Here is a 42,628-nt window from a genome sequence, read left to right as displayed (position 1 = left end):
ATCAATTCGATGAGCTGCTTGGTTTTGCCGGAACCCTTCATGCCCATAATCAATCTAACCATAGTAAAACACTCCTGTCATTTTAAATTGCCTTGGCCTTGTTTTCAGGATACCATACTCCGCCAAAAAAAACAATGCAAAAAACCAAATTTGATAATTGTTTACAGAATCCCAGCCGCCGCCATCCTCCGTTTGGTCTCCGGAACTTCCGGCGGCAAAAGAGAGCGAATCCGCGCCCGGCACGCCTCCACCCCCGGACAGGAGAGAGGGTCCGCGTCCAGCAGGCAGGCGGACAGGCCCCCTGCGTATTGGAAAAAGTACAGCAGGCTCCCCAGGGTCTCCGCCGTCCTGGCTCCGGGGCGGAGCATGAGATTGGGCACTCCCCGCTCTGTATGGGCCCTCATGGTTCCGTCCATCACCGCCTCCCGAAGGCCGGCCAGACCGTCTTCCGATTCTTCGTCCAAACGCACCACGGTCTCCAGAAAGAGCCTGGGGCCGTCCTGAACACACTGCCCCAACGTGTGGAAGGAGCGGCTGTAATCCACTGCGACGGGAAAGAGGACCCGGCCCTCCTTTCCCTCGGCGGCGGCGAAGAGCTGGGCCGCCCACTCCAACAGAGGGCCAAGAGCGGAGTCCCAGCAGCACAGCAGCTCCACGGCAAAGCCGGAGCGGCACAGCTGACGGCGGACGGCAGCGTACCGCCAGGCCGGATTTTCGAAGGAGGAGGCCCGGCACCGCCGCCGCATCTCCGCCGCCCCCCGCAGGACTGCTGCCGCGTCTACCCCCAGCGCCTCCATCGGCAGCAGTCCGGCAGCCGTGAGAAGGCCGAAGCCGCTGTTTTCCCCCGGCTCCGCCCCCAGGTCCCCGGCTGTGAGGACGTACCGTTCCGCCTCCTCCCCATACCGCTCCTCCAGCGTCTGCCGAAGCAGGCGGAAGGCCGGGGACTCCCGCCCTCCGGCAGCGCAGAGCGCCACGCTTCCATTGGCCGCCAGCTCCACCGCATCCCGCAGCTCCTCCGGCCCGGGCAGGCCGCTGAGCAGCCGGACGCGGGCTCCCTCCCGGTCCGCCGGCACGCCGGCGAAGGCCGCCGCCCCCCGGATTCCCTCCCGCAGGCCGCCGCCGTCCACCAACACCAGCGTCCGCCCCTGGGCCCGAACACTCTCCGCCAAAGCACGGAGACGGAGCGGCGCCATCCGCTCCTCCGGCAGACGGACCCAGTCCGGACGGCCGCCGCCGCTCCACAGCTTGTCCTGCGCCCGCTTCAGCCGGGGGGCCATGGCCTCCTCATAGGGCAGGGGCAAAAAGCGCTTGATCTCAAACAGCTCCACCATCATATGTATCATCCTTTCTCCGGCAGCAAAACGCTCCAGCCTGACGGGAGTCCGTCAGGCTGGAGTATAGCACGGCCAGGAGGAGAAACCTGTCGCAGGGCATCGAAGGGCTCAGCCGCTCAGGCACGCCGTCCGCAGCAGACGCAGCAGCATCTGCCCGTAGGTGACCCGGGGAACCTCCTCCCCCGCCAGCAGCGGAATCTCCGCCACCATCTCCTGGCCGGAGGAGACGGTGAGGGTCCCCAGCCGATCCCCCAGGGCCACAGGGGCGGGGACCGATCCCTCCAGCGTCACGGACTGGATCAGGTTCCCGGCCTTGGCCTTCTCCAGCAGCAGCGTGCTCCCCTCTCCCAGCACCGGCTGGACGGTGGCCTGGGCCCCCAGCTCCACCGGAATGGGCGGAAGGGCCTGTTCCGGGACGATCTTCCGCAGCGCGTAGGAGGCGAAGCCGTAATTCAGGAGGGTCTGCGCGTCCTCAAAGCGCTGGGCAGAGGTGGCTCCCTTCATGATGACAGCGATGAGCTCCATGCCCTCCCGCTCCGCCGTGGCGGAGAGACAGTAGCGCGCGCTGTCGGTGGAGCCGGTCTTAAGGCCCGTGGCCCCCTCGTAGAAGCGGACCAGACGGTTGGTGTTCACCAGCTGAGACTCTCCGCCCCGCAGCGTGTCCATCCAGATGGTGGTGTACTGCCGGATGTCGGAATGGTGCAAAATCAGCTCCCGGCTCATAAGGGCGATGTCGTGGGCGGAGGTAACATGCCCTGCCGCAGGAAGGCCGGTGGCGTTTTTAAAAACCGTGTCCTGCATGCCAAGCTCCGCCGCCCGGGCGTTCATCCGCTCCACAAAGGCGTCCTCGCTGCCCGCCACGGCCTCCGCCAGGGCTACGGCGCAGTCGTTGGCGGAGACCACGCAGACCGCCTTCATCATGTCGCTGACGCTGAGCTGCTCGTTCTCCTTCAGCCAGATTTGGGACCCGCCCATGGAACAGGCGTGGGCGGAGGCGGTAATCATGGTATCATAGCTCAGCTGGCCGCTGTCCACGGCCTCCATGGTCAAAAGCAGCGTCATGACCTTGGTAACGCTGGCGGGCTCCAGCACGGCGTGCTCATCCTTGGCAAAGAGAACGGTTCCCGTCTCCTTCTCCATCAGCAGCGCCGAGGGCGCGGACACCTCCACAGCCCGGACGCCGGTGGCCAGCAGCAGCACGGCCCCCAGCAGCGCGATTCCCTTTTTCATAATGATCCCCCTTCTGCTTGTCGCTTGTCTCTTTAGCCTATGAGGCCAGAGGGACATTCATGCGTTGTCCCCGGCGCGAAAGTCTTTGACCGGAGGGGGAAACTGTGCTATGCTGGTCCTATCCAATTATAAGAAAGAGGGAATCCTTATGTCGTCTCCCATCCCCTTTGGCGTCATGCCCGACGGAACCCCCGTGGAACGCTACACCCTGACTGCCGGAGACCTCCGCTGCGGCGTCATCACCTTCGGCGGCTCTCTCCAGTCCCTTCAGGTCCCGGACCGGACGGGAAAACCCGTGGACGTGCTTCTGGGCTTTGACACGCTGGAGCCCTATCGAACCCATGGCAAATCCATGGGAGCCCTGGTGGGCCGCTTCGCCAACCGCATCGGCGGGGCGAAGTTCACCCTGAACGGCAAGACCTATCACCTGGCCGCCAACAACAACGGCGTGAACCACCTCCACGGCGGTCTGGTGGGCTTCAACAAGCGCGTCTGGACGGCGGAGGCCGCCGGGGACCATTCCCTGACCCTCTCCCTGTCCAGCCCCGACGGTGAGGAGGGCTATCCCGGAAATCTGACGGTCCGCGTTACCTACACCCTGACGGAGGAGGGGCTGACCATCGCATACCAGGCCCAAAGCGACCAGGACACCGTCTGCAACCTGACCAATCACGCCTATTTCAATCTCTCCGGCCACGACAGCGGCCCTGTTCTGGATCAGACCATCCAGCTGCTGGCGGACCATTACACTCCCTCGGACCCCCTGTCCATTCCCACCGGGGAAATTGCCCCGGTGGCGGGCACCCCTATGGACCTCCGCGTTCCCACCACCATCGGCGCCCACATCGGCGAGGATTTTTCCCAGCTTCGCCAGGCGGGGGGCTATGACCACAACTGGATTCCCAACGGCCAGGCAGGAACGCTCCGCCCCATTGCCCGGGCCGCCTCCGCCGTCACCGGCATCTCCATGGAGGTTCTCTCCACCCTTCCCGGCGTTCAGTTTTACACCGGGAATTATCTCCAGGGCTCCCCGGCCGGGAAGGGCGGCGCTCCCTACGCAAACCGCTGGGGCTTCTGCCTGGAGACCCAGTTCTTCCCCGACTCCCCCAACCGCGAAGCATTCCCCTCCTGCGTTCTTCGGGCCGGGGAGGTTTTCTCCCACAAGGCGGTCTTCCGCTTTTCTGCCGGTTGAGAGGACGTCTTCCGGCAAGTTTAATGGAGACTTAGCGGCCGGAGAGGCTGCAAGACGGCATTTTTAACAAGGCTGTCCATATTTTTTTGACACATTGCCAAAAATCAGGGGTTCTTCCCCTGATTTTTGTCGTCTCTGTTTCTTGACTATTACCGGCGGTGGTGCTATCTTACAACATCATATATAATAATAGAGGTATCGCATTATGGAAATTCTGATCTGTCTCTCCGCCGCCCTGATCGGGGGGCTTTTGCTGTCCCGGCTGGCCAAGCGGGTCCAGCTGCCCGCCGTCACGGCCTACCTGATTGCGGGACTGCTGCTGGGCCCCTTCTGCATAGGCGCGCTGCATATCAGCGGCTTGGGCTTTTCCTCCATGGAGGCGGTGGAGCAGCTGAACATTCTCTCCCAGGTGGCCCTGGGCTTTATTGCCTTCACCATCGGCAACGAGTTTCGGGTAAGCCAGCTGAAAACCATGGGCCGCCAGGCCATTGTGGTGGGCATTTTGCAGGCCGTGACCGCCACGGCGCTGGTGGATCTGGCCCTGATTCTGCTGCACCTTGTCCGTCCGGAGATCATCTCGATCTCCTCCGCCATCACCCTGGGCTCTATTGCCGCCGCCACCGCCCCCGCCGCCACGCTGATGGTGGTCCGGCAGTACAAGGCTGACGGCCCCATGACAAAGCTCCTTTTGATGGTGGTGGCCATTGACGATGCGGTGGGGCTGGTGCTCTTCTCCGCCTCCTTCGGCGTGGCCGTCGCCCTGGAGAGCGGCGCGGTCAGCGTGGTCACCGTATTGGTGGAGCCGGTGGTGGAGATCGTGTTCTCCCTGGCTCTGGGTCTGGCAGCGGGCCTGGCTCTCTATTGGGTGGAACAGTTTTTCCACTCCCGCAGCAAGCGCCTGTCCATCTCCATCGGCTTCGTCCTGCTGACGGCGGGCCTTTCCATGAAGGAGTTCGAGATCGGCGGCATCCACTGCGGCTTTTCCCTGTTGCTGGTGTGCATGATGACGGGCACCCTGTTCTGCAACATCTGCGATTTCTCCGAGGAGCTGATGTCCCGTGTGGACAGCTGGACCGCGCCGCTGTTCGTGCTGTTCTTCGTTCTCTCCGGCGCGGAGCTGGACCTGTCCGTGCTGCGGAATCCCTCCGTGCTGCTGATTGGCGCGGTCTACATTCTCGTCCGGTCGGCCGGCAAATATCTGGGAACCTATGGCAGCTGCGCCCTGACCGGCTGCGACAAGAAAATCCAGAAGCACCTGGGCATCACCCTGCTCCCTCAGGCCGGCGTGGCTCTGGGCATGGCCATTACCGCACAGAATCTGGCCGACGGCGCCATGGTGCGGAGCGTGGTCCTGTTCTCGGTCCTGATCTATGAGCTGGTGGGTCCGACGCTGACCAAACGCGCCCTTCTGGCCGCCGGAGAAATCAATCCGGAGGGACAGACCTCCGCCCGAAAGAAAAATATCTGAGGCGTACCGAGAAGATGAAACACCCCCGCCCGGCCAGCCGGGGCGGGGGTGTTCTTATCCGTTCAGGGCCTCCTCCTGGAGTCTGTCAAATTCCGCCATGCACTCCTCCACTGTCGCACCCTCCAGCAGCTGCCGCACAATCAAACAGGTATTTCCCCACTGCTCCACCTTCATTCCCGCATTGGAGCCCAGGACATAGACCCCCTCCTGAATCCGGTCGTTCAAGGGCTTCAGGGCCGGCACGCACTCCACCTCCACATTCTTGGACGGAGAGATCACCCGGTTGATCTCCGCATAGGCCTGAAGCGCCTCGTCGGAGAGCATGGCGTCCAGGGTGCGCTTTGCGTCCTCCGCGTGTTCCGCGCCGGAGCCAATCGCAAAGCCCGTCATGGGCATCACCGGCATCTGTCCCCATCTGCTGGGAAATCCGATGACCTGGAGCTGAAAATCCGTGTCTCCATAGGCGGTATCCGTGTTGGCCGCCCCCCAATAGGCCATGACGATGGGCGTCTTCTGGGCCAGGAAATCCGCGCCTTCCCCCTCGATCGCCTCGCTGACCAGGGCCTTTTCCGCGTCAATATAGCCGCGGTCTATCAGCTCCTGAAGAAACGCAAAACCGGGACGCATATAATCGCTGTACTTCCGCTCGCCGCGGTTCAGCGCTGCAATCTCCGCCTCCGTATTCCCACCGTTATACAAATCCGCGTAGGCCTGCGCCAGAACAAAGGTCTCCAGCCACCAGCGGTTGGCGCCCACCGGGGTCTCATATCCGTTTTCCTGAAACACGCGGCAGCAGTTCAAAAACTCCTCCGGCGTCTCCGGCAGAGAGAGCTGGAAGCGGTCGAACAGGTCCTGGTTGATAAACAGACCATAGGCCACCACCTCCTGGGGAATTGCCACCAGCCTGCCGTCGACCATATTCGCCGTCTTGATGATCTCCCGGAGATTCTTCACGCAGTCCAGCCCGGACAGGTCCATCAGCGCCCCTTCGCCGCCCAGGGTCAAAATGGTATCCGGATTCAGCAGATACATGTCGTCCACATTGTTCCGCACCCTGTCCAGGGACACGTCGTCATAGGTCTTATCCTGACAGTCCTCCGCCGTATAGGTCTTGTACGCCACGGTGATCCCCAGTTTTTCCTCCGCCATGGCAACCGTCGTGTCCAGCGCGTTTCTCGCCGTGCTTTCCGCGTCCGGTTCGGTCTTTTCCATGGGACTGAAGAGGTTTACATTCCGCTCCTCCCTCTCCTCGGAAACAATCAGGTTTTCATCGAGCTCCCCGACGCCGCAGGCCGCCAGCGCCGGCAGAAGCGCCGCCGCCAGCAAAACCGCCGCCAGTCTCAAAGAGACGCTCTTTCTGTCCCTTCTCATACCCTATTCCCCTTCTCTTGTATGCTGTCGGATAACCTGCTTCAAAAGTTCCACATCCAGCGGTTTGGGCACATGCGCATCCATGCCCGCGTCCAACGCCGCCTTCTCATCCTCCGCGAAGGCGTTGGCCGTCATGGCGATGATGGGAATCCGTCCTCCCCTGCTCTTCTCCAAAGCCCGAATGGCCCTGGCCGCGCTGTATCCGTTCATCATCGGCATCTGGACGTCCATTAAAATCGCGTCAAACTCGCCTTCGGCGGCCCGCTCATAGCGCTCCACCGCCAACTGGCCGTTTTCCACGATCTCACAGCCAGCCCCCTCTATCTCCAGCAGCTCCGCCAGAATCTCGGCGTTGATCTCATTGTCCTCGGCGGCGAGAAAGTGCATGCCCTCCAGGCTGTTCTGTTCCGCGCCGTCCGCCGGCGTTCCCTTTTGCATCTCCAGAACCTTCTCCTGAAGCGCGGAGACAAAAAAGGGCTTTACCAGGACTCCCGTACGGCTCAGCCGGAGCGCTTCCTCCGTTCCCTCCGCGTCGTAATCCGCAAGGATCAGCAACAGCGCCGTCTCCGGCAGGGCCTGACGGAGACGCTCCGCCGCCTGAATACCCACTTCCGGCGGCTCCCACGCCAAAATCAGCAGCTGCCAGCGCTGCGCGTCCTCCTGGAGCAGATTCAGCGCCTCTTCGACGCAGGAGACGGCGTCCGTCTGCACTCCAGTATCGTTCAGCAGCGTCTGTATGGTCTCCCGGGCTTTCCCGTTGCTGTTCACCGTCAAAATATGGCGGATGCCCTGCTCCTCCCAGAGCTGCCGGTCCGACTGTCCCTCCGGGATACGGAATTCCAGCTCCACCTGGAACAAGCTGCCCTTGTTCACCTCGCTGAACACCTCAATGGTCCCGCCCATCAGTTCCACAATGCTCTTGGTGATCGCCATGCCCAGTCCCGTGCCTTGGACTTTATTGGTTGTGCTGTTTTCCGCCCGGCTGAAGGCGTCGAAAATCGTCTCCAGATACTCCGGCGTCATTCCGTACCCGTTGTCCTCCACCTCGATGCGGATATGCTCGTACTGGCTGGAACGCTGCTTCAGCCCCAGAATGCGGAACCAGATGACGCCGCCCTCCTGTGTGTACTTCACGGCGTTGGAGAGGAGGTTCAGCAGAATCTGATTCAGCCGTGTCTCGTCCCCCACCAGATGCTCATGCTTGACTCCCGTCACCTCCACATGAAGGCTCTGCTGCCGCGCCTTGGCCATGGGCTGGATGATCGCCTCCACCGAGGACACCACATCGTTCAGCGTAAAGCTCTCATACGTCAGCACAACCTTGCCGCTCTCAATCTTGGAGACGTCCAGAATGTCGTTGATCAGGCTGAGCAGATGCTGGCCGGACGCCATGATTTTCTTGGTGTAGTCCCGCACCTTGGCCGGATTGTCCGCGTCCATGGACAGCAGCGTCGTGAAGCCCAGAACCGCGTTTATCGGCGTGCGGATATCGTGGGACATGTTGGAGAGGAAGGTGGTTTTGGAGTTGTTGGCGATCTGCGCGGCCCGCAGGGCCTCCGCCAGCTGCCTGCTGTGGAGTTCCCGCTCCGCCTCCCGCTCCATGCGGATTTTGTTCTGCTGCCTCTGGTTAAAGTAATACAGCACGCAGCACAGGGAGAAGGCCGCCAGCATCACCGCCACAACCAGGAAGATATTGTGATTGACGGTCCTTCCCTCCTGCTGAATGGCCTCCACCGGAACATAGCCGACCAGATAGAGCGTTCCGCCGTTCACCGGCCACATGTAATTCAGCGCATGGACGTCCCGTATATTGTGATAAAACAGGATGCTCTTTCCGTCCTTCAGACAGTCCTCCACTTCCGCTCGAAGCTCCTGGTCCTCAATGCTGTTGGCCCGGTAGAAATCCTCCAGATTCAGGTGCCCCGCGCTCCGCATTCCCATTCCCTTCGGCTTGAGCACAAAGCGCTGGCTCTTGGCGTCCATAATATAAAGCGCCGCCTGCTTGTTGTAAAATCCGTCCGGAAGCGACTGGTCCAGGAAATCATAGGTATACTCCGCATACAGCGTTCCGATTTCCTCTCCGTTTTTTTCGACGGGGCATTTCATGGAATACGCCCAGGTTCCCATATAGTTCAGATAGGACTTGGAAACCGGCAGACCGCTGATCGTCCCGCCGGCGGAAAAATCCAGCTCCCCGGCGGAAAACGCCTCTCCCGTATTGGAGACGCCGCTCTCCTCCCCCAGAAAGGTGAAGGACAGCTTCACCATCATCTGATTCTTTTCATAGGAACGGACGTATTCCTCCGGGTCCTCCATCGCTCCGGCCTCCCGGGCGGCGATTTGCTGAAACTCCGCCTCATTACGCAAAATTGCCTCAATGGTGCTTTTAATCAGGCCCAGACTCTCGCTTACATTTTGAATGGCGGAGGCGGACATCTCCCGCGAGATTTCCTGTGCAACGGAAAAAACCACCGCTCCCAAGACACAAAAAACCAGTATGATGGAAAGAAACAGAGAAATCCCTCTGTTTTTTATGTTCTTCTGTATCCTCATTTCCGTTCCTCTTTTCGCGCGCTCGCCATACTCGCCTGGTGCGCATATGCGCATACTTATGATATTATATCAGTTTCTTCCTTTTTGTGTCAATACGGCGGCAGCTGCGGACACAGAAATCCGGCTTGTGCCAACGGGCAAAATGTGATATCGTGATAGAAAAACGGCGGTTTTCCCGGACAATTCCGCTCCTCTGACTGCGATATCGAAAATGTTATGTTCTCATTGATATACTTGGATGACGATTCGATTCCGGAACTGATCATCCTGGACCGATATTATAAATAGGCGCTCCGCAGCCGCAAAGCCCTCCGGGCGGCAGGTCTTGGTCCTCCCGGCGTGGGCCCGCTTGATGGCGGAAACGTCCCGGGCGGGTTCCAGACCCAGTGTGGTCCAAATTCCATCCATTCCGCCTTGCCTCCTCAGTCCAGTTCATGTACCAGCGCCGACCTCAGCTCCTCATAGGGTGTCCGCAGCTCCGAAAACTGTCCGGGCTGGCGCAGAACCGGCTCCGTGTTGTCAATGTCGTCCAGCAACAGGTCCAAACCGTTCCGCAGCCGCTTGGGGTCCTCATGGACCAGACACGCGGGAAGGGCACGGCCCAGAAACCATCGGGGCTCGTCCGAAGCGTAGGCCAGAGCCCGCCGGTCCCCGTCCTGGAGCCAGAACAGCATGTAGCTTCCCTGGTCCCGCAGGAGAATCAGATGCCGCAGCTCTGTTCCGCCCTCCGCCGCCGGGAAGGTCCAGCTGATTCGTATCCGCTCCAGCTTTCCCATCATGAAGTGGACCAATCCGTCCGCCACAAGGCCGTAGGTCCCGCCTTTCAGCGCCGCTGCGGTCCGCCCGCCATGGAGGTCCACCGTCTCCAGCTCCGAGGCGGCGCGGCTGAGGACAAACTTACTCAGATAGTAGTTCCGGCCCCGCTTCTGCGGAACGCCCCCCAGCTTCTGCTGCGCTATGAGGACCTTGTGTTTGGCATCGTGGCGGCTCACATCGCAGCTCCAAAGCCAGCCGCCCGGACCGCCGCTCTCCAGCTGCCCCCAGCCCATCTGGCCCAGGACCAGGTCTATGTCCCGAAGAAGGTCCCGGGCGCTGTGGAAGACGGAATACTCCGCCAGCTTTCCCATGCCGAAGGGCACATATACGATGTCGCCGCAATCCACGGTCCGGTACGCCTCGGCGTCGGCCAGCAGGGCGTACCAGTTCTCCCCCCGGCCAAAGCTGTTTTCGAAGTAGAGGCAGGCGTATTGGTCCCCGTCCCGGCGGAGTACCAGACGGCCCTGGGACCACTCCATCTCCAAGCGGTCCAACTCGCCTTGGGAGAAACGGTACAGCAGGGCGGAAAGGGCCTCTCCGGTCACCAGGGCCTCTTGTGGAATGGGTTCTGCCTCCGGCGGCTCCTTCTCCTCCAGGACCCGCCGCACCTTGGCCAGCGCCTCCTCCATCTCCGGCGGAATCTCCTCCATCTCCGCCCACTTCTCCAGCAGCGCCGCGGCGTCCGGCTTCGGGTCGGGTCTCAGGAGGTCCATATGGGTCAGGCTCTCCTCCGCTCCCCCGGCAGGTGTGTAGTAGATGCGCCATGGCAGTTCCCGCAGGCGGGAGAGATCGAAAAACCGGGGGTCCGTCAGCTCCACCAGCCGCTGCCGGGCCGCCTCCAGGCCGCCGTCCGCAGTAAAACGAATCTGGGGAGAATGGCTAGCTCTCTCCGCAGGGCCGGACGCCGCCCTCCAGGTCCCGTCGGGGTCCGGAAGCAGATGCTCCTGGATTCTCCGCCCGGAGAAGGTCTGCCGGTAAATGGTCACCGGCTCCCCTTCGGACCACCCGGCGGTGTAGAGCCTCCCTCCGCCCTCCATGGACAGCTCCAGAGGAAATGCCTCCTCCGGCGGGACCGCCTCTCCGGTCTCCCGGTTCAGAGGCAGTCGGCACACATGGCCCGCAAGACACCGGGCGATCAGAGCCCGGTCGCTCTCCGGCACAGGCAGATAGTCCAGACGGCGGAAAATCTCCCGGCTCACCATGTCAAAGTCTCCATAAGCCGCCGCCGTGATGGGCAGAAGAAGAGCAAACCAGTCCCCGCTCTCCTGGGCCGTCTGCTCCCAGGTAAGGCAGGGACGGTATACCGGCTTTCCGTTCACCTGGTACTCCAGGTGCATAGGATAGCAGGCAATCTCCACCAGCCCCATGGCCGCCGCCAGAATCCGGGGCGTTCCGTCCGCCCGCTCGGTAAAACGGCGGCTCCAGCCCTCCTGGTAGGGCAGGTACTTCTCCAAGTATTTGAGCAAGGGCGTCCCGGTCTCCGGGTCCCGGGCAGTATAAAAGGCGGTGTTGAGCCACCAGCGGAAAAAGGGCCGGTAACACAGCCGCACCCACTCATAATAGGGGATGCCCTCCGGGTCCGCGCGGCTGTCCTCCCGGCTCCAGCGTTTCGCCTCGCAGAACCGGAGGTCTCCCTCCAGCCCGGAGATTACTTCCTGTGCCCGGGGGATGTCCGCATGCTCCCGATAGTACTCCAGCATCCGGCGGACCAGCGTTTCCCCCATGCCCTCCCGCCGCCAGGGGGAGGCGGTTAAAAGCTGCTCCTCCAGGAACCGGGGCACCGGCAGGGCTCTTTGCATCTCCGGGCTTTCAAACAGGGCCTGGGACTCTGCCGGTTCCGACGCCGGGTCAGCCTTGATGCGCTTCAAGAACGCCTCCAGATTCCGGTTCAGCTGGAGGAAGTTCACCGGGGTCTCCCCGTTGATTCCCGGCACCCGCCGGATAGCCAGCTCCCGGATGGGACCATAGAGGACTTTCGCCCGGCCCATGACGGCGCTTTTCAGGTCCAGCCTCCGCCACGCGGACCGGTAGACCTCCTCCGGCAGGTCCTCCCTTTGCAAAAAGTGGATGAACACCCGGAGTCCGGCGGGGTGGCGCTCGCAGTCCGGCGTCACCCGCTGTTCGCAGCGCTCTCGGATATAGGCGGGGGAATAACGGTTCAGCACCTGCCGGAAAGCCTCTATGGCCTCCTGGTTCCAGCGCCCCGCGCCGGCGAGACGGGTCAGGTGCCGGTAATCCAGAAAGCTTTGTAAAATGGCGAACTCGTTGCCCTTGGGCTTCTTGGGTACGGGTCCCAGGGCGGCAATCTGGAGGATGTCCTTCAGCCCCTCAAAGGTCTGCCCCTCTCCGCCGGAGAATTGATACGCCACGTTCAGCCAGGTCAGGCACTCTTTATTGGGCTGGAAGTCCGGCTGGAGTTTCCGGACCTTCCGCAAAAGCAGCGACGTGAACCGGGGGTCCCAGGCGGCGTCCAGAAAGGCGCCGGAGGTAACGTAATCCATCCACATGGCCGGGTTTTTCCGTTGTTTCCCGGTATAGAGGTCCAGAAACTTCGTAATGGCCTCGCCGCCCTCATAGGGGTTGGGGCCCTCGTCCTCCCGCTCTTGCAGGTCCCAGCCCTGGTCCTCCGCCGGAGCGTCTTCCCCGTCCTCCGGGGCTTCCTCTCCATCCTTTGGGGACGGAGTCCCATCTCGTTTCACGATCTTCTCCGGAGAAAAGGCCGGCTCCTCCCGCTTCCCCCCGGCGCAGTCCAAGGCCGCCTGATAGGCCCGCCGCAGCCGGAGGAAACCCTCCGGGTCCTCCTCGGGGTGGCAGATCTTGGCCCGTTCCGCATAGGCGCGCTTGATGGCGGCCACATCCTCTGTGGGCGCAATCCCCAGGGCCGTCCAAATGGTATCCATCCCTCACTCCTCCGAATCCTCTTCAAACTCCTGGCCGAACTCCTCTTCCTCCGGTTCTCCGAACCAGATTCCGCTCTCCAGAGGGTCCTCCTCCACGGCGGCCTCCAGCATATCCAGCCGTTCCTTTATCCGGTCATAATCCCGCCGCCGCTGAATCCGGTCGCCGCAGTCCATCAGGTTCTTCCAATAGCCAATCAGTCCCGCGGCCATCTCCCGCCGCTGCCCGATGGTCTGGGTGTAGATTCGCAGAGCCCGCTCCAGCAGAAGCTGGTCCCTTTGGTCTCCCTGAGCCGCCAGCTGGATTTGACGGATGCGCTCCATGGCCTGGGCTTTTCCCTCCTCCGTCAGGTGCAGGTTGGGATTCAGAATCATCCGCTCCCGGAAGTCCCCGCCGCTGCTCTGGGCGCTGACATGGAGGATGCCGTCAATGTCATAGGTAAACGTCACCAGGGCGGACTGCTCTCCCGCCGGGCCGGGCGGCACCTGAACCTCCACCTCTCCCAGCTTCAGATTCTCCGAGGCGAAGTACCCCTCTCCCTGGTAGATTTCAAACCGCAGTCCCGTCTGGTTGTCGTTGAGGGTATAAAACTGCTCCTGGTGGCTGGCGGGGAGCATGCTGCTTCTTGGAATCAGGACCGCCATGTGGGGCGTCCGGTCGTCCCGGCGGCTGTAGGTGGAGACTCCCAGAGAGAAGGGGCACACGTCCGTCATCACCAGGTCCTGCAAATCCTCCGCCCGCTCCTTGATGCCCGCGCATAGCCCCACGCCCAGGGCTACGATTTCGTCCGGCGACACAGCCACATGGGGTCTCCGGCCAAAGAGTTCCTCCAGAAAATCAACAAACACCATCAGTTGGGCAGAACCGCCCACCAGAATCACGTCGTTGAGCCTGCCGCCCCGGCTGCGGTCCTTCATGGCCCGGGTGATGACCCCCCGGACCTTCTGGAACACCGGCCCGCAGAGCTGGCGCAAAAGCTCATTGGTCAGGACAAGGCCGTACCGCTTCTCCCCCTGCTGGAGGGAGATGGAGGCCGCCGGGGCGCTGGAGAGGGCGATCTTCGCCGTCTCCGCCTGGCGGTAGAGGGACGCCCGGAGAGCGGGAGCCAGATGTTCCTCCGTCAAGCCATTCTCCTGACAGAAGTGCGCCGCGATGGCCCGGTCGATGTCGTCCCCGCCCAGGCGGTTGTCCCCGGCAATGGCGGTGATCTCGATGATATTCTCAAAGCACTCCACGATGCTCACGTCCAAAGTTCCGCCGCCAAAGTCCACAATCATCATCTGGCAGTCGCCGGTCTGGGCGCTGTAACGGTGGTAGAGCGCGGCGGCGGAGGGCTCGTTGATGAGGCGCTTTACATTCAGCCCCGCCAGTTGGGCGGCCAGCTTCGTGGCGCAGCGCTGGTCGTCGTTGAAATAGGCCGGGACGCTGATGACGGCCTCCTCCACCGGCTCTCCAAGATACCGCTTCGCGTCCTCCAGCAGCTGGCGGAGGACCAGGGCGGACAGCTCTTCCGGCTTGAACTTCCGTTCGGCCAGGGTCAGCGTCTTCTCCGTGCCCATCCAGATTTTGAAGGAGGCGGCAGTGGCCTCCGGATGGGTCACCAGCCGCTCCTTCGCCGCCGCGCCCACCAGGACCGTTCCGTCTTCCAAAACGCTGACGGCGCTGCTGGTCTTGTACTCCCCCAGCTCGTTGGGTATCCGCTCCGCCCTGCCGCTGCGGTAGACGCAGGCCAGAGAGTTGGTAGTACCTAAATCAATGCCAATGATTGCCATCGTTCCTCCCCCTTTTTTTCATGTCTATTTGTTTGATTATAGCATCGTCTCCGGCCCAATTCAATCTGCTTGACCATGCTTTCTTGAAAAGAGATGCCAGCCCCCAACTTGACAAACCCAGCCGGAGAGTCTACTATAAACGCAGGAAAGCGCCGGCAGGCGCTGCTGAGCGGGAGGCGGTTTTGTGAAATATGCCAGGCGGATCCTCCATACGCTGCTGATGGCGGCGATGCTGAATTACATCCCCCTCTTTGTACTGATTTGCTTCGTAAGCGGCATAGCGGTCCCCTTTACTTTTTGGTGTTGGCTGCCGCTGTTGGCGGCGTTTTTTATAATCAACGTCCACCCTTTGCCAAAGACCGCTCCCACCAAGCGCATCCAGCGGCTGGCAGAGGGGACGGAACTGCTGCGGCTGTTCCTGGCAGATTTTTTGTGCTCGCTGGGTATTCAGATTGTTTTCTTGTGGGCGGTCACTTCCTTTGTGATTCCTGTCACAGGAAGCGGAAGGATGCCGTTACTGGCCGGCGCGCTTCTTGTTATGCTGGCTCTTCCCTTGTGCATCCTCTTTTGGAACGGCATGATCCGGGTCTACCTCACCTCGGTGCAGTTAGGGATAAAGCACCGGATTCTGGCGGCGCTGTGCGGGTGGATTCCCCTGGTGAATCTCTGGTACCTGGCAAAAATCATCCGCATCTGCGGGGACGAAGTGGAGTTTGAGACCCAGAAGTGGGAGCTGGATGAAGTCCGGGCAGAGAGCGAGGTCTGCAAGACAACCTATCCCATCCTGATGGTTCACGGCGTGTTTTTCCGGGACTTTCGCTACCTCAACTACTGGGGCCGCATCCCCAAGGAGCTGATCCGCAATGGAGCCACCGTTTACTACGGACAGCAGCAGTCCGCGGCGGCGGTGGAGGACAGCGGGAAGGAGCTGGCGGCGCGTATCCGGCAGATCGTGGAGGAGACCGGCTGCGGCAAGGTGAACATCATCGCCCACTCCAAGGGCGGGCTGGACAGCCGGGCCGCCATTGCCCACTGCGGGATGGCCCCTTATGTGGCGACCCTGACCACCATCAACACCCCTCACCGGGGCTGTATCTTTGCCGAGTACCTGCTGGGCAAAGTGCCGGAGGCTGCCCGGCAGAAGATCGCGGCGGCCTACAACGCCGCCATGAAGCGGGTGGGCGACCCTAATCCGGACTTTTTGGCGGCGGTGACCGATCTGATGGAGAGCGCGTGTCTGGCCCGGAACAACGTGACCCCCGACGCCCCCGGCGTGGTGTACGAGAGCGTCATGTCCTACTGCAAGAAGGCCCAGCACGGCAAGTTCCCGCTGAATATGACCTACCCCATTGTGAAGCACTTCGACGGCCTCAACGACGGGCTGGTGTCGGTGGAATCCGCCAAGTGGGGCGAGACGTTCACCCTCCTGGAACCGGAGGGCAAGCGGGGTATCTCCCACGGCGACGTGGTGGATTTGAACCGGGAGAACATTCGGGGCTTTGATGTGCGGGAGTTCTATGTGAAGCTGGTTGCGGATTTGAAGCGCCGGGGATATTGAGCTACAGGCAAACGGACGGTTCCGCAGGCCGGACCAGGGAGGCAGGCTTCAAATCCGTCCTGCATTTTTACCGGCAGGCTGGACGCCGCCTCCCATCGCCCCGCTGATGTCCTCCCCGTTTTCCGGCCATGCGCCGCGAATCCGGCGGAGGACCGTCGTTTTCCGCTCCGCGGGGTATTTTCTCGCGGCCTGTGTGCCGCTGGCGCTCATCCGCAAATGGGCCCATCCGGACGGGCAGGAGAGCCGCCGCCTGCGCGGCTTGCTCTGTTAGAAATGCAGGATGTTAATCAAAAGCATCCATACCAGTCCATAGAATGTGACCACGGCAATTAAATCATTGATTGTGGTGATGAGAGGACCGGAAGCAACGGCGGGGTCCACGTTCAGCCGCTTGAAAAGAATCGGAATTACCGTCCCGGACAAGCCGGAAAGAACGACGGACAGCAAGAGCGCAAGCCCTGTGCAGAGCGATACGGAAACTGCCAGCAGAACAGGCTGTCCCTTGAAAAGGGTCAAATAGGCCCCCACCAATAGGGCGGACAGGACGCCGAGTATCAAACCGTTGACCACTCCGACCCGAGCCTCTTTTCGAATGAGAAGCAGCTTCTGTTTTCCGCTGACCTGCTCATCCATCAATACGCGGATGGTGACCGCCAGAGACTGCGTTCCCGCGTTTCCGGACATGTCCAGAATCAGGGACTGAAAACTGACGATGATGGCCAAATGGGCCACTACGCTTTCAAACAGCCCCACCACGCTGGACACCACCAAGCCCAAGCCAAGCAGAACGACCAGCCACGGCAGCCGTTTGCCGATGCTTTTCCTGAGAGGCTCCTGCAAATCCTCCTCCGCGGACAGGCCGGCCAGCTTTGCATAATCATCGCCCAGGGCGTCGTCTATCAGCTGCGTGATCTCCTGGGATGTCAAAACCCCGCAAAGCTTATTCTCCGTGTCCAGAACGGGAATGGAGTCCTCGGAGTAATCTTTGATGCGCTCCACGCATTCGTCAATCTGCTCATTGACATATACATAGGGATACGACGTCATAGTAATCGTGTCGATCCCCGTATGCTCCCGGGCAATAATCAGGTGTTTGAGGTCGATCGCGCCCACCAGAATTCCATCTTCACTCACGACATAAATTGTCGAGATATTGTCATGTTCCTCCGCCTGATCGATCAGTGTGCGCATGGCCTGGCGTACGCTGCTCCCGGCGCAGATGGAGATATAATTCGTAGACATCTTGCTGCCGATCTCGTCTTCGTCAAAGGAGCTGAGAAGCAGAATTTCCTCCCGCACCTCCTTGTCCATCCATTCGATCAGCATATTGCGCTGGGCCTTTTCCAGCTGGTGCAGGTATTCCGCCGCAGTGGAGGCTTCCAGCTGAGAGAGAACGTCCACCTGCCTGCGGAGGGTGAGTTCCTTGACGTATTCATCCAAATGCCCGGAGTACTCCAGAACGCTGGCCAGCTCTCCGGTGTCCAATATGCCGTAAAGCCGGCCTCGCTCCTCCCGGCTCAGCAGCTCCATGGCCGCCGCGATGTCATTTTCATGGTAAGCGTGAATGCGCTCCTTCATCGGCTGCGGAGTGAGCGTTCCGCGAAGGATTTGGGCGATTTCCGCTTTGTAGTCCGGGTGTTGGGCAGCCGTCAGGTTCTCGGCTGCAAAATTCAGCTTCTCATTCATTGTCCAATACCTCCCTTGCACATGGAGCGGTTGGCGGCCGCTGTGGGTTTTTGCGGCAAAGGCGGAAGCAGAGCAGCGATTTGCAGGCCAAAAAGGGCATAAAAATACCACTGTCATTTGTGGGCCAGGTTGCTCCGGATCGCCTTTCGCAATGCAGCATGGCTTTCAAAATGGACAATGGTGCTTCAAATATCCGTACAGCAAGTAGCAGTCAGATCCAATCCCGCAAACAGCCGGACGCATTCTGACGGCAGGAAGACACCTTGCCCATATTTCGACTACTACTGCCGCTGTCCATAGATTCACCTCATTTCAAGTTCCAAATGGTTTGCATGGTGCCTTGATTTACCGCTTTTAGTATATCATAATCCGGAAAAAGAATCAACTCCAAATCTGCTGGTTCCCTTTTCGGAAAAGCGCTGCCGTGGTGAAGCTCCGGCAATTTTTAGAAAAGATACGGAACCATAATCAGGTCCTATGCTGCAATACGAATGGAAACTCAGTATTAAAGAAGGAATTATGAAAAACTGATATAACATCGCCCTGCGGACGGTAAACCCTATAAAGTTAAAGAAAAACGGGGAAGCCGGCCATGTAGGCTGTGCATTGGAAACTGTTGGCGGGGCAATATTTACCGGCATTTGCATTGATGTGCCATGTTCAATTGGGTTCTGCGTGGAACAAGCGGCTATTGCGGAAATGCTTAAAAATAGCGAAACCAAAATCGAAAGGATTGTGGCCGTATACGAAGACGGAAGCATTTTGCCGCCCTGTGGAAAATGCAGAGAATTGATGTCACAATTAGATGTTTATAATGAACATACAGTCGTCGCTGTGGGCCATGAAAAGGAAGTTACGCTTAAAGACCTGCTGCCGGAAAGGTGGGACCGAACATGGGATTAGAAAAGCTGACAGATCGTATTTATTTTTTACCGCATGAACCAGAGTTTGACAGGCCCATGCTGGCTTATGTGCAGGGCGATGCGTTTTCCCTAGCGATTGACGCGGGATATTCCGCATCCCATGTAAAAGACTTTTATGGAGCATTGGAGGCCAACAGCCTGCGGGAGCCCCATTTTACAGTCATTACACACTGGCATTATGACCACACATTTGGGATGCACGCTATCAAAGGCGTCTGTATCGCACACCGAAAAACAACCATTTTTTGAGGGTGCAGCAGGAAAAAGCGCAGGACCCAAGCTACCTGGATCTTCTGAAAAAAGACGATCTTCATTTTGCAAAAGAATATGCCGGACAAACGGAATTGCACATTGTCGTGTCAGATATTGAATATGTGGATGAAATAACATTGAATTTGGGGAATGCAACAGCCCGTATATTCCATAACATTTCGCCGCATTCGGAAGATACAACCTGCGTTCATATACCGGAGGAAAACGTTTTATTTTTAGGTGACGCCGCAAGCGAGGACTTTTTCCATGGCGGCTATATGGACCGCGCGAAATTAAACCAGTTAATTCAAATGATCTCTTCCCTAGACTGCGAATACTGTGTATTAAGCCATTGTGAGCCTATGAAAAAGCGTGAGCTGCTTGTGTATTTAGACAGCATTAAATAGTTTAGAATATCCAGGTCCCCGGGGGGATCGCAGCAATGGAAAATCTTCATTTTGACGTTTTGATGGTTCATATTCTCCCCCATGTCCATATTGAAAGCGGCTGGAGCTGAACCCCGCCGGGGACATGCCGGCGCCGCTGGCCGCGTTGACCTGGACCCTCTACTCCATGCTGGCCAAAAAATCAGCGCCTATGGCTATCGCACCATCTTCGCCTGTTCTCCCCTACAAATCGGAATCGGTTGCTATTTTTTAGCTTTAAGAAACAGCCCTTTACCCCTTCTATAAACCTGTACTGCCTTAAATCCAGAATTATAAAAAATAATCTCTAACTCTTTTTTACTGTATATCCTCACGTCGCCACTTTTTGAAAAGGGTATCCAAAATTTATTTGCAAAAAATCTAAGTACTCCTCCAAAGTTAGGGTCAGCTACATACACTGTACCAGTTCTCTTTAAAACTCTTTTACATTCATTTACAAATCCTTGCGGATTATCAAAATGATGAAATGCACAACATATCGTTATGATATCAATACTTTCATCTTTCCATTCAAGTGGATAGCAAGGCTTTACCTCAAAATTCATATTAGGATAACGCTGTTTTGCGGCATGAATCATGTTCTCTGATACATCTATTCCAGTTGCTTGTATTTTGGCTTTTTTCGATAATTCCCTCAATAGAGTTCCATTTCCACATGCAACGTCAAGAACGACATCGCCTTCGCTCAAATCTATCATATCAGATAATTCGTTAATATGAAATCTGGTATATTGTCCTTCTCTTGACGTATCATACTCAAATGCTATTTTATTGTACGCAATTCTTGATTCTTCTGCTTTCTTATTCATGTCGTTTCCCCAAATCTCAATTTACCGCTTTTGAAAATCAAACTGTATGTTCATAAACTGCCATAAATAATTATTCATGGCAGTTTATGAACATACAAAGTCAAATTGGGACTATTTACACGGTTCCTGTGATTACAGCGGTGACTTCCGCAGCCGTTCTCCACGAGCGCAACATCGGACGGGAGCGATAAAAATGGAAGCGTACGTCATGGTGATTGACGAAAGCCTGCCCCAGGACTTGGCGGCAGACAGCATCTTGGCATCGTCAAATCCCCCAGGCCGCCGCTGCCCGCCGTCCTCCCCATTTTCCTCAGACCTTTTGTTCAAATTCCTGTGCCGTCTTTTCCAGCAGCTCCCGGATGGGCAGATGCTGGGGGCAGGCCTTTTCGCACTTGCCGCATTTGACGCAGGAGCTGGCCTTGCCGCCCTGCTTCGTGTGGACCTCGTTATAGTAATAGTCCGCGTTCCAATCGTGGTATATCTGCTTGGTGTTCATAACGGCAAACAGGTCCGGAATGGAAATGTTCTGCGGACACCCTTCTACGCAGTACCGGCAGGCGGTACAGGGAATCAGGTGCATGGAACGGAAGACCTCCCGCACCTTGCCGATGGCCTCCAGCTCCCGGTCGTTCAAAGGCTGGAAGTCCTGCATGAAGCGGATATTTTCCTCCACCTGCTCCAGGCTGCTCATACCGGAGAGGACCATCATCATCCCCTCAAACCCGGCGGCAAACCGGATGGCGTAGCTGGCGGGGCTGCCGCCGTGAAGCGCGTCCAGAATCTCCGCAGCCTTCTCCGGGAGCTTTGCCAGATTGCCGCCCTTCACCGGCTCCATGACGATGACCGGCTTGCCGAATCTGCGGCAGACCTCGTAGCACTTCCGGCTCTCCACGGCGGGGTCCTCGTAGTCCACATAGTTAAACTGAATTTGAACCACCTCGATCTGCGGGTACTCGGTCAAAATCTGCTCCAGCACCGCCGCCCGGTCATGGAAGGAAATGCCGAAATGACGGATTTTCCCTTCCGCCTTCAGCTCCAGCGCCGTCTCATATGCATGGCAGCGCTTGAACATGGAAAAGTTTTCCATGCTCTGGGCGTGCATCAGATAAAAGTCGAAGTAGTCCACGCCGCAAACCTCCAGCTGGCTCTGGAAAAAGGGCCGGATGTCCTCCTGCTGTTTGAAATAGAAATTGGTCAGCTTATCGGTGAGGATGTAGCGGTCCCTGGGATAACGGCTGGTGAGGCACTCCCGCAGGGCCAGCTCGCTTTTGCCATCCAGGTAACCGTGGGCCGTGTCAAAATAGTTAAAGCCGGCGTCCAGAAACGCATCCACCATCCGGCAGGTCTGCGGGATGTCCACTTCACCGTCCTGCATGGGCAGGCGCATCGCGCCAAAGCCAAAATTCTTTTTGATGTTCTCCATCGGAAGTCCTCCTGTCAAGTCGTTGGTTTTAAGGGGCCATAGAAGTACGAGGCCGTGGCTCCGCCGTCAATCAGAACATCCGTGCCGGTGATGAAAGTGCCTTGGGGCCCCGTCAGCAGCTCGTCCTCCTCAGGCGTCAGTGCGGGCATCCTCCAGCCGGAATGACTGGAGATGGTCACCCCCGCGCCGCCGGGGGCGGTCACCTTCCCCACCTCCTCCAGCAAAACGGCGGCGCCGTAGAGGTCCGCCTTCAGAATGGACGCAACGGGCGCCTGGCTGGGGGATACGCCGGCGGCATTGACCAGCATGGAGATTTCCCCGTACTTCTGTCCCTCTCGGGTCAGGGAAAGGATGGATTCTCTAGAGGAAATATCCGTCTCCACCGCTGTCACGTCAAACCCGGCGTCCATCATCGTCTTGGCAATCGTATGGGCGTTTGTCCGGCTTCGATCGCCCACCACGATCTTTTTGCCAAATCCGGCCCGGCGGGCAATTGCCATGCCGATTTGCCCCGCACCAGTCCAAAGCATAACCCCTTTCATATTGATTCCTCCTTCTATGATCAGATGAAACCATTATATAGCCTAAAGTGGACTCCAAGTCAAGAACATTTCCACTTCCCGCGCATCTCAAAACAGGGCTGCCGGCGCGCAGCCGTCCCGGACTCAGGAGCCCGCAGGTTGCGCCGCCTTTCCCAGCAGGCGCGGTCCGCCAAAATAGCAGCCCTTTTTCCAATAAAGGGAAAGCACCCACTTGGAGGACACCATCCCAAGTGGGTGCTCTCGCCGCCTGGGATTAACTTGCGCCGTTCCCAGCCGCTTCCAGCATATGATCGATTAAAATTCCATAACCTTTGGTAGGATCGTTCAGCAGGACATGGGTCACCGCACCCACAATTTGGCCATTTTGGAGTATCGGAGAACCGCTCATCCCCTGCACAATGCCGCCGGTAACCTCCAGCAGCGCCGGGTCCTTGACGGAGAGCACCAGATCACGGCCATCCGCCGTACCGGAAACCACCTTCAAAATTTCAATCTCATACTCCTCGACCTCATCTCCCCGGACATTGGCCAAGATAACCGCCGGCCCAGGCAGAGCCGTGCCGGCCGGAATTGCTTCCGCCTCTGCAATCGGTTCCTCCATCGTTCCGAAAATGCCGCTGGCCGTATTGGCGTACAGCGGTCCCAAATCGCCGGTTAAGTCAAAATCGCCCCGCAGTTCCCCGGCGGAACCAACCTCCCCCCGCTTCACCGCTTTCACTGTAGAGGGCAGGATGGACCCGTTGGAGAAGGGCATCAACAGCGCTGTGTCCGTGTCCGTAACGCCGTGGCCCAACGCGCCGAAGACGCCGGTGGCCGGGTCATAATACGTCATCGTACCAATTCCCGCCATGCTGTCCCGAATCCAGGCGCCAATGCAATAGACGCCCTGCTCGTTCTGGGCAGGCTCCACCGAAAGCGTCACCTGGTTGCCATTCCGGTTGATCTGCAAATCTGCGGCGCTGCCGCCGCTTTTTTGCAGCAGGGACTGGAACTGCTCTGTGGACGTCACCGCGCTGCCTCCGCACTCCACGATCACGTCCCCCGTCCGGAGACCGCATTCTCTGGCGGGAGTCCCGCCTTCCGTGAGCTTCACAACCACCACGCCTCTTGAAAACAGCTTGATGCCCACCGTATGCCCCACCGGAACCAGCATTCTGGGCCCCGCCGCCTCTACAGGCATTGCGGCGCACAGCAAAAACGCAAGCGCCAGCGCCGCCCCGGTGCCCAGCGCCCGCTTTGCGATTTTTGAAGGTCCATACAATCAGATCACCCCTTTCCATCATCTCGCCGGAAACACGCCTCCGATCCAAGCCGCAGCCATTTTTCGGACATATCCGCAGATCGCGTTCCGGCCTGTTTATCATTTGCCGAAACTCCGCGTTCAGCACAAGCAAAAAGCGGCAGCGCCTCCATGGTGCGGCTTGCCTGTTCCGGCGCGGCAACGCATGAGAAAGACCCCGGAGGAAAATTCCCCCAGGGTCTTATAGTTTTTCTTGAGGCCGCGTCAATCTCTTTTATTAAAAATGTTAAAAATCGCCTCGAACGGGTCATCCTCGGGGACCTCCGGTTTGGGCACATCCTCCTCCTTCAGCGGCACAGGCTCCGCCGGGGCGGCCGGTTCCTCTGTCTTGGCGGCCTCCTCCGCCATCTTGGGCAGCTGACCGGGGGCCTTTTCAAAGCCGGTGGCAATGACTGTCACGCGAATCTCGTCATCCAGCGTCTCGTCGAAGGTAGCGCCGAAAATCGTATTGGCGTCGGGGTGGACCGAGGCCTGCACCAGTCCGGCAGCCTGCTCGATCTCCTCCAGGCCAATGTCGGGAGAACCGGCCACATTGATCAAAATGCCCCGGGCGCCGTTGATACTGGTCTCCAGCAAGGGACTGGAAATGGCCATCTTGGCGGCCTCCTCCGCCTTGCCCTTTCCGGCGGCGCGGCCCACGCCCATGTGCGCAAGGCCCGCGTCCTTCATAATAGCGGTGACGTCAGCAAAATCCAGGTTGATGAAGCCGGTGTCCCGAATCAGATCGGAGATGGACTGCACGGCCTGGCGGAGCACGTCGTCGGCAATTTCAAAGGCGTTGGCAAATGTAATTTTCTGGTCCGTGGCGTGCTTGAGCCGCTCGTTAGGAATGATGACCAGAGAATCCACCTTCGTCCGCAGCTCCTCAATGCCGCCCTCGGCCTGCTGCATGCGGCGGCGGCCCTCAAAGCCAAAGGGTTTGGTCACCACGCCCACCGTGAGGATATCCAGCTCCTTGGCCAGCTCCGCCACAATGGGGGCCGCGCCGGTTCCGGTGCCGCCGCCCATACCGGCAGTGATGAAGACCATATCCGTCTCCTCCAGGGCCTTGGCAATCTGGTTGCGGCTCTCCTCGGCGGACTTGCGGCCCACCTCTGGGTCCGATCCCGCCCCTTGTCCATGGGTCAGCTTCTCGCCAATCTGAATTTTGTAAGCGGCGCTGGAGATATTCAGCGCCTGCTTGTCCGTATTCACCGCCACAAAGTCCACGCCCTTTGTACCGGAGCTGACCATGCGGTTCACCACGTTGTTTCCAGCGCCGCCCACACCGATCACCTTGATGTTTACAACGGTGTCGGGACTGGTTTCCAAAGCAATTGCCATAGTGCTGCCTCCTGCTATCATTTGTGCGGATACCCCTGCCATGCGCGCCATGGCAGAGATGGTACATTTACGATTCCCGCCCTTGAAACGGGCAATGTTCGCGGATTCAGCCCCGCCGGCTGACTCCGTTCTCTCTCCAGGGCGCCGGTTTATGGAACGTTTTTCCAGTCCCCGGCACCCATAACACTCTTTTTCTATTGTATGCCACTTTTTCTCTCCGGTCAAGTGTCTGTTTCACTTTCGACGCAAATTCTCAAAAAATCCTGACCCAACCTCCACTCAGCGTACATTTTGAATCAGTCTGACCTCGTCGCTCTTCAGCTGCAGATCAATGGTTCCGGTCATATTGCTCTGAATTTTTTCACTCTCCAGAGTGGCGGTCAGCTTCTTCAGCTCCCAGTCGTAATCCGCGCCGTAGGCCATCCGCACCGTGAAGCGGCCGATGTAGTCCATTTTCAGACAGCCAAGGTCATCCAGACGAATCCCGTCCACGTTCTCCGTCAATCCCGCTCTCTCCAAGGCGGCCAGAAGGTCCAGAAGGCTGGATTGCTGCGAAGCATATTCCGTGGCCAGGGCGATGGAGGATCCCACCGAGGGCGCCAGCAGCTCGCAGCCGGAGATGAGGCCATACTGTCCGGCCTCTGCCTCCGGGACCTGCTCCACAATTTTTCCGCTGCTGCTGATGAGCCAGGCAATCTCCTCCTGTATCAGCACAAAAGGCCGGCCGCTCTCCCGCACCTCGATCAGCAGTGTGTCCGGCAGCTTCCGGTTCACCCGAATGTCTTCAATGTAAGGCAGCTGGTCCCAGATGTTCCGCCGTACGTCATATTTGTTTAAAAGGTACATATTCGCCCCCAGCTCCACGCCGCAGGCCGCCTGTATCTCCTCCGCCGTATAACGGTTCTGCCCTGTGACAACGATGTTGTCCACCCGGAAGAACAGCGTCATGGCCAAGATAATCGCCGTGCAGATCAGCAGAACGGACAGGAGCTTATAGAGAAATCCCCCCCCTCCCCTACGCCGCTTCGAATGTTTCCTTCTTGCCATGACTGCCGCTCCAATTCTATCTTCCAGGCGTCTCCCAGGAAACGCCCCTGGGAACCGCCGCTGAAGGCCGCGGACGGCCCCCGCTCTCTTTCAGGTTAAGTACGTTTTCGCCCGTCAATTCTCAGCGCGGACAATATCCGCCCCCAGGGCTCTCAGGTCCCGGGCCAGGTCCTCGTAGCCCCGGTCAATGTGGCTGATTTCAGAGACTGCGGTCTCCCCCTCCGCCGCCAGAGCCGCCACGCACAGCGCCGCCCCGCCCCGAAGGTCCGTGCAGCGCACCGGCGCGCCGTGGAGATGCTCCACCCCGGAGACCACCGCCACCCGGCCGGAGACCCGAATACCGGCTCCCATGCGGGTCAGTTCATCCACATGGCGGTATCGGTTTTCAAACATGTTCTCTTCAAACACCGTGGCGCCCCGGCTCTTCAGCAGCGACGCCATCAGGATGGCCTGGGCGTCGGTGGGAAAACCGGGATAGGGGGCCGTCCGCACCGGGCGAACCGCCGACATGCGGCCCCGGCATGTGCAGGCCACGCCGTTTTCATCGGAGAGGAGGGTACACCCCGCCTCCCGCAGAATGGCCGTAACCGTGGACAAATGCTCCTCTTTCGCGCCCCGCAGGAAGACCTCTCCCCCGGCGGAGGCCGCCGCACAGAGATACGTAGCCGCCGCAATCCGGTCCGGCATAACGGTATAAGTACAGCCGTGAAGCTCCCGTCCGCCCTCAATGGTAACAGTGGAGCTCCCCGCGCCGGAAACCCTGGCCCCGCAGGCGGTCAGAAAATTCTGAAGGTCCACGATCTCCGGCTCTCGCGCGGCGTTGGCGATGATGGTGACGCCGGAGGCGCCGCAGGCCGCCAGCATCAAATTCTCCGTGGCTCCCACGGAGGGCAGGCTCAGCACGATCTCCCTTCCCCGAAGCCGGGCGGCCCTGCAATGAAGCGTTCCCCCGGCGTCGTCGATCTCCGCCCCCAAATCCCGCAGGCCCGAGAGGTGCAGGTCAATGGGTCTGGGACCCAGCTCGCACCCGCCGGGATAGCTGAGCTCCGCCTGCCCGCAACGGGCCAGAATGGCTCCCAGGAAGATGGCGGAGGACCGCATTTCCCGCATCAGCGTATCTGAGACGGCACAGCCGCTCAGGTCCTTGGTATCCACCAAAAAGGTGTTCCCCTCCCAACGGGCCTCACAGCCCAGGCTCCGCAGAATACGGGCCGAGGCGTCCACGTCCCGCAGACGGGGGCAGCCCCGCAGTTCCACCTGGTCCGCCGTCAGAAGCGTGGCCGCCAGTATGGGCAAAACGCTGTTCTTCGCCCCCTGAATCTCGGTCTCGCCCCGCAGGCGGCTGCCGCCTCTTATGATTAACTGGCTCATTTCCGTCCCTCCGCTCAAAGAATGGTGTAACGCTCCATCCTATGGGCCAGGAGGATTTCTGGTTACTTTCGAATTTCATTCACCGTCTGGTAAATGCGCTCCGCCGCGTCCCGGATTCCAAGAGCGGACATGGCTTCTTCCATTCTTTGGCGTCGGGTCTCGTCATGGAGAATGCCGCTGGCGGCCTGAAACAGCGCCTGACCGGAGCACTCCGTCTCCAGCAGCACCGCGGCGCCGCCGGCCTCCTCCAGCGCCTGGGCATTTTTTTCCTGATGGTTGTTGGTCACATAGGGAGAGGGGACCATCAGCGCAGGAGTTCCCAGCGCCGTCAGCTCGCTGATGGTGGAAGCCCCCGCCCGGCAGATCACCAGGTCCGCCGCCCGCATGACGGGGGCCATGTCGTAAATGTACTCCCGAAGCTGGAGTGAGGGAAGCGTTCCCAGGTCCACGCCCTTCTCCCGCAGGGCCTCCAGCATCAGGGGGCAGCCCTGTTTCCCGGCGGCGTGGATGTGGTGAAACGGCTGCTTCGCCGCCTCCAGGGCCAGAAAATCCGCCATTTGGCGGTTCATGCCCAAGGCCCCCAGAGAGCCCCAGAAGGAGACGATCAGCGGTCTCCCGTCGTCCACGCCCAGGGCCCGCTTGGCCTCGAGCTTTGTCATCGAAAAGAAGTCGCTCCGCACCGGTGTACCCGTCACCACTACCTTCTCCGGGCGGCGGTAGTGCTTCCGGCAGGACTCGAAGCCCACCATGATTTTGTCGGCGTAGGTCTCCAGCATCTGGGTGGTCAGTCCGGGGACCATGTTGGACTCGTGGACCGCCGCCGGAATATTCGCCTTGGCGGCGGCCTTGACCATGGGATAGCTGGCATAGCCCCCCGTGCCCACCACCGCGTCCGGCCGGAAGGCCCGGAGAATGGCTCTGGCCTCCCCCGGGGCCCGGAGGAGATTGCCCACGGAAATCACGTTGTGCTTGATCTCGGCAAGCTTGAAGGAGCGGTGAAAGCTGGAGATGTGGACCGTCTTGAAGTCGTAGCCCGCCTGGGGGACCAGGTCCTTTTCCAGTCCCCGCTCCGCGCCGACAAACAGAATCTGCGCCTGGGGATTCTTCTCCAGAGTCAGCTGGGCCAGGGCGATGGCGGGATTCACATGTCCCGCCGTGCCGCCGCAGGTAAAAATCACACGCTGTAAGGGTTTCCTCATGGCGAACGTCTCCGTTTCCTTGAAGAACGGCCCTCCGGCGGTCCGGGGAACCGGCCGGGGTCCTTCTCCACAAAGTCTATCCCGCTTTGGTTGGGCGCATCTGCCGCGAGACCGACAGCACTACCCCCATCTCCGCCAATTGAATCGACAGGGCCGTGCCCCCGTAGCTGAAAAAGGGCAGGGAGATGCCGGTGGTGGGCAGCAGTCCCGTTACCACGCCGATGTTCAAAAACGTCTGCATGGCGATCAGGGTGGTGACGCCGATCACCAGAAGACTGCCGAACCGGCTGCGGGTGTGCAGGGCAATCCAATATCCCCGAAGAATCAGCGCCGCGAACAGCACCATGATGATGGAGGCTCCAATCAGCCCCAGCTCCTCGCAGATGATGGCGAAGATGAAGTCGTTGTGCTCCTCCGGAAGGAACAGGAATTTCTGCCGGCTCTTCCCCAGGCCCACGCCCAGAAGGCCGCCAGAGCCGATGGTAATCAAGCTCTGGGAGAGCTGATAGCCCTTGTTCTGGGCGTCTGCCCACGGGTTCAGCCAGTATTGGATGCGGGAGGTATTATAGCCCACGACGAACAGGGCGAAGTACAAAAGCCCCGCCGCCGAGCCCAGGGCCCCAAAAACCCAGGCCCAGTTAATCCCCCCCACCAGCATCAGCGCCGCGCCCACGCCCAGAATCAAAATCGCGCCGGAGAGGTGGGGCTCCACGGCCACCAGTCCCGCCGTCACCACCAGGATCATGGCATAGGGCAGGATGCCGTAGCGGAAGGTCCGCATCATGTCTTTCTTCCTGGATATGCTGTCGGAGAAATAGATGACCACCGCCATCTTGGCAATCTCCGAGGGCTGAAAGGTGAAGAGCTCGCCCACGCCCAGCCAGCGGGTCGCGTTGTTGCGGGTGACCGCCAGGGGGTTGTGGGGAATGATGACCAGAATCAAAAGGACGATGGAGACGTACAGCAGCGTCTTCGCCACGCCCCGGAAGCGCTGGTAGTTGATCTTGCCGATGAAAAGCATGGCCGCGATGCCCATCATGGCGAACACCGCCTGACGGACAAAATAGTATGTCGGGTCGTTTTTCTTGGTGGTGTAATAAGCAGAGGGGAAGCTGGCGGAAAGCAGCATGACAAGGCCAATGGCCGTCAGCAGCAGCACCAGAAGGCAAAAGGGCAGATCAATGGGGCCCTTGGCCAGTTCCCGGCTCTCCTCTTCCAGGGCCTGCTGGCGCAGGCGCTGCTCCTGGCGGCGCTGGGCCTCCTCTCGGCTCAGAGGACGGCGGCGGGGCCGCTGCTGGGGAACGGGAAATGGTATGGCGACACTCTGCCGGGGCTTCGCCGGGCGCTGCTGGGCCGCTTTTCCCCGCGCCTGCGCCGGACGCTGCTGGACCGGCCTTCTCCGTGCCTGCGCCGGGCGGCGCTGAGACTCCGGACGGCGCTGAGGCCGGGGCGGCTCCCGCCGGGCGGCGGAGCTGTTACGGGACGCCATAGGGTTCCTCCTCTGCTTCGAAATTTGACTCTATCAATATCTCCCCTGAATGCCGAGCCAGGCCAGAATGCAGAAGAGAGCCGTCACACTGGAGAACACCGTCACCAGCTTTGCCTCGCTCCAGCCGGAGAGCTCCAGATGGTGATGCAGCGGGGCCATTTTGAAAAAGCGCTTGCCGTGGGTGACCTTAAAATACGTCACCTGGATAATATCGGACAGGGTCTCCAGGATGTAGATGATTCCCACCAGAATCAAAATCAGAGGCATATCCATGGCAAAGGCCAGAGCCGCCACCGCACCGCCCATAAAGAGGCTGCCGGTGTCTCCCATAAAGACCTTGGCGGGATGGTGATTATAGCAGAAGAAGGCCGCCAATCCCCCCGCCAGGGCCGCCGGGAACAGGGCCAGGGGCATCATCTTCCACAAAGCGGCGGCGGCGGTGAAGAACACCATCACCACAAAGGTAACGCTGGAGGATTGCCCGTCGATGCCGTCGGTGAGATTTACGGCGTTGACGCAGCCCACGATGACAAAGGCGGCAAAGGCCAGATAGAGAATCCAGTTCACCGTGAAGGTCACGTTGAAAAACGGCACATAGAGCTGGTTGGTCAGCAGCCCTTCATAGCGCATCAGGCTGAGAAACAGCACGGCGGCCGCCAGTTGGAGCATGAACTTCTGCTTGGCCGTCAACCCTTCGTTCTGGTGCTGGCGAACCTTGCGGTAGTCGTCCACAAAGCCGATCAATCCGAAAATCAGCGCGAACAGATAGACGTAGAGATGGGCAAATTCCCCTCGCAGCATGGGCTCCCAGCCCATGAGGAAGGCCGTGACGCCGGAACCAACAATGAACATAATACCGCCCATTGTGGGCGTGCCCGCCTTTCCGGCGTGCCAGGCGGGACCTTCCTTCCGGATTTCCTGTCCCGCCTTCAGCTTTCGAAGCTCCGCAATGACGAATTTTCCCAGCACCAGGGTCAGCAGAAAGCTGACACCCATGGCCAGCAGCAGCGTAACAACCATATTTCTCCCTCTCCCCGCCCGATTTTGTACAGGCGTACTTTCTCACTTATTCAAGTAATCCGCGACGATCTCCCGCTCGTCCATGTGCCGCTTCTCGCAGCCTACCTCCTGATAGGTCTCGTGGCCCTTGCCGCAGAGGACAATCACATCCCCCGCCTCCGCGTGGTCCAGGGCCCAATGGATGGCCTCCACCCGGTCCTCCACCACCTTGCAGGGCGTCTCCGTCCCCTCCATCCCCGGCAGGATATCCGCGATGATGTCCGCCGGACGCTCCGTCCTGGGGTTGTCGGTGGTGACGATCACAAAGTCCGCCGTCCCGGCGGCAATGCGGCCCATCTTGGGCCGTTTGGCTTTGTCCCGGTCCCCGCCGCAGCCGAACAGCGCCACGGTCCGCCCTTTGGCAAATCCCTTCACGGTGGTGAGGACGTTTTCCAGACTGTCGGGGCTGTGGGCGTAATCAATCAGGACGGTGTAGTCCTTCCCCGGCGTGGGAACCACCTCCACCCGGCCCTTCACATGGGGCACGCGGCCCAGGACGGCAGCGCTCTCCTCCAGGGGAATTCCCAGAGCCAGGGCGGCAGCCAAAACGCCCAGGGCGTTGTCTACCATGAAATGCCCGGGAATGTTCACCCGGACGGGAACCCGTTCTTCCCCGCGCACGGCGGTGAAGGCGACATGATCCGCCGCCAGGACCACGCCCTCGCATTGGAGATCCGCCTCTCCGGCGCTGGCGTAGGTGAAGAGCTTGCAGGACGCGTGTTCCGTCAGACGGGGCGTCCAGGGGTCGGCGGCGTTGACAACGCCGGCGGCGCAGTTTTGGAACAGGATGGCCTTGGCGTCGCAATAGGCCTCCATGGTCTGGTGGAAATCCAAATGATCCTGGGTCAGGTTGGTGAAAACTCCCGCTGCGTAATGAACGCCGTAAACCCGGTCCAGCGTCAGGGCATGAGAGGAGACCTCCATCACCACATAGGTGCAGCCCGCATCCCGCATCCGGGCGAAGAGCTTCTGGAGCTCAAAGGACTCCGGCGTGGTCCGTTCCGTGGGCAGTATCTCTGCTCCAATCATATTCTGGTTTGTGCCGATCAATCCCACCTTTTCGCCCCTGGCCTCCAAAATCGCCTTCAGCAGGTAGGTGCTGGTGGTCTTTCCGTTGGTGCCGGTGATGCCCACCATAGTCATGGCCCTGGCCGGATGGCCGAAGAAATTGGCCCCCACCACTGCCAGCGCCCGACGGGAATCCGCCGTCTGTACGTAGGGCGTCTCCCCCTCCGGCGGAGTCTGGCACAGCACCGCCGCCGCTCCGGCGGCCATGGCCTGGGGAATAAAACGGTGTCCATCCACTGTATAGCCGCTGAGGGCGACAAAGAGGTCGCCGGACCGCACCTGCCGGGAATCATAGCAGACGCCGGCAATTTCCATCTCCATGTCCGCTGCGGCGGAGCGGATTTCCAATCCCGCCAGCAGTTCTTTCAGCTTCATATTTGTAAAACCTCCATCCCGCATCATACGTTCTTGGCCATTGTAACCCAGATAAAACGCAATGTATACGGCATATACTGTCGAAAATCAGGCAAAAACTGCTGTCAGCGTCCTTGCCGCCGCTTTTCCGGACATCTGCCTCAGCGGAACGCATCCACGCCCTCCATGAGCGGCAAACGTCCCCTGCCGGTCTTCCTCCGGGAACGGTCAGTCCCGGACGGAGCTGTCGCCAAACCGGACGGTAACCACGCTGCCCGGAGCCAGCTCGGTCCCCTCTCCGCGGTCCTGGGAAATGGCCCGCACGTTGCCGGAGTCTGTACTGGTGGTGCCCGCCACCCGCATGATGAGCCCCGCGTTGGTCAGCGCCTGGTTGGCCTCGGCGGCGGTCATACCCACCACATTGGGCACGGTCCGAAGATCGTTGTTCTTCTCCTCCCCCAGATAGAGGACGATGGAGGCGTTGTTGGGTACGATGGCGCCGCCCTCGGGGGTCTGCGCGGTGACCTCCGTGCCATTGCCCACGGCGCGGAAGGCAAAGCCTGCATTCTCCAGCCGGCTCTTGGCGGTCTCCAGGTCCTGCCCCACCACGTTGGGCACGGCGGCGTCGGCTCCCGCCAGCTGGGCGGCGGTGTAGTCCGGTTCCACGCCCAGAACGGGGAGAATTTCACTCATGATCTGGCTGGCCGTGGGCGCCACCATATTGCCGCCGGAGGGGAAGGTCCCCGTGGTACGGCTGGGCGTATCCATGGTGATCAGCATAATGTACTGCGGGTCGTCCGCCGGAGCGAAGCACATGAAGGACACCACGATGTCTCCCTTGGGGTTGCTGGCAGTTCGGGTGCCGGTTTTGTCGGCCGTGCCGGTCTTGCCGCCGATGCGGTAGCCCGCCACCTGGCCGTTCCTTCCGGTGCCGGAGGCCACCACATACTCCAGGCACTCCCGGACCGTGGCGGAGGTCTCCTCGCTGATGACCTGCCGGATGCACTTGGTCTCATGCTGCCTGAGAATATTGCCCTCGCTGTCCAGCACCTGCTCCACCACGTAGGGCTCGTAGAGGTATCCCCCGTTGACGCAGGCCGCCTGAGCCCGGATCAGTTCCAGGGGCGTAACGTTGAAGGTCTGGCCGAAGGAATAAGAGGCCAGGGAGACCAGATTGGAGTTGAAGTCCTTCTCATCGGCAAAGATGCCCTGCGCCTCACCGATCATGTCCACGCCGGTCTTTTCCATCAATCCGAAGGATTTGAGGTACTCATAGAACTTGCTGGTACCCAGGGTCTGGCCGATCTTGATGAAAGCCGGGTTGCAGGAGTTCCCCACCGCCTCCTTCAGAACCTGATGTCCGTGACCGGAGGTGCGGGAGCAGTTAAAGGGTTTATCCCAGCCTTTGACCATGACGGAGCCGGAGCACTCGTAGGTGGAGTTCATGTTGATGACGCCCTCCTCCAGCGCCGCCGCCAGGGTGATGGGCTTGAAGGTGGAGCCCGGCTCGTAGGTGGAGTCGACGCATTTGTTGCGCCACTGGCTCTGCATGGTGTCGTTCTTGGCCTTGGTCACCGCCTGTTCATAGGCGCTCACCCGCTCTTTCTCGTCCTCCTCCACACCCGCCGCCTCTCTTGCGGCCGCTGCCGCAGCGTCCTGCGCCTCGTATTGGTCCCGGTTCTTTTCGATCTCCGCCAGCTGTTTATCCAACTTGCTTTTCAGCTTCTCGTCGTAGAGAACGCCGGGCTGATTGGAGTCGTAGTTGGGATAGGAGGCCATGCCCAAGAGCGCCCCGGAGTTCACGTCCATGACGATGCCGGTGCCGCCGTTGGCGGCGTCAAACTTACTGAGCATGCTTTCAATACCCTTCTCCAGGGCGATCTGGACATTGATGTCCAGAGTCAGCACCAAGTCGCTGCCGTTCTCCGCGTCGAAGTACTGCTCGTACTGGAACAGCAGAGGCTGATTGCGGTTGTTCTTGGCGGAGACCGTCATGCCGGCGGTACCGGAGAGGTCGCCGTCATACTTGGCCTCCAGGCCCACGCTGCCCTTGTTCTCCGAGTTGACAAAGCCAATGATGTTGGCGGCCATGGCGTTATAGGGGTAATACCGCTTGGAGTCCGGCTCCAGGAAAACGCCGGTGATGGTGCGCTGTTCCTTTTCCGGAACCTCGTTCCCCTCCTCGTCAATCTGCCCGTTGACGAATCTTCGAATCTCGTCAGCGATCTCCTTCTCCGTCTTGTTGCGGAGCACAATGTACTCGTAGCTGGTCTTTTCCATCTCCTTCTCGATCTTCTCCTGGTCCATCTCCAGGATGCGGCTGAGTCCCCGGGCAATGTAGCTCTGGTCCAAGATGGGCTGGCGGGTATAGGTCTCCCCTTTTTCCAGGGCCCTGGCCGCCGCCTCGTCCTGGGTTTTCTGCTGCGCGGTGACGAAGCGGTCAATCCGCAGGGGGTCAATGAACACCGTCTCCGCTGTGGTGGAGCTGGCCAGAATGTTGTGGTTCTTGTCGTAGATGGTCCCTCTGGAGGCAGTAACGGCGGTCTCCCGGGTCTGCTGGTGCACGGCCCGGGCCTGCATCTCCTCATACTGGTTGATCTGAAGGTCATAAAGCTTCCAGAACAGCAGCAGGAAGGTGCCCACGCCCAAAAGCAGCATCATCAGCAGCGTCCGTCCCCGGATGATCTGATTGGCCCGGCGGGCGGATTCGCTTTTCCTGTGGGATGGGGGGGGATTCTGGGAACGGTTCGCCATGCTTTTTCCTCCTGAATATGGAAACTGAAACGGGAATGAAACAAGGGAGCAAGAAGACCTGTCTTCCCGCTCCCCTCCGGGCGGCAGGAGCCGTCCGAATTCTTTGTATCTTGGAGCTTCAGACCGTGTCCGCAATCTGCCGAAAGGGCCCTGAGGCGGAAGCCGCCCCAGGGGACGCGCTGGTTTCGTTAAAAATCGTTCGACATTGAACAACCGAAGCTCAAACAGGGCCGAAGGATTTTGTCAGCTCATTATAGTGCGGCGGTCAATCGAAATATTCCACCACCGCGTAAACGCCCCCGTGGAGGGACGAGAGAATCCGGCTGAACAGCCCGGGCTCCTTCTGCTGATACGCTACGGCGGAATCTCCTTCCGACAAATCCAAATGGCTCATCTGGGTGCTGCTGGGCTTGGCCATACCAAAGGCCTCCGCCGCCTCCTTCACCGAGGCCATATCAAACATCTGCTGGTATTGGGCGGTCAGATGCACATTCTCCGTCTCCAGCTCCGCCAATTGATTTTGCAGCTTCACGGTCTCCGCAGAGAGCCGCGTCAGCTGTACATAATTCATCAGCACCAGCATGGCCAGGGCCATCACCGCCGCAATGCTCAGCACCGCCAGGGGGGACACATACTGCCGTTCCCGCACCTGAACCGCCGGCGCGGCGTGAACCTTGGCCTCTTTTCGTACCTTGGGGGCCTCTCCCGCATGGCGCAGCTCCCGCTCGCGGACCGCATAGTCCAAGTCATAGGCCAGACTGCCGCTGACCGTCTGCCTTCCGCGATACCGCATGTCCCGTGCCGCTGCCGCCATGGAGCTGCCTCCCTTCCAATCTCAATCCGCCCCCACGGGGCACAGGCCCTAGGGTTGGGCGCTTACAGTTTCAAAGTCTCCAGCTTTTCCGCCGCCCGAAGGCGGGCGCTTCTCGCTCTGGGGTTTTCCTCCACCTCCGCCGGGCTGGGGGTGACGGGTTTATGCAGCCGCAGCAGCGGCTTCTTCCCGCACACGCACACCGGGAAATTCGGCGGGCAGGTACAGCCCTGCGCCAGCTCCCGCAGCGTCCGTTTGACAATACGGTCCTCCAGAGAGTGGAAGGTAATCACCGCCAGCCGCCCGCCGGGGCGGAGCTTGTCCGCCGCCGCCTTCAGCATAGGAGGCAGCGCGTCCAGCTCACCGTTGACGGCGATGCGGATGGCCTGAAAGCTCCGCTTGGCGGGGTGCTGCTTCTCCCGCAGGGCCGCCGGGGGCATGGCGGATTTGATGATATCCACCAGTTCCAGCGTCGTCTCAATCGGCCCGCTTTCCCGGGCCCTTACAATGGCGCGGGCAATGGCGGGGGCACAGCGCTCCTCGCCAAAGTCGTATAACATCCGCCGGAGCTCCTCATAGCTCCAGGCGTTGACCACCTCCCGGGCCGTCAACGGCGCGGAGCGGTCCATCCGCATGTCCAAAGGCGCGTCCTTCTGATAGGAAAAGCCCCGCTCCGGATCGTCCAGCTGCGGAGAGGACACGCCCAGGTCAAACAGCATTCCGTCCGCCCCGTCCACATCCGTCAGGACGCCGTCCAGCTCCGAAAAGTTGCTGTGAATCAGCGTCACACGGTCCATCCAAGGGGCCAGCCGCTCCTTCGCCGCCTCAATGGCGGCGGCGTCCCGGTCAATGCAGATGAGGCGGCCGGCGGTCAGCCGCCGGGCGATCTCCCGGGAATGTCCCGCCCGGCCCAATGTGCCGTCCACATAGGTTCCGTCCGGGCGGATATGCAGTGCCTCGATACACTCATCCAGCAAAACCGGCTTATGTATATACTCCACAGGCGCGTCACCCCCTGTTCCGGCGGGCACGGGCCAGAGCGTCCATAGCCGCGGCCATATCCACCTCGTTGAGCATCCTCTGTTCCCGGGCCGTCCAGGTCTCCTCGTCCCAGATTTCCGCAAACGTATTCAGGCCCACAATGGTGCAGGTCTTCCGCAGCCCCGCATAGTCCCGCAGATCGGCGCGAATCTGTACCCGCCCCTGCCCGTCAGGCTCACACTGCACCACATTGGCGTACAGCAAATCCAAAGCCCTTTTCTCCGTGTAGGTCAGCTCTTCCATCTCGTCAGACATCTGCTCCCATTTGTCCTGGGGGTAGATCGTCAGACAATGTTCGGCGCCGATGGTGATATAAAAAGTATCGCCCAAAGCCTCCCGCATGGTGGAGGGAATTACCAGGCGGCCCTTGGCGTCGATGTTGTTATTGGACTTGCCCATCAGCCTTGCCATAAAGCCGCCCCCCTTCCCCCCTTTTTGGGATGAGATGGGGTTCTGCACCACTTTGGTACCTCTATTACCCACTTTTCCCCACCTGTCTTTTCTAGTATACGGAAAACTGCTTTGAAAAGCAAGGATTTTTTTTCGACAGAAAATGAGACATATTCTTCAAAATCCTCTCTTTTCCTCCCATTTTCTAAAAACTAAAACGATCGTTCTACTTTTTTCGCCTCCCCCTTCGTAAAATAAAAAACCCCCATCGAAGCATCGTTTTGCTCCGATGAGGGCTCTTTCTCCAGTTTTCAATCCATATCCAGTACCAGCCGCCGCTCTTTCAACATCTTCTCCGGCAATTTGTACAAAATTTTTTTAATTTTATGTAAACTTAACCATTATTCTCATCGTTTTTCTGCTCTAACTTCTGCCGCTGCTCCTGCATTTTGGCGTTGGACGCCGCGCGGAACCGGACACGGGACTGCTTCACCTCATCCAGCGCGGCCTGCACCGCCTCCTCCGTCCGAGCCAGGGCGTCCTCGGCGTAACCGTTTGCCACCTGATAGAGCTGGCGGGAGCGTTCCTCCGCCTTGGTGACAATCTGGCGGGCCTTTTCCCGGGCCGCGTACATCACTTCGCTCTCGGAAATTTTAGTCTTCGCCTCCAGCTCCGCCTGACGCATCATGCGCTCCACGTCCCGCTTGGCGTCCTCCACAAATTTCTCCCGGGCGGCCAGCAGCTCCTGGGCCCGCTTCACCTCCGCCGGAAGCTGCGCCCGGAGCTCGTCCAGCAAATCCAGCAGCTCGTCCCGGTCCACAATGCTCATGCTGGGCTTCAGGGCGGGGGCCTTGGCATCCTCGATCCGCTCATAAATCATGTCGATCAGGCGGTTGATATCATTGGCCATGTGGTGTTATCCTCCCTTCTTTTCTCTCATATCCTCCACAAGGGGGATAATGGACGCGGGCAAATACTTCTCCAGCGGCTGACAGTAGCGGATCATTTCCCTCGCCATAGAGGAACTGAAATGCTGGTAGGCAGCGCTGGCGGGCAGCAGCATGGTCTCCAGTCCCGGGCAGATTCCCCGGTTGATCAGAGCCATTTGGTACTCCAAGTCAAAGTCCGTTCCATTGCGGACGCCCCGCACGATGGCACAGGCCCCGTGGGCCCTGGCGTAATCCGCCAGCAGGCCGGGCCAGAGCTCCGCCTCCACATGGGGCAGGTCCGCCACGGCGGTGCGGACAAGCTGAAGTTTCTGCTCCGGGGTAAACATCTGGTTTCGCTTTTCCGCATTGGGGCTGACACAGACCCAAACCTGGTCAAAACAGGCGGCGGTCCGCCGGATGATATCCAGATGGCCCAGGGTAATGGGGTCAAAGCTGCCGGAGCAGATGGCTGTTTTCATGGGCTGATCCCTCGTTATTTCCGTCAGTTCCCTCCCGCCGGAAGATCGTCACGGCAATCTTGCCATAGCGATAGCTCCGCTGGAGGCGGCAATGGGCGGGAGACGGCGGCACCCGGTCCGCCGGATGTTCCGCTACGATTATACCATAAGGATTGAGAATGTCAAATCCTGGCGCGGTGAGACGCGGCAGCGCCTGTTCCAAAAGGCCCGAGACATAGGGCGGGTCCAGAAACACCAGGTCGAATCCCTCTCTCGTCCCCGCCAAAAACTCCATTGAGTCCCCGTTGACCACCCTTCCCCGGTCCGCCAGCTCCGTCAGGGCCAGATTCTTCCGCACCAGCTCCGCTGCGTCCTTCCGCCGGTCCACAAAGACGGCGAAGGCCGCTCCCCGGCTCAGGCATTCAATGCCCATCTGCCCGGTTCCAGCGAAGAGGTCCAGCACCCGCCGTCCCTCAATCTCAAATTGCAGGGCGCTGAAAACCCCCTCCTTCACCCGATCGGTGGTGGGGCGGGTCTCCATTCCCTCCAGCTCCAGCAGGCGGCGGCCCCTGGCGGAGCCTGTGATTACGCGCATAACGGCTTTCTCCTTCTTCAGCAGGGGAAGTTTTCCCCTATTTTACGGCAAACCCTTCCGCATTTCAAGAGGCTTTCTCCAAAAACCGGCAGCTTACCCCTCGAAGCGGCGGTTCAATCTCCCTGCACCGCAATGGTACACTGCCCCAGATTATAAAACGGTTCCGCCGCCGTGGGTTCCAGTCCCTGCACCACGTCCGCCTGGGTCAGCACGGAGGTGGATTTGAAGCAGACCGGCAGAATGGGCGCCTGTTCTTTCAGATAGGCGCAGAGGTTCCGCATGGCGGCCCCACGGTTCTCCGCCGCGGCGAACTCCGCCAGATACTGCGTGGCCGCCGGGTCGGACCAGTGGCCATAGTTCAGCGCTCCCCCCGGAGTCAGAAGGCTGGAGAGGTCCCAGCCGGCGGTGAGGCGGGTCTCTCCGTAATAGAGATCAAAGTCCCCGGCGGCCAGAGCGGCGGCGTATTCCTCCCAGGGAAGCGCCTGGGCCTCCACCGGCAGGCCCCCGGCGGTCCAGGTCTCCGCCAGATAGTCCGCGATGGCCCGCTTGAAGCTGTTCTCCTCATTTACCAGCAGCACCAGCGGCCGCTCCGCGACGTAGCCGCTCTCCCCCAGGGCGGCAGCAAAGCCGTCCGGGGAATAGCGCTCCTCCAGGTCCGCCGGATAAAGAGAGGAGGCGGGAGACACCGGAAACTCCGCGGCGCTGCCATGGCCGGAGAGAAAGGCGCCGGCCACATTGGCCCGGTTGATTCCCGACCACAGAGCCCGCCGGAGGGACGGGCTGTCCAGCGGCGCTCGGGCGGTGTTGCAGCCCACATACTGCAATACCGTGGTCTCCGCGTCCAGGCAGCCAACGCTGCCGGTGGTGCTGACTGGCAGCACGCCGGTCAGGTCCACCGCAATCAGCTGAACCTCATGCGAGGAAAAGCGGTAAAGCATGGCGTCCGGGTCCGAGGCCTCCACCAGGGCAATCCGGTCCACGGGCTGCCCTCCGCCTCTCCACCAGGACTGGTTGGCAATGAGCCAGGCTCCGCTCTCCTCCTCCACGTAGAAATAAGGTCCCGTGCCAATGGGAGCGGCATCCTGGTGGGTGCCGGACTTGACAATGGGGATGTCCAGCAAAGCCGGAAGGGCGGTGTCAGGGCCGTTCAGCGCAATGGTCACCGTGTTCTCTCCGGCGCTGATGGAGGAAATCTTTCCCAAACGGCTCCGGTAGCGCTCAGACTGCCGGGCCCGCTCCAGGGAAGATCGCACATCCCGCCCCGTCAGCGGAGTGCCGTCGGAAAACTGGACGCCCTCCCGCAGGGTGAAGACATACCGGCTGGCCTCTGCGTCGCAGGTATAGCTGATACACAGGCTCAGCTGGGGCTCGAAGTTCCCATCCAGGCGAAACAGCCCCTCATACAGCAGCGACGCCGCCACCTGCTGCATCCCGTCGGGGCAGGCGATGGGGTCCAAAGTCTGCTCCGGCGTATAGGGCAGGGCGAAACGCTCCGGCAGAAGCGGCTCGTCCTCCTTCGCCGCCGTCTCCTCCTGCATGGGGGGCAGCACGTCGGCCTCTTCCTCCGGCGTCTCCTCCTGCCAGCAGCCGGTGAGCAGCGTCAGGAGCAGCAGCAGCGACGTCACAGTGCGCAGGCGTTTTTTCATAGTTTACCTCGTCTACCTCAACGGACAAGGAATCAGGGATCGAACCCGCCAATCCCTGACTCCCGATTTCCTCGCGTTCAATTCCCGGCGGCAATCGCCGCGCACTGGACGCCCCGGGCCTCCCCCAGCTTCCGGTGGGACCAGAACAGATCCCCGCGGCAGGCGGTGCAGAGGCCGGAAGACTCAATGTTCTCCGGCAGGACCCCCGCCCGCAGCAGCCATTGGCGGTTCAGCCCCTCCAGGTCCACGTGCCACTTGGGCCCCCGCTTCTCCAGATACGGCTCCGCCTCCTGCCCCAGGGCTTCCCGCATGGCGGCGGGGACGTCCTCGTCGCTTTCAAAACAGCACTGCCCGATGCAGGGTCCCAGGGCGGCCCGCAGGCGCTCCGGCTTCGCGCCGTAAAGCCGTCCCATCTCTTGGACGGTCTTTTCCACAATGCCCCCGGCGCAGCCCCGCCACCCGGCGTGGGCGGCCCCCACGGCCCCGGAATCCGGGTCGTGGAGCAACACGGTGCCGCAGTCGGCGGAAAAGACGAACAGGGTCAGCCCCGGCACGTTGGTAATCAAGGCGTCGGCGCTGTCATAGTCCCGCTCCCGGAAGAGGCCCTTCCCGGCGTCGGCCTCCGTACAGGCCCGGACGTTGGTCTCATGGACCTGCCGGGAGAGGACGGTCCGCTCCGGGTCTGCCCCAATGACGGCGCAGAAGCGGCGGTAATTCTCCAGCAGAGCATCCCGCCCGTCCCCCATGCCGGGGCGGAGGTTCAAGCTGTCCCAAGGGGCCGGGGAGGCGCCCCCCAGGCGGGTGGAAAACCCGTGGCGGACGCCCTTTAGAATGGAAGCGCCAAACCAAACCAAGCCATGTTCTTCATGGGGCTCAAAGGGCATGGAATTCCCCCCTTCGCGTTTCAAATCACAGACGTTTGAGTTCATCCAAACCTCCAAAAAGTCACAGAGGAAAAGGACCGGCCGTCTTTCCGGCGGAAGCCTCCCCGCCCGTCAGGACAAAATCCCATCCATCAGTTCTGATGGTACTCCGGGCAAGTACACTTCTTCCATTTCAGTCCGCTGCCGCAGGGGCAGGGATCATTCCGCCCAATCTTAACGACCTTGATGGGCTGCTTTCTGGGTTTCGTCCCATCGCCTCCCACATTCTCCACCATGCCCTTGGCCACCCGCTCCCGCTTGACCTCCTCGTCCTTGCGCAGGCGCACGGAGTACAGCCGCCGGACGGTCTCGTCCTGAATGGCGGAGACCATCTCCTCGAACATGGACAGCGACTCCTGCTTGTAGGCGATGACCGGGTCGGTGTTGCCGTAGGCCTGGAGGCGGATGCCCTGCTTGAGATCGTCCATGGCGTCGATGTGGTCCATCCAGTACTCGTCCACCACCCGGAGCATGACGACCCGCTCCAGCTCCCGCATGATGCCCGGGGTAATCTCCGCCTCCTTGGCCTCGTAGAAGTTCTCCGCGGCGGCGGTAAAGGCCGCGTCAAAGTCCTCCTGGCCCTTGCCGGGGATCTCCG

Annotated in this window: 35 protein-coding genes; 6 read left to right on the top strand and 29 right to left on the bottom strand. The window is 60.2% G+C overall.

Going from position 1 to position 42,628, the window contains the following annotated elements:
• Positions 1 to 161: 161 nt before the first annotated feature.
• Positions 162 to 1,334, bottom strand: a complete 1,173-nt coding sequence (locus QZ329_RS06510; protein WP_295749955.1) for a hypothetical protein — start codon at positions 1,332 to 1,334, stop codon at positions 162 to 164.
• Positions 1,335 to 1,442: 108 nt separating this feature from the next.
• Positions 1,443 to 2,564, bottom strand: a complete 1,122-nt coding sequence (locus tag QZ329_RS06505) for a D-alanyl-D-alanine carboxypeptidase family protein (RefSeq protein WP_295749953.1) — start codon at positions 2,562 to 2,564, stop codon at positions 1,443 to 1,445.
• Between the two features lie 148 nt (positions 2,565 to 2,712).
• Here QZ329_RS06505 and QZ329_RS06500 point away from each other — a divergent pair, with 148 nt between their 5' ends.
• Together QZ329_RS06500 and QZ329_RS06495 are read left to right on the top strand one after the other, a co-directional pair.
• Entirely contained in the window at positions 2,713 to 3,756 is a 1,044-nt protein-coding gene (locus QZ329_RS06500; protein ID WP_295749952.1) for an aldose epimerase family protein, read from the top strand.
• Positions 3,757 to 3,961: 205 nt separating this feature from the next.
• Positions 3,962 to 5,224, top strand: coding sequence for a cation:proton antiporter (locus QZ329_RS06495; protein ID WP_295749943.1), 1,263 nt, complete (start codon positions 3,962 to 3,964; stop codon positions 5,222 to 5,224).
• Between the two features lie 54 nt (positions 5,225 to 5,278).
• On the opposite strand, the gene QZ329_RS06490 is transcribed toward QZ329_RS06495, so the two are convergent.
• The 5 genes from QZ329_RS06490 to QZ329_RS06470 all read right to left on the bottom strand — a co-directional run bounded on the left by QZ329_RS06490 (position 5,279) and on the right by QZ329_RS06470 (position 14,634).
• Positions 5,279 to 6,595 carry an extracellular solute-binding protein gene (locus QZ329_RS06490; protein ID WP_295749915.1) on the bottom strand — a complete coding sequence of 439 codons (1,317 nt, stop codon included), beginning with the start codon at positions 6,593 to 6,595 and terminating at the stop codon, positions 5,279 to 5,281.
• A 3-nt stretch (positions 6,596 to 6,598) separates the two neighbouring features.
• Complete coding sequence (locus QZ329_RS06485; protein ID WP_365351561.1) at positions 6,599 to 9,031, bottom strand: response regulator; 2,433 nt, start codon at positions 9,029 to 9,031, stop codon at positions 6,599 to 6,601.
• Between the two features lie 339 nt (positions 9,032 to 9,370).
• On the bottom strand, positions 9,371 to 9,556 hold the full coding sequence (locus tag QZ329_RS06480; RefSeq protein ID WP_295749891.1) for a hypothetical protein: 186 nt from the start codon (positions 9,554 to 9,556) through the stop codon (positions 9,371 to 9,373).
• Between the two features lie 14 nt (positions 9,557 to 9,570).
• A complete protein-coding gene (locus QZ329_RS06475) occupies positions 9,571 to 12,864 on the bottom strand; it encodes a hypothetical protein (protein ID WP_295749880.1) in 3,294 nt (1,097 codons plus the stop codon).
• 3 nt (positions 12,865 to 12,867) lie between these two features.
• A complete protein-coding gene (locus QZ329_RS06470; protein WP_295749876.1) occupies positions 12,868 to 14,634 on the bottom strand; it encodes an Hsp70 family protein in 1,767 nt (588 codons plus the stop codon).
• A 184-nt stretch (positions 14,635 to 14,818) separates the two neighbouring features.
• Between QZ329_RS06470 and QZ329_RS06465 the strand changes: the two genes are divergently transcribed.
• Complete coding sequence (locus QZ329_RS06465) at positions 14,819 to 16,192, top strand: triacylglycerol lipase (protein WP_295749875.1); 1,374 nt, start codon at positions 14,819 to 14,821, stop codon at positions 16,190 to 16,192.
• Positions 16,193 to 16,459: 267 nt separating this feature from the next.
• Here QZ329_RS06465 and mgtE read toward each other — a convergent pair whose 3' ends face one another.
• Complete coding sequence (gene mgtE / locus QZ329_RS06460) at positions 16,460 to 17,878, bottom strand: magnesium transporter (protein WP_295749864.1); 1,419 nt, start codon at positions 17,876 to 17,878, stop codon at positions 16,460 to 16,462.
• A gap of 606 nt (positions 17,879 to 18,484) precedes the next feature.
• Here mgtE and QZ329_RS06455 point away from each other — a divergent pair.
• Genes QZ329_RS06455 through QZ329_RS06445 form a run of 3 tightly spaced genes read left to right on the top strand, consistent with a single transcriptional unit; the run spans position 18,485 to position 19,460 of the window.
• Positions 18,485 to 18,781, top strand: a complete 297-nt coding sequence (locus QZ329_RS06455) for a cytidine deaminase (protein WP_365351557.1) — start codon at positions 18,485 to 18,487, stop codon at positions 18,779 to 18,781.
• Positions 18,772 to 19,050, top strand: a complete 279-nt coding sequence (locus tag QZ329_RS06450) for an MBL fold metallo-hydrolase (protein WP_295749862.1) — start codon at positions 18,772 to 18,774, stop codon at positions 19,048 to 19,050. Before QZ329_RS06455 ends, QZ329_RS06450 begins: the two co-directional genes overlap by 10 nt.
• A gap of 2 nt (positions 19,051 to 19,052) precedes the next feature.
• Complete coding sequence (locus QZ329_RS06445; protein WP_295749859.1) at positions 19,053 to 19,460, top strand: hypothetical protein; 408 nt, start codon at positions 19,053 to 19,055, stop codon at positions 19,458 to 19,460.
• A 242-nt stretch (positions 19,461 to 19,702) separates the two neighbouring features.
• Here the strand turns inward: QZ329_RS06445 and QZ329_RS06440 are convergent, their stop codons facing one another.
• From QZ329_RS06440 to QZ329_RS06340, 21 genes are all read right to left on the bottom strand, one after another.
• On the bottom strand, positions 19,703 to 20,308 hold the full coding sequence (locus QZ329_RS06440; protein WP_295749856.1) for a class I SAM-dependent methyltransferase: 606 nt from the start codon (positions 20,306 to 20,308) through the stop codon (positions 19,703 to 19,705).
• Between the two features lie 310 nt (positions 20,309 to 20,618).
• On the bottom strand, positions 20,619 to 21,731 hold the full coding sequence (locus QZ329_RS06435; RefSeq protein WP_295749854.1) for an aldo/keto reductase: 1,113 nt from the start codon (positions 21,729 to 21,731) through the stop codon (positions 20,619 to 20,621).
• A 14-nt stretch (positions 21,732 to 21,745) separates the two neighbouring features.
• Complete coding sequence (locus tag QZ329_RS06430; protein WP_295749850.1) at positions 21,746 to 22,273, bottom strand: SDR family oxidoreductase; 528 nt, start codon at positions 22,271 to 22,273, stop codon at positions 21,746 to 21,748.
• A 253-nt stretch (positions 22,274 to 22,526) separates the two neighbouring features.
• The gene (gene spoIVB, locus QZ329_RS06425; protein ID WP_295749847.1) at positions 22,527 to 23,534 is read right to left on the bottom strand and encodes a SpoIVB peptidase; all 1,008 of its coding nucleotides are present in this window, start codon (positions 23,532 to 23,534) and stop codon (positions 22,527 to 22,529) included.
• Between the two features lie 243 nt (positions 23,535 to 23,777).
• Entirely contained in the window at positions 23,778 to 24,896 is a 1,119-nt protein-coding gene (ftsZ, locus tag QZ329_RS06420) for a cell division protein FtsZ (protein WP_295749844.1), read from the bottom strand.
• Positions 24,897 to 25,175: 279 nt separating this feature from the next.
• The gene (locus tag QZ329_RS06415) at positions 25,176 to 25,943 is read right to left on the bottom strand and encodes an FtsQ-type POTRA domain-containing protein (protein WP_295749842.1); all 768 of its coding nucleotides are present in this window, start codon (positions 25,941 to 25,943) and stop codon (positions 25,176 to 25,178) included.
• Between the two features lie 114 nt (positions 25,944 to 26,057).
• Positions 26,058 to 27,314 carry a UDP-N-acetylglucosamine 1-carboxyvinyltransferase gene (gene murA / locus QZ329_RS06410; RefSeq protein ID WP_295749838.1) on the bottom strand — a complete coding sequence of 419 codons (1,257 nt, stop codon included), beginning with the start codon at positions 27,312 to 27,314 and terminating at the stop codon, positions 26,058 to 26,060.
• A 62-nt stretch (positions 27,315 to 27,376) separates the two neighbouring features.
• On the bottom strand, positions 27,377 to 28,513 hold the full coding sequence (gene murG, locus QZ329_RS06405) for an undecaprenyldiphospho-muramoylpentapeptide beta-N-acetylglucosaminyltransferase (protein WP_295749835.1): 1,137 nt from the start codon (positions 28,511 to 28,513) through the stop codon (positions 27,377 to 27,379).
• Positions 28,514 to 28,589: 76 nt separating this feature from the next.
• Positions 28,590 to 30,002 (bottom strand): putative lipid II flippase FtsW, encoded by a 1,413-nt coding sequence (ftsW, locus tag QZ329_RS06400; protein ID WP_295749832.1) that lies wholly within the window; start codon positions 30,000 to 30,002, stop codon positions 28,590 to 28,592.
• Between the two features lie 33 nt (positions 30,003 to 30,035).
• Positions 30,036 to 31,022, bottom strand: a complete 987-nt coding sequence (gene mraY, locus QZ329_RS06395; RefSeq protein WP_295749829.1) for a phospho-N-acetylmuramoyl-pentapeptide-transferase — start codon at positions 31,020 to 31,022, stop codon at positions 30,036 to 30,038.
• A gap of 42 nt (positions 31,023 to 31,064) precedes the next feature.
• Positions 31,065 to 32,504: a UDP-N-acetylmuramoyl-L-alanyl-D-glutamate--2,6-diaminopimelate ligase gene (locus QZ329_RS06390; RefSeq protein ID WP_295749826.1), complete on the bottom strand. Its 1,440-nt coding sequence runs from the start codon at positions 32,502 to 32,504 to the stop codon at positions 31,065 to 31,067.
• Between the two features lie 207 nt (positions 32,505 to 32,711).
• Complete coding sequence (locus tag QZ329_RS06385; protein ID WP_295749823.1) at positions 32,712 to 35,237, bottom strand: penicillin-binding transpeptidase domain-containing protein; 2,526 nt, start codon at positions 35,235 to 35,237, stop codon at positions 32,712 to 32,714.
• Between the two features lie 265 nt (positions 35,238 to 35,502).
• Positions 35,503 to 36,051: a hypothetical protein gene (locus QZ329_RS06380; RefSeq protein WP_295749819.1), complete on the bottom strand. Its 549-nt coding sequence runs from the start codon at positions 36,049 to 36,051 to the stop codon at positions 35,503 to 35,505.
• A gap of 62 nt (positions 36,052 to 36,113) precedes the next feature.
• Positions 36,114 to 37,049, bottom strand: coding sequence for a 16S rRNA (cytosine(1402)-N(4))-methyltransferase RsmH (gene rsmH, locus QZ329_RS06375; protein ID WP_295749817.1), 936 nt, complete (start codon positions 37,047 to 37,049; stop codon positions 36,114 to 36,116).
• Positions 37,050 to 37,056: 7 nt separating this feature from the next.
• Positions 37,057 to 37,500 carry a division/cell wall cluster transcriptional repressor MraZ gene (locus QZ329_RS06370; RefSeq protein WP_295749810.1) on the bottom strand — a complete coding sequence of 148 codons (444 nt, stop codon included), beginning with the start codon at positions 37,498 to 37,500 and terminating at the stop codon, positions 37,057 to 37,059.
• Between the two features lie 373 nt (positions 37,501 to 37,873).
• Positions 37,874 to 38,389 (bottom strand): hypothetical protein, encoded by a 516-nt coding sequence (locus QZ329_RS06365; protein WP_295749807.1) that lies wholly within the window; start codon positions 38,387 to 38,389, stop codon positions 37,874 to 37,876.
• A 6-nt stretch (positions 38,390 to 38,395) separates the two neighbouring features.
• On the bottom strand, positions 38,396 to 38,887 hold the full coding sequence (coaD, locus tag QZ329_RS06360; RefSeq protein ID WP_295749804.1) for a pantetheine-phosphate adenylyltransferase: 492 nt from the start codon (positions 38,885 to 38,887) through the stop codon (positions 38,396 to 38,398).
• Positions 38,856 to 39,482: a 16S rRNA (guanine(966)-N(2))-methyltransferase RsmD gene (gene rsmD / locus QZ329_RS06355; protein WP_295749957.1), complete on the bottom strand. Its 627-nt coding sequence runs from the start codon at positions 39,480 to 39,482 to the stop codon at positions 38,856 to 38,858. The genes coaD and rsmD overlap by 32 nt, the downstream gene beginning before the upstream one ends.
• 92 nt (positions 39,483 to 39,574) lie before the next feature.
• Positions 39,575 to 41,107, bottom strand: a complete 1,533-nt coding sequence (locus tag QZ329_RS06350; RefSeq protein WP_295749801.1) for an ABC transporter substrate-binding protein — start codon at positions 41,105 to 41,107, stop codon at positions 39,575 to 39,577.
• Positions 41,108 to 41,184: 77 nt separating this feature from the next.
• Positions 41,185 to 42,036, bottom strand: a complete 852-nt coding sequence (pgeF, locus tag QZ329_RS06345) for a peptidoglycan editing factor PgeF (RefSeq protein ID WP_295749799.1) — start codon at positions 42,034 to 42,036, stop codon at positions 41,185 to 41,187.
• An 86-nt stretch (positions 42,037 to 42,122) separates the two neighbouring features.
• Positions 42,123 to 42,628, bottom strand: a 506-nt coding sequence (locus tag QZ329_RS06340; protein WP_295749796.1) for an SEC-C metal-binding domain-containing protein, incomplete at its 5' end; no start/stop codon positions are given.

This window comes from uncultured Oscillibacter sp. (assembly GCF_910579365.1).
Taxonomy (GTDB): domain Bacteria; phylum Bacillota; class Clostridia; order Oscillospirales; family Oscillospiraceae; genus Oscillibacter.
This window is presented reverse-complemented; position numbering and strand designations above follow the sequence as displayed.

Coding starts and splice junctions, on each gene's coding strand:
- QZ329_RS06435 (WP_295749854.1), bottom strand. CDS start 21,731: ATGGAGAACATCAAAAAGAATTTTGGCTTTGGCGCGATGCGCCTGCCC.
- QZ329_RS06470 (WP_295749876.1), bottom strand. CDS start 14,634: ATGGCAATCATTGGCATTGATTTAGGTACTACCAACTCTCTGGCCTGC.
- ftsW (WP_295749832.1), bottom strand. CDS start 30,002: ATGGCGTCCCGTAACAGCTCCGCCGCCCGGCGGGAGCCGCCCCGGCCT.
- ftsZ (WP_295749844.1), bottom strand. CDS start 24,896: ATGGCAATTGCTTTGGAAACCAGTCCCGACACCGTTGTAAACATCAAG.
- QZ329_RS06510 (WP_295749955.1), bottom strand. CDS start 1,334: ATGATGGTGGAGCTGTTTGAGATCAAGCGCTTTTTGCCCCTGCCCTAT.
- QZ329_RS06385 (WP_295749823.1), bottom strand. CDS start 35,237: ATGGCGAACCGTTCCCAGAATCCCCCCCCATCCCACAGGAAAAGCGAA.
- mgtE (WP_295749864.1), bottom strand. CDS start 17,878: ATGAATGAGAAGCTGAATTTTGCAGCCGAGAACCTGACGGCTGCCCAA.
- pgeF (WP_295749799.1), bottom strand. CDS start 42,036: ATGAACTCAAACGTCTGTGATTTGAAACGCGAAGGGGGGAATTCCATG.
- QZ329_RS06390 (WP_295749826.1), bottom strand. CDS start 32,504: ATGAAGCTGAAAGAACTGCTGGCGGGATTGGAAATCCGCTCCGCCGCA.
- QZ329_RS06430 (WP_295749850.1), bottom strand. CDS start 22,273: ATGAAAGGGGTTATGCTTTGGACTGGTGCGGGGCAAATCGGCATGGCA.
- QZ329_RS06365 (WP_295749807.1), bottom strand. CDS start 38,389: ATGGCCAATGATATCAACCGCCTGATCGACATGATTTATGAGCGGATC.
- QZ329_RS06485 (WP_365351561.1), bottom strand. CDS start 9,031: ATGTCCGCCTCCGCCATTCAAAATGTAAGCGAGAGTCTGGGCCTGATT.
- mraY (WP_295749829.1), bottom strand. CDS start 31,022: ATGGTTGTTACGCTGCTGCTGGCCATGGGTGTCAGCTTTCTGCTGACC.
- QZ329_RS06450 (WP_295749862.1), top strand. CDS start 18,772: ATGGGATTAGAAAAGCTGACAGATCGTATTTATTTTTTACCGCATGAA.
- QZ329_RS06505 (WP_295749953.1), bottom strand. CDS start 2,564: ATGAAAAAGGGAATCGCGCTGCTGGGGGCCGTGCTGCTGCTGGCCACC.
- QZ329_RS06475 (WP_295749880.1), bottom strand. CDS start 12,864: ATGGATACCATTTGGACGGCCCTGGGGATTGCGCCCACAGAGGATGTG.
- QZ329_RS06440 (WP_295749856.1), bottom strand. CDS start 20,308: ATGAATAAGAAAGCAGAAGAATCAAGAATTGCGTACAATAAAATAGCA.
- murA (WP_295749838.1), bottom strand. CDS start 27,314: ATGAGCCAGTTAATCATAAGAGGCGGCAGCCGCCTGCGGGGCGAGACC.
- murG (WP_295749835.1), bottom strand. CDS start 28,513: ATGAGGAAACCCTTACAGCGTGTGATTTTTACCTGCGGCGGCACGGCG.
- QZ329_RS06500 (WP_295749952.1), top strand. CDS start 2,713: ATGTCGTCTCCCATCCCCTTTGGCGTCATGCCCGACGGAACCCCCGTG.
- coaD (WP_295749804.1), bottom strand. CDS start 38,887: ATGAAAACAGCCATCTGCTCCGGCAGCTTTGACCCCATTACCCTGGGC.
- QZ329_RS06350 (WP_295749801.1), bottom strand. CDS start 41,107: ATGAAAAAACGCCTGCGCACTGTGACGTCGCTGCTGCTGCTCCTGACG.
- QZ329_RS06495 (WP_295749943.1), top strand. CDS start 3,962: ATGGAAATTCTGATCTGTCTCTCCGCCGCCCTGATCGGGGGGCTTTTG.
- QZ329_RS06480 (WP_295749891.1), bottom strand. CDS start 9,556: ATGGATGGAATTTGGACCACACTGGGTCTGGAACCCGCCCGGGACGTT.
- QZ329_RS06490 (WP_295749915.1), bottom strand. CDS start 6,595: ATGAGAAGGGACAGAAAGAGCGTCTCTTTGAGACTGGCGGCGGTTTTG.
- QZ329_RS06415 (WP_295749842.1), bottom strand. CDS start 25,943: ATGGCAAGAAGGAAACATTCGAAGCGGCGTAGGGGAGGGGGGGGATTT.
- QZ329_RS06370 (WP_295749810.1), bottom strand. CDS start 37,500: ATGGCAAGGCTGATGGGCAAGTCCAATAACAACATCGACGCCAAGGGC.
- QZ329_RS06380 (WP_295749819.1), bottom strand. CDS start 36,051: ATGGCGGCAGCGGCACGGGACATGCGGTATCGCGGAAGGCAGACGGTC.